We start from the raw sequence: 57,671 nt of genomic DNA on the forward strand, positions 1-57,671 counted from the left end.
CGGCATCTTCAACAAAGTGCCAGTCCGGATGGGCGCGTTGCAGTTCATCGCGCTGCGTTTCGCTAAAGAACGCGCCGATGGGCTTGGTCGGTTGGGCGAAGCCCGGATCGTTTTTGTCCACTTCGACCTGGGTTACCACCGTCACCGCTTTCTGCTCGCCGCGCGCGGCCAGCTTATTGTTTAACGCCTGCTGGATCAGATAGCCGATCCCGCCCTGAGTATCCGCCACGCAGTTGGCCAGCGGGGTCAGCGGCAGCCCTTCGCGCTCGTGAGCGATCTCGGCGCGACGCAGATCCAGCCCCACCTGCGGGCCATTGCCGTGGGTGAGCACGATATCGTAGTCGGAGGCCAGCATTTCGAGCACCGATTCCGCGACCGCTTTCACCGCCTGGGCCTGATGTTCAATCGACTGGCTGGCGTTATCTTTGATAATGCTGTTGCCGCCGATGGCGACGACCATGAGTTCTTTCATCTGTTTTCCTTAATGTGGTGCGGTCTGGGCCCCTCACCCCGGCCCTCTCCCCACGGGAGAGGGAGAAAAGAAGTCCCCTCTCCCTGTGGGAGAGGGTTAGGGTGAGGGCATCAGGCATTATCAGGACTCAGAAACCGGCGCTCCTGCCCGCGCCACTTCACGGCTATCCAGTACATGCTTAAGTACAAACATGCCGCCCATCATCAGGTAGGCCGTCACGAAGGTGAGCGAGCTGCCTTCGGCAAAACCGACCACCGGAGCGTGGATCACGCCGAACAGCGCCAGCAGTGCCCCCGTGGCCGCAGCAATAGCGCCACGTAACGGTTTGTTGATGATCGAGAAGATGGCGATACAGCCCCACAGCATACTGGCGAGCGGTGCGCCGTTACCCAGGTGCATCAAGCCCTCGTAGTAGATGCCTTTGCTGTGCAGCACATCGAGACCGATTTTTCCCGCGTTGGTACCCGCCGCCGCCATCACGCTGTTCATCATGGTGAGCGCCCAGTTGGCGATCCACGGGAACAGACAGATAAAGATGACGGGTACCTCTATTTTGGGCGTTTCCCTCACCACCTGGTTGGCGGTCACTACCCCGATAAATACCAGGATCGGCACGATGGCGGTCATCGGGATAATGGCGAGCATAAAGGCCCCGAGCCCGAACAGCGGCACGATGAACATGGTGACGCCGGAGGCCAGCGTGTAGCCGATGCTGGCACCCATCGCTTTCCAGCCCGCGTGGCCAACGTACACTGTGACCGGGAACGGGTTACCCATCAGGCAGCCGAGCATCGACGCCAGGCCGTTGGCCAGCATCACTTTGCGCGTCGGATATTCATCCCCTGCCGCGTGGGCGCTTTCGATGTTTTCCAGGTCAAAGATGTAGTTCGCCAGCCCCAGCGGAACGGCAGATGCGAGGTACGGCAGCGCGTGCGGCAGACCCTGCATAAAGCTGTCGATGTGCACTTCCGGCGGGTTAAAGCCGAACGACGACATCGAGGCTTTGATGGCGTCCGGGCTCTGCAGACCGGAGATCCACGCCAGCGCGGTCCCGGCGATCAGCAGCAGCAGGCCGGTCGGGATGCGGGCGAAGATCGGCTTTTTGCCAAACCAGTTGATGAAGATCAGCAGCAGGACGATAAACGACACGGTCGGCGCTTCGAACGCCTGCAGCATCGGGTTCATCGCCAGCAGCAGCAGACCCAGACCGGACAGGCACGACAGCAGCACGGTACGCGGGATCATCTTGCGGATGGTCTCGCCGAGGAACGAACCGCCCGCGAGGATCATCGCTTCAACGAAGCACCACACCAGGCCAATCTGGATCGCAAAGTCCGCATCGCCGGTTTGCTGATACACCGGCATCAGCACCAGGAAGGTCACGGTAAAAATCGACGGCGCGCTCGGCCCGGACGGCAGCGCGGTGACGTCGTTACGCCCGGTCTGGCGCGCCATCTGCAAGCCAAACCACGCGTAGCAGACGCTCGCCACCAGCACCGCCAGCCCGAAGGCCGGCGCAATACGTCCATACACAATCTCTTTCGGGATGCCGACGACAAAAATGAGCAGCCCCATCATGGTCAGCAGGTTCGTCAGGTTGTTGGTCATCAACCCGAAGTACGCCGCCCAGTCACCTCTTTTCCACTCCAGTTTCATGCTTTTCATGGATGCTTACCTTACAGGATGTAGCGATCGCGGAACGTTAACAGCGCCTTTTCAAAACAGCTGAATGGCGGATGGACAATGCCTGCGCCAATCATGCCGATCCCGGCATCTTTGTGCGCAATGGCGGTGTTGATCACCGGTAGAATGCCGCTGCCCGCCACTTTGGTGATATCGATAGCGGTCGGGATGCCCATAAACGACAGCAGCGGAATGGTGACGTTCGGGTTTTCGCCGAGGGTGATTTCACGCATCTGGCGCGAGAAGTCGACAGCTTCGTCCACCGTGCCGCCCACCAGCGCCACAATTGCCGGGGCCGTCGCCATCGCAAAGCCGCCGATGCCGTAGGTTTCAGTGATCGCGCTGTCGCCGATATCCAGCCCGGAGTCTTCCGGTCGGTAGCCCGCGAACATCGGGCCAATCACCTGCTGCGCCGGACCGGTAAACCACTGCCCCGGCAGGCCGGAGATCCTAAGGCCGAACTCGTAGCCGTTGCGCGCCATGGTGGTGACCACGGTGCTGTACTCGATGCCGTGGGCGGCATCCAGCGCGGCTTTACACATCGCCATCCACGTCGGGCCGGAGAAGTAGTCGCTGCTGGCGACAAACTCAAACACCTGGCGCTGCTGCTCTACCGGGTACCCGGCCTGGATCAGCCCAGGGGTTAACGCCTGAATCAGCAGCGTGGTGCCCGCGTTGTTACGGTTATGGCACTCGTCGCCCATGTGCAGCGCCTGAGCCAGCATCAAGCGCAGGTCGATTTCGCCGATGATTTTCATGGCGTCGCGCAGCATCGGGCCGAGCACGTCACGCATCCAGTTCAGACGGTCGATCACGCTCTGGTCGTTGGCGCCCATGCGCAGGATCTTCGCCATCTGCTCGCTGAGGTTGGTGAACGCCCGGTTGCCGTAGGTTTTGTTCTCGACGATGTGCATAAACATCGACGCCGACGTGACCCCCGCCATCGAACCTACGCAGTCGTGCTCGTGGCACGGCGAGAAGGTGATGTCGCCGGAGGCCGCCAGCCGCGCCGCGTCGTCCAGATCTTTGGCTAAGCCTTCAAACACCAGCGCCCCGGTCACCGCCCCTTTCATCGCCCCACACATGTTCTCCCATGCGACAGGCGGACCGGCGTGAAGGATGGTGCTGCGGGTCATGCCCGGCACCACGTTGATGGCCTGATCGAAGCCCACCAGCACCGGATGCGACTGGATAATGCGCTCCAGCGCCACTTTGTTAGCGGCGGCAATTTTCTCGGCCAGCGGTTTGGTGGCCAGCTGATCCAGCGCCTCCACCACCTGCATATTGCCCTGCCCCGGCGGGGTCCAGTCGAGATGGGTCACCGGCACGTGCTGTTTTTTCAGGTCATCGCTGAACAGGGCAATCCCGACGTTAATGACATTCAGCGGCTGGTTAAATAACGATTTCATCAGGCTTTCTCCCCTTTACAGACAAATTCACGTGCCAGTAATCCGGTATTGGTACTGCTGCTGGCCCAGATCACGCCTGCATCAGTCAGCAGCTGGCACTGCTGGCTGAGCGACGGCGTATCCAGATCGGTGCCGAGTACGTAGCCGAGAATTTCCAGCGGACGGTTGTCGGCCTTCGCGATGGCCTGCGCTTCTTTAATGGCGTCGATCATCACCCCGACCGGATCTTCGTGCGAGCCGAACCCGAGCACGAAGTCCATCACGATCACCCCCACTTGTGGGTCGCGTGCCTCCTGCAGCAGGCGGCTGATGCGGTTGGTCGGGTCGATCATCGGGTGCGGTTTGCCGTTGGTGAAATCGTCATCGCCAAAGTCGAGGAAAGTGTGCGCCTGGCTGACGTTGATGTCGGCTAAGCGTCTGGTTGGATCCGGCTGGATGTTGCTGTAGACGTCGTCGAATTTCTCCAGCGCCGCGAACATCGCTTCATCGCACAGGGTGCCGCCGCAGAACAGTCCGCGGATGTACTTCTGCTGCGGAGTCAGGCGGGCGCGCACCTCTTCGATCAGCGGCCAGTTGAGCGGATGCAGATCCAGCGACTCTTTTTTGATGCCGGTGAGTAGCACCGCCTTCAGCGCCGCCTCTTTGGTACCGCGGGCAAACTGCAGGCCGTCTTCATCAGCAGGCTGCGGGTTGCGGCCTAAGAAACAAGCGATTACCGGTTTGCGGCAGGTGCGGGCGCGGGCCAGCACTTTCTCGGCCACTGCCGGCGCGGGTGGTTTAGAGATCAGCACGATCGCCTGGGTGGCGTCGTCGGCCTCCAGCATCGCAATGGCGTCGAGCATCATCAGCCCGCCGATTTTCTCGCTCAGATCGCGACCGCCGGTGCCGATCAGCTGGGAGATGCCGCCGCCGAATTCATGAATACGCGCGCTCAGCTCCTGGCTGCCGGTGCCGGACGCGCCGACGATGCCAATCGGCCCACGGCGTACCGCGTTGGCGAAGCACAGGCCTGCGCCGTTAATAATGGCGGTGCCGCAGTCCGGGCCCATCATCAGCAGCCCTTTCTCGTGCGCCAGCTGCTTGAGCGCCAGTTCGTCATCCAGCGACACGTTATCGGAAAACAGCATCACGTTGAGGTCGTTTTCCAGCGCCTGGCGCGCCTCGCGGGCGGCAAAGGTGCCGTTGACCGAGATCACCGCCAGATTGCTGTCCGGGCGATGGGTTTTAGCGCTGGCGAGGGTGGCATAGCGTGATTCGTGGCTGCCCGCGCTCTCTTTGCGGGTGAACAGCGCCTCGATGGCGGCCAGGGTTTCGTCGTTGGCGGCTTCGCCTTTAATAACGATCATCAGGTCGCCATTTTTGGCCTCGGCTAATTCCGGGGTCAGCAGACCGAGATTTTTCAGCACGCCTTTGTTCATTTCTGTCGCCATGGCGACAAATGCCTGCTCCACGCCGGGCAATTTATTGGCTTTGGTGGAGACTGACATCAGCGAAACAGAATCAAAATAGGTATTCTTTTTTATCACGATTTTGGTGGGCATTACGTCCTCCTGGATGCGGGCAAAAGGGGGCCACATCACGCCCGAAGGCATGATGGGAAAACAGACTTTTTGTTATTTCCGGCCAGTGCGAATCGGCTGGCCGGGGGTATTACGCGCCTGCGGCGATCAGCAGATCGGCAATCTCGTTGAAGCCTTTTTCACGGGCCAGTTCGAGCGGGGATTTGCCGTATTTGTCGGTCATGTGCGGGTTGGCGCCGTGGTCCAGCAGCAGCTTCACAATCTCCTGCTGGCGGGCACCGCCGTCATTTAAGACGATGGCTTCCAGCAGCGGCGTCCAGCCGACAAAGTTGGTGTGGTTGACGTTAATGTCGGTGTGGGTCAGCAGCGCCTGCACCACTTCGAGATGGCCTTTTTCGCTGGCAGGGGTAATGCCCACGCCGCCAAAGCGCGTCAGGCGATCCAGATCCGGGTTGGCGGGCAACACCAGGCGCAATAGCGTCAGATCGTTGGTCAGGCAGCTAATTAAGAACGGATTGAAACAGGTCTGATCCTGCTGGTCGATATTGGCCCCGGCGGCAATCAGCAGTTCCACGCAAGGGTACTGTTTATTCAGGCTGGCAATAATAATGGCGGTTCTTTTCTGGCGGTTGGTGGCATTGATATCCACCCCTTTATCGAGACAGGCTTTTAGCGCGTCGGTATCACCCTGTTCAGCAGCAAACAGAAATTCAGTAACGAGTTCATTGGTAGACATATCCACACTCCTGGTTTTCCTTTCTGATGGACTGAGCATAGCAACCGCCTGGTCAGAAAAGAATCCGCTTAAAAAGGATTCATCGACAGGAGTTTCATTGTTGAGTTAAATTTAACAGTTCAGCCAAAATGTGCGTCTGTGCAACCTTTTCCTTATGTTTAACCGCGTTTTAGGCCGCTAAACTGCATTATGCTTATGGCTGCGCAGGCCTTGCGCTGCGCGGCTCGCCACAAATATGCAGAACTGTGACCGGCTTCAAATGAGTTGTAACCGCGCTGTTAAAATATGTTCAAAACTGATGACTGCCAGGAGCCGTAATATGAATTCCATCTTTACCGAAGAGAATCTGCTGGCTTTCACCACCGCGGCGCGTTTTGGCAGCTTCAGCAAAGCCGCCGGGGAGCTGGGGGTGACCACCTCAGCCATCAGTTACACCATCAAACGGATGGAGACCGGCCTCGACGTGGTGCTGTTTGTGCGCAATACCCGCAGCATCGAACTGACCGAATCGGGCTTCTACTTCTACCGTAAAGCCATTGACCTGCTGAATGACTTTCACGCCATCAAGCGCGGGATCGACACCATCTCGCAGGGGATCGAGACGCGGGTGCGGATCTGCATAAACCAGCTGCTCTACACCCCACGCCACACCGCTCGTCTGCTGCAGGTGATGAAAAAGCAGTTCCCTACCTGCCAGATAACCGTAACCACCGAGGTGTATAACGGGGTCTGGGATTCGATCATCAATAATCAGGCGAACATTGCGATTGGCGCCCCGGACACGCTGCTGGACGGCGGCGGCATTGATTACACGGAGATTGGTGCCATCCGCTGGGTGTTTGCCATCGCCCCGGACCATCCGCTGGCGCTGGCCCCGGAGCCGCTGGCCGAGAGCCAGCTGCGGCTGTACCCTAACATCATGGTGGAAGACACCGCCCACACCATCAATAAGAAAGTCGGCTGGCTGCTGCACGGCCAGGAGGCGATCCTGGTTCCGGATTTTAATACCAAGTGCCAGTGTCAGATTTTGGGCGAGGGGATCGGTTTTTTACCGGAGCATATGGCGCGCGAGGCAGTTGAAAAGGGATTGCTGGTGACGAGACGGATCAATAACACCCGCCAGGACTCGCGCATGCTGCTCGCCACGCAGCATGCGGCGACCGGTCAGGTCACCCGCTGGATCAAACAGCAGTTTGCCCCGCAGGGCGTGCTGACCGACATTTATCAGGATTTACTGTGGCGGGCTTAGCTGCGGCTCTGTACCCAGAACGCGTGGATAAGGCCGGGAATGTAGCCCAGAAGCGTCAGGACGATGTTGAGGATAAACGCCCAGCCAAAGCCTTTGCCCATCAGCACGCCAAGAGGGGGTAACAGAATAGTGATTACGATACGCCAGAAGCCCATATATTCTCCATGCAAGCAGTCAGGTCATTGTATAAAAAGAGGTTTTATACTTTAAGCGTAGTGAGTTTACGCAGGCATGCCACCCTTTTCGCCCGCTTTTACCCTCCTTTACCCTCTTTACACAGGCTGATTGTAGCGATTCAGGAGTAGTCTGCCCCCTGACGCTGTACCCCAACCCACGCCTGGGCTATGTTAAGAGCACAACAATCCGAAGGAGGTAACTATGTTTTCTGTAGGCGATCTTGTGCAGCCGCGTATGGGCGGACCAAAACTGAAAGTCATCGAAGTGCATGAGGATCAGATTGTGGCGGTGCAGGCCAGTAATGAGCAGGGCGACAAATACACCCTGAAAGCAGCTGATGTTTCGCTGTATAAAGAAGACGGTGATTTTGGCGTCTGCTAAGAATCTCGGGCGGAAACATCCGCCCGCTCTGTAAACCCCCTGTTTTACCCCTCCGCATATCCCACTGTTTACCAACGAAAAAACCAAAGATCAGAGACAAAATAACGCCCGGGAAGCAAAACCGCTTCGTGCGGAGTATTTCGTGGGCAAACTGCGCTTAAATAAAAATTTATCGCTAATTGTGCGTTTCAATCCAGCGATATACTCTATGCGTGAAAAATTAAGCAAATTAATGCACTACCCCTCTATTTCACTCAAGGAGTCAGGACATGTTTTCACGGCAGTCTCGCCTGCGCCACGCGGTCGCGGATACCTTCGCGATGGTGGTCTACTGTTCGGTGGTGAACATGCTGATTGAAATCTTCCTCTCCGGGATGTCCTTTGAGCAGTCGCTCTCGTCGCGACTGGTGGCCGTACCGGTGAATATCCTGATTGCCTGGCCTTACGGCTTTTACCGCGACGCGATCATGCGCCTGGCCCGGCGCTACAGCCCGGCAGGCTGGATGAAAAATCTGGCGGATATTCTGGCGTATGTCACGTTTCAGTCGCCGGTGTACGTGGCGATTTTGCTGACGGTGGGCGCGGACTGGCACCAGATCGCCGCAGCGGTGAGTTCCAACATCGTGGTCTCAATGCTGATGGGCGCGGTGTATGGGTATTTCCTCGACTACTGTCGCCGACTGTTCAAAGTCAGCCAGTATCATCAGGTCAAAGCGTAGGGCGCGGACTGGCACAAATAGCCAGTCGCGTGGTTACTGCGATTCGCCAAACAGGCCTGTCAGAAAACGCTCCAGCGCCATGCGAGAGCTAAAACCGTGCGGGATGCCATAATGCTGATGCGTCTCACCGCCTAATCCGCCCAAGTAGAGCGGGAACTGCTGATAGTGGTCGCTGGTTTTCATCTCTGACGCCGGTTCCGCGTAGGAAATACTGCGGTCTTTCAGCGTGGGATGAATAATCAGCGCCATGCGCCCCAACCGGGCTTCCCGGTTGACGTAAACGTAATTATCCCCGCGACGGTAGCCGTAGGCTTTATGGGTTACCACATCCACGGTAAATCCCGCTTTTTCAAGTTCACGCGCCACTTCATCGGGTCGTAAATACATATTGAATCCTCGTTATCATTCCTGCGGGGCAACCTTAACGTATTCAGCAATAGCAGGGCTTTCAGATAAATCCATAAACGCCCTGATAAGTCGTGACTCGCTTCAGAGATTAAAAAGCTGGTCTAAACTGAGTATTACCGCAAATCAAGGGAGCACCGTATGTTTAATCGACTTAATAAAAACGATGTAGATAACGACGTTCAGGATATTCGTAACGATGTCAGTAAATTAGCGGACACGCTGGAATCTGTACTGAAATCCTGGGGTTCGGATGCGAAGGGCGAAGCTGAGGACGCCAGACGTAAGGCTAAGTCGCTGCTGCGCGAGACGCGTGCGCGGATGCAGGGGCGTTCACAAGCTAAGCAAGCGGCGTGTGATGCGATAGGTTGTGCGAATACGTTTATCCGCGAGCGACCATTGTGCGCCGTGGGGACGGTAGCGGCTGTGGGGATATTTATTGGTGCGCTGCTGAGTATGCGTAAGTAATTACCTTTGCACGAACGGTCCCCTCTCCTCCTGGGGGAGGGGAAACATCCCTGTAAATCCGCCCTCTCCGCGCATCCCTGCGCCTCGCCCCACCTCCAGGAAACACCTCAGCGATTTACAGCCGGACATAGGTGCCCGCTGTAAGTTTGGCATGCTTTTTTCTTTTTCTTCTTAGTTTTCGCCTTCAAAACCTCGCCATCCCGCATCATACCTGACCTGGCCTCAGTCAACCCAAAATTCCCATATATTGTATGGTTGAAACTTAAGATATCTACATCTAGTATTCTCTCTATCAGCACAGACCCAAATCGACGCGTTTAATCGCGCCGGATCCTCATTCTAAATGGAAATACGAATCATGCGTATTATTATTTACACTCGTAATGACTGCGTGCAGTGCCATGCCACCAAACGCGCGATGGAGAGCCGTGGCGTGGCTTTTGAGATGGTCAACGTTGACCTGGAGCCGGACGCCGCCGAGACGCTGCGGGCGCAGGGTTTTCGTCAGTTACCCGTGGTGATGGCCGGTGAAACCAGCTGGTCGGGGTTTCGTCCGGACATGATTAACCGCCTTCAGGCGCAGGCCGCGCACGCATGAGCCTGATCGTCTACTTCTCCAGCAGCTCCGAAAATACGCACCGCTTTATCGGCCGCGTCGGACTGCCCGCCGTGCGGATCCCGCTGAACGAGCGGGAACGCATTCAGGTAGACGAGCCCTTTATTCTGGTGGTGCCCAGCTATGGCGGCGGCGGAACGGCCGGGGCGGTGCCGCGTCAGGCGATCCGCTTTCTCAACGACCCACATAACCGGGCGCTCATCCGCGGCGTGATTGCCGCCGGGAACCGTAATTTCGGCGAGGCATTCTGCCGCGCCGGGGATGTTATTTCGCAGAAATGCGGCGTGCCGTACCTCTATCGCTTCGAGCTGATGGGGACCCAACAGGACGTCGACAACGTGCGTAAAGGAGTGAACGAATTTTGGCAACGACAACCGCAGAGCGCGTGATACAGGCATCGATGGATTTCCATGCCCTCAACGCCATGCTCAACCTGTACGATCGCGAGGGGCGCATCCAGTTTGCTAAAGACCACGAGGCGGTAGATGCCTTTTTTAGCGCCCACGTCTATCCCAACAGCGTGACCTTTGCCAGCCCGCAGGCGCGTCTCGACTATCTGGTCAGCGAGAGCTATTACGACGCCCGGGTGCTGTCGCGCTTCGACGGCGACTTTGTGCTGAGCCTGTTTGCCCACGCCCACGCCAGCGGTTTTCGTTTCCAGACCTTCCTCGGTGCGTGGAAGTTTTACACCAGCTACACGCTGAAAACCTTCGACGGCAAGCGTTACCTGGAACACTTTGAAGACCGGGTGGTGATGGTAGCCCTGACCCTGGCGCAGGGGGATGAGATCCTCGCCCGCCAGCTGACCGACGAGATGCTGGCCGGACGTTTTCAGCCCGCGACGCCCACCTTCCTCAACTGCGGCAAAGCCCAGCGCGGGGAGCTGGTCTCCTGCTTCCTGCTGCGCATCGAAGACAATATGGAGTCGATTGGCCGCGCCGTGAACTCGGCGCTGCAGCTCTCCAAACGCGGCGGCGGCGTGGCGTTTTTGCTCTCCAACCTGCGCGAAGCCGGTGCGCCGATCAAACGGATTGAGAACCAGTCCTCCGGGGTGATCCCGGTGATGAAAATGCTGGAAGATGCCTTCTCATACGCCAACCAGCTCGGTGCCCGCCAGGGGGCCGGGGCGGTGTATCTGCACGCCCATCACCCGGACATCATGCGCTTTCTCGATACCAAACGTGAAAACGCCGACGAGAAGATCCGCATCAAAACCCTGTCGCTGGGGGTGGTGATCCCGGATGTCACCTTCCGGCTGGCCAAAGAGAACGCCGAGATGGCGCTGTTCTCGCCCTATGACGTGGAGCGCATTTACGGCAAGCCGTTTGGCGACGTGGCGATTAGCGAGCTGTATGAGGCGCTGGTGGCCGACGCGCGTATCCGTAAAACCTGGCTCAACGCCCGGGACTTTTTCCAGCGGCTGGCGGAGATCCAGTTTGAGTCTGGCTACCCGTACATCATGTATGAAGACACGGTAAACCGCGCCAACCCGATTGCCGGGCGGATCAACATGAGCAACCTGTGCTCGGAGATTTTGCAGGTCAACAGCGCCTCAACCTATGACGAGAACCTCGACTACGCGGCAATCGGCAAGGACATCTCCTGTAACCTCGGCTCGCTGAACATTGCCCACACCATGGATTCACCGGACTTTGGCCGCACCGTCGAAACCGCCGTGCGCGGCCTGTCGGCGGTATCGGACATGAGCCACATCCGCAGCGTACCCTCGGTGGAAGCCGGGAACGCCGCCTCACACGCCATCGGGCTGGGGCAGATGAACCTGCACGGCTATCTGGCGCGAGAAGGCATTGCCTACGGCAGCCCGGAGGGACTGGACTTCACCAACCTCTATTTCTACACCATCACCTGGCATGCGCTGCATACCTCGATGATGCTGGCGCGCGAGCGAGGCCAGCGCTTCGCGGGCTTTGACCAGTCGCGCTACGCCAGCGGGGCCTATTTTAATCAATATCTGGAAAGCGACTGGCAGCCGAAAACCGAGAAAGTGCGCGCCCTGTTCGCCCGCGCCGGCGTCAGCCTGCCGACGCGTGCCATGTGGCAGCAGCTGCGTGACGACGTGATGCAGCACGGCATCTATAACCAGAATTTACAGGCGGTGCCGCCCACCGGATCGATTTCGTACATCAACCACGCCACCTCGAGCATTCACCCTATCGTCTCGAAAATCGAGATCCGCAAAGAGGGCAAAACCGGGCGCGTTTACTACCCTGCCCCGTTTATGACCAACGAGAACCTGGCCCTGTATCAGGATGCCTATGAGATCGGCCCGGAAAAAATTATCGATACCTACGCCGAGGCGACCAGACATGTCGACCAGGGGCTGTCGCTGACGCTTTTCTTCCCGGATACCGCCACCACCCGCGACATCAACCGGGCGCAGATTTACGCCTGGAAGAAAGGGATCAAGACCCTGTACTACATTCGCCTGCGTCAGCTTGCGCTGGAAGGCACAGAAACAGAAGGCTGCGTGTCCTGCGCGCTGTAAGGAGAAAAGATGCAACCGTCGCTCGTCCGTGCCGTTAACTGGAACAAGATTGAAGATGATAAAGACCTGGAGGTCTGGAACCGTCTTACCAGCAACTTCTGGCTGCCGGAGAAAGTGCCCCTGTCGAATGACATCCCGGCTTGGCAGGCCCTGAGCCACGCCGAACAGCAGCTGACCATCCGGGTGTTTACCGGCCTGACCCTGCTCGACACGGTGCAAAATACCGTCGGCGCTCCGGCGCTGATGGCGGATGCCCTGACGCCGCACGAAGAGGCGGTGATGTCCAATATCAGCTTTATGGAGGCGGTACACGCCCGCTCGTACAGCTCGATTTTTTCCACCTTGTGCCAGACGCAGGATGTGGATGCGGCCTATCTCTGGAGTGAAGAGAGCCCTTCCCTGCAGCGCAAAGCCGTGCGGGTGCTGGAGCATTATCGCGCCGATGAGCCGTTAAAGAAGAAAATCGCCAGTGTGTTTCTGGAATCGTTCCTGTTCTACTCCGGCTTCTGGCTGCCGATGTACATGTCGAGCCGGGGCAAGCTGACCAACACCGCCGACCTGATCCGTCTGATCATCCGGGATGAAGCGGTGCACGGGTACTACATCGGCTATAAGTACCAGAAAGGGCTCGAGAAAGTCAGCGAAGCCGAGCGCGAGGCGCTGAAAGGTTTTGCCCTCGATCTGCTGATGGACCTGTATGACAACGAGCTGAGTTACACCGACGAGCTGTACGCCGGAACGGGCTGGGAAGATGATGTAAAAGCCTTCCTCTGCTACAACGCCAATAAAGCGCTGATGAACCTTGGCTACGAGGCGCTGTTCCCGCCGGAGATGGCCGAGGTCAACCCGGCGATCCTCGCAGCATTGTCGCCGAACGCCGATGAAAACCACGACTTCTTCTCCGGATCTGGCTCCTCGTACGTCATGGGCAAAACGGTCGAGACCGAAGATAAGGACTGGGATTTCTGAAGAACAAGCGTGGCTCACGTTAACGCGCGCGCATTGAGGAGCGCTGCACAACTAAAACGCTGATCAGCACGATGGCGAGCCCAACAAACGCGGTGCTGCTGAGGGCCTGGGACAGGATTATCCAGCCGAGCAGCACCGCGGTTAACGGGCTGAGTAATCCCAGTGACGCCACCGCCACCCCCGGCAGACGAGTGATGCCGCGAAACCACAGGCCGTACGCCACAAACGCCCCGGCCAGGCTGAGATAAGTGTAAGCGGCATATTGTGTAGCGGTGAGGGTGGGAAGCGGTGCGTCGAACAGCCACACAGCAGGCGCTAACATCAATCCGCCCAACACCAGCTGCCAGCCGGTCAGCGCCATCACCGGCATATCGATCTGCCAGCGACGCGTTAACCAGACCCCGGTTGCCATGCAGCAAGCCCCCAGCAACGCCGCTGCTATCCCGACAGGTTCAAAAACGGTCTGAGGTGATAGCAGCAATACAGCCATCCCGACGACCCCCACCAGCGCGGCCCACAGCGTGATTTTGTGCGGCGCGCGGCGGTCGACCGTCCAGATCAGCACCATCACCAGAAGCGGCTGGATCGCCCCAAGCACGGCGGCCAGACCACCGGGCAAGCGATAGGCCGCCACAAACAGCAGCGCCTGAAACACGCCAATATTGAGTGCGCTAAGGATCAGCAGTCGCCCGAGGTCACGATACGCAGGCAGGCGCAACGTGAACAGCAGCAGCAAAATCCCGGCCGGAAGCACCCGGATCAGCGCCGCCGTAAAGGGCCTGTCCGGCGGCAGAAGCTGCGTTGTCACGATGTAGGTTGATCCCCAGATAGCCGGGGCCAGCGCCGTCAGCAGCACGTCACGCCAGTAAGAAAGAGAAAATGTCGATTCCATAATTTTGCACTTACCTTCAATTCAAGATAAAATCAGTCTGTCGAGCAATTAACTTGAAGTCAAGATAAATGAACAATCCCACTAAACCGTCCCATGATGCCGTTGATGCCATTCTTGCCCAGTGGCAGCGCGAACGACCTGACCTGGACTGCAGCCCGATGGGGCCGATTGGACGCATAAAGCGCTGCACCGCGCTGCTGGAACAGCGGCTGGAATCCACGTTTGCGACGTTTGAACTTTGTACGTGGGAGTTCGATATGCTGGCGACGCTGCGCCGCGCGGGCGCGCCCTACAGCCTGAGCCCAACGGAACTGTTTTCCACGTTAATGGTGACCTCGGGCACCATGACGCACCGCCTTAAACGTCTGGAATCGAGAGGGTTAATCAGTCGGCAGGCGAACACGAATGATGCACGCAGTATGCTGGTGCAGCTAACGCCTGAGGGGCTGGCGCTAATCGACCGTGCGGTCGACAAGCACGTCGAGAATGAAAGGGAGATCCTGTCGGGAGTTTCGGCTGAGTCGCTGGGGGAACTGGATCGTAGGTTGGCGGAATTATTGCGAACCCTGGAGGGTTATCCTCAGTAAAAAGCGGTAGCAGGCAGTGTGTTAAATTGCGTTGAACTTTTCGATGAGGATCGGCGTTGTGAGCGAGCAGCAGAGATTAACTAAAGCGCGGGACGGATGGGTATCGAAAGGTATACCAAAAACATGCTTGCTAATTTTGGGCTTTCGACACCAAGGCCAACCTAGATAATAAAGTTAATTTATCCTGACTTTTTGACTGCAGTTCTTCAACGATATTTAAAAATGCAAGAACGACTGGAAGTAGTGAACCCCGCAGCACGACGTTCCAGCCGTAAAGGCTGCTCCTGAAGAGAACGATCATACAATCATTACCCCAAACACCACCGAATCGTTCAGGGACTGTATTGGAGACTACTGCACATCATCGGCATTAAGTAAAAAAAAACGGAGCACCAGGTGGCTATTGACATCATGAATGAGCAAACCACTCAGTTTTTACATTTCTTCCAAAACGAAAATAAGTATCCTGCCTCCAATAATTAATACCTGACGGACGTGTAAAGCCCACATATGGGATGAGGCCCCTTCTCACAGGCATCAAACGGCTCGAACCTTATGTTGATGAAGATCGTTGACGGCTTCGGATTCAATTATTGGATATTTTTAATAGCCAAATCGCTGAGGCGATTTGCTCCTCAGTTACCGCTAAATAGCGATACGCACGGTCGACTCCATGACTATGTCTCACGACCTGCATTACCTGCTTAGTGCTGTTGCTTAAGCAAATCGAGCAGATACTCTCCGGAAATATACCGACGATGAACCTCGTCATGGCACACATTGCAGAGCGTAATTAAGTTATCCAGCGTATTTTCACCGCCGTCAGCATGGCGCTCAATATGATGCAACTCAAGGAAGGTGCGAGGATCATTCGCTGTTTTACGGGCATGTGACCAGCCACAATTTCGGCAGGAATGATGATCGCGCTCGAGCACCGCTACGCGGACAGGGTCAGGAATTTTCCGGTCATGTACTTCAGCCTGACGATCTTCCTCGAGTAGATAGGCTCCCACTTCAAGCTCTGGTCGGCCTGAATTCTTGGTGGCAATTGGCCAGCCCTCTTCCGTTCGCAGCTCACGTGTACGACGAGCCCATTCCTTACTGTCGTTTGCCAGATAACGTAACTCTTCGCCCGATACCGGACGGCCAACGTTCTTGCGTAGGTATGAGAGTATTTTATCTTTTGTCGATATTTTGCTGCGTCTAAGAACATTGGCTTCATTCCAGCGCAACGCCGCTTCTCTGTCCTGCTCTGCGGACATCAGGGCATACACGTCCGTTTTGAGGAGGTTGAGAGAGTCAGCCTGGAGTTCTTCCAGCGTAATTTCCTGCTGTTCAATCATTTCCCTGAGCGTGGTTCCACTCAACACGGGCCAGCCGAACTGCACTCGCAACTCCCTGATCCTGCGGGCATACTCACTGATCCCCGCGACGACCATGAGTTCGTCACCGTGAATAACGACGCGAGGATATTTGAAAAGATACGCAAGGATCCGGTCACGGGCAGATTTGCAGTTCTCTTCATTAAGCAGTGAGCTGCCTAAATCTCGCAATAAATGGTTGGCAGGAACAAGCGTGAGCACCTGTTCCCTGAGGGTGTCATCCGTGAGCTTTTGCTCAAAATCAGCAATCAGTGCCAGAAGCTGTTTACGCAGCGTTTCCGGTTCGCTCTTCTTCGATCTTCTCGCCATTTTTGATCAGATATTCCATTAAGTTGAGAACATAGGATGCAATTTTTTGAGCAAATACCGGCGGAACAGCATTACCAATCTGCCTTGCGATCTCCGTTTTTGTTCCCACAAACGTAAAGTCGTCCGGGAAACTCATCAGACGGGCTGCCTCACGATGAGTGATAGGACGATGTGCTTCCGGATGAAGATAACGCCCTTTCTCCGGCTTAAAAAACTCCGTGCGGATCGTAACCGAAGGGCGCTCCCACCACAACCGACCAAAGAGATCTGTCCCGCCTGACGTTTTTTTAATCCAGCATGCAGGTGTGATATCCGGTCTGTTTTTTTGCAAATCGAACCGATTCCCGCCTACCGGAACCGCACGATAACGTTCCTGAGAAAGCGCTGTCGGGTTTCTGCCAAAGTGCAAATCCAGAGGCGGTGGAACGTCCCGCACTTCTGTTCCGACAGGCTCAGGTAAATCATCAATGAATTCACGGACTGTCAGCCACGCAGGCAAGTCCCCTTCCTTGTTCGGATTTCGGTGGGAGGGTGTCGGAGGGAATGCAGGAATGTTATCCAGCAGCAGGAAGCGGTCCTTTTTAATACCAATGGCAATGGCACGTTTACGTGTCTGAGGGGCACCGTAATCAGCCGTATTCAGTACGCAGGGATTCAGGAGAAGGAACCCCATACCCTCTGCACGATCGCGGATGTCCTGGAACTCATCACTTGATAAGAGCCCCGGCACGTTCTCCATCACAAAGACAGATGCCGATGATTGCTCAATAATATCCATGTAGGGTTCCCACAGCGCACGCCGGTGGTCGCCTTCACGATTCTTGTTAAGTAAGCTGAATCCCTGGCACGGCGGCCCACCGATAACAATATCCGCCTCGGGAATTGTGTTTACAGTAATCCATTCCTCAATGTTAGCCACGATACCGTGCCCACCAAAGTTAGCATTGTATGTTCTGATGGCAGCCTTATCATTATCAAGGGCCAGGACGCTTTCAAAATGAGCGCCATTTTTACCTTTCATGAAACCGCAGGATAACCCGCCAGCACCACAAAACAAGTCAATGACTTTTAACTTATTAATTCTACTCATTTAAATTCAATCCTGGATCCGAATTTGATTACCTCCGTAAGTGTATCACAAAGACAATCTGTATGTATTTACAGTGTAATCTTAACATGCGTTGCAGCTTTGCACTGTGCTTGGGGGAGGGAGCGCTTCAGTTTACCAAACCGAACCTAATCCCCAAATACGATAACGGATTACCTGAGGAGCATCGTCAATACCCAGATGTGTATTTTACTCACTAAGCGTGTCCCCTTCAGTCTGACATACATCGTACTCGTGGTGCAGACTATGTATTTGCGTCATCCTGTTAAGGACATAAAGCGGGCAAACTGACTGAGCTGAAGGCACCTATGAGCGAAGTACGGATGCTCCTCTAGTTTATGAATGACCATGTCGCTTACGTCATCGTAGCTGGCTCCGCTTTATAATTCAGCTCGGGGTTTGTCGAACGTTTCGTGAGTGCGACGGTGCAATGGCTTATCGGCGATGCACAGCGGAAAACACGCATGTGTTAAAGATGTAGCGACACAAACGAGCGAGTTTATTTCCAGCATTTTCGCCGCAATACCATTTGCTATCTGGCATGAACAACACCTGTAATAGGATCCTGGCTATTCGGCACCAGAGGGAAATGTGCTCCCAGCCGGAACAGATTGATTGATGCTATACTAACGGCTATTTCCGTGTGGGACGACAGGGAGTTATCCATATTGTTCAGACAAAAGTATTTCAGTGCCATTATTTTAATCGTGGTTTGTACCAGCACCCTTTTCATTACGCTGGCCGTCCGTGAGGCGCACGACTTACAGAACTATATGGGATATGTCGCTGAAAACGGTAAATCGGCGCTTTTCCATGAAGAGTCGATTAACCAAAATATTGCCACCCGGCTTTCACGGGCGTTTTATAGCAAAACGGTGTCTGCGCCAAGCGCCAACAGTGAACGAGCAGCAATTTGCCAGCACCTTGAAAAGGAAGGCGATATTTACGGATTCAATCTGCTGGGAAAAAAATTGACCAACCTGAGTGGTACCCTGCAAACCCGTAATAAATCGTGTGAACAATGGGCTGGTGATATTAGCGAGCTATCGGTTATTCACACGGCTGAAAGCGCGGCTTTATCGAAGTACAGTTTTTCAAATTATACCGGATACCGATTCAGGAACATGCGGTACTACTTAGACCTTTCTTATGACTACATTTATATTAATCAACTGGTTAATACAAAAGACTACAGGTTCAAAAACTGGCTGATTGGCAATAACGGCACGATCAATATCGCGCGCAGTGCTCACACCATCTCCATTGATGACAACGCACTACATGATCTGCTTAACGGGGAAAGTACGCTGTCCCATATTTATCAGGACGGGTATACACAAAATAACATCATTAGCATGCTTACCCCGGTATTTCTGGGCGATAAGGTGAAGGGCATTCTTATCACCGATATCAATATTAACGATCTTGTGGTTTCGTTTAAAACGGTCGATCGCCCGTTTTTATGGCAGTTCCTCTCTTTATATGTCACTGATAATGAAACCCGCGCGCGTATTTTTTTCCATAAACCCTACATCCAATCTTATGGTTTATTCAGCTACGAAGACAGACTAACCCAGAACTACACCGTCCATGTGAAGCTGGATGCTATCTACGTCATCATTGCCAATTTATGGTTATTAGTGCTTTACATCACGGTAACCTGGATAATGTGTCGTTATGCCCGTAAGCAGTTAATCAGACAGGAGTCGCTTTCCAGGGATAACGTGACAGATGCGATGACGGGACTGTATAACAGAAAAGTGATTACGCCGGAGCTGGAACATAAAATCCGCTCACTCGTTGAAAGAAATATCCCCGTCACGGTCATCGCCATTGACTGTGATGGACTCAAAAGAATCAATGATTCTCTTGGCCATCATATGGGCGATAAAGCCATACAGATACTGGGACAGGCACTGCTGAATGCCATTCGTAAAAGTGACTATGGTATACGGCTGGGGGGCGATGAATTCTGTGTGGTTCTTATCGATAATTCCCTGAATAGATCCCGTGATGTTATTACCCGTACGCAGGAACAGTTACACGCGATCGATCCGGATAAACTCGTGGCATTTTCCTGGGGGGCATATCAGCTGCTACCAAAAGATACGCTGGAAGTAGCGATGCTGAAAGCCGATGAATTGCTTTATCAGCATAAACGCAGCAAATATGAGGAACGCCGGTAAGCCTGTGCGCGTACCTTCATTGTCCGCCTGGGGGCACGAAATAGCCCGCAAAAGGGATTTGATTGGCCTGCTATGATCGGTAAACTGCTGTTCTATCTGATGCTTTCTCAGGAGCATGCCAAATATGTTCGACCATTCTACCCATCCCGACGTCGCCGACTGGTTTGCCCGCTTCGGTGTCGCCGAGCTGTCATACAGTGGGTGTTCCGTCGACCTGACCAACGAACCGCCCGAGCACTGGTTTTATAAGCGCAACAAGCTGAGGCCTGAAAGCCTGAAACTGGATCTGTGCATCCCATCCAACGGGAACTGGTTGGTGGACCTGTCGCGTCATGACAAGCTGTTTAACATTCAGTGGCGCCCGAATGATGACTTGCGCATCGAGTCGGAGCAACTGCGCTACCGCAAGCTGATTAAGTGGCCTCGACTGCCCAGCCTTATGGATTTTCCGCTGCTGGTTGGGCAACTGGAGCAGTGCTTAGAGGTAAACTTCCTGCGGCACGCCAATTTCGGGGCACGCCTTCTCGACCCCCAGACGCTGGCATGCAATATCGCTATCCGGCAATGGTTAGCACCCTGCGCTGACACATTTGGCTGGAACAGAAAAATGCAGCCGGAGTAACGAGCCTAAAAAGCCGGTCGAAAATGTCAGGGCATGAAGCGGAAATTACGTTCATCTGAATGAAACCAGTCGGTATTTTTTAAATTTTGAAACTTACAGGCGACGGATACCCATACGACATACCCAAAAAAAAGAGTGGCATGCAACAATCATAATCTTCATGAAATATTAATCACATTCAATAAATTGTCTTCTGGACTCTTCCTCGTTGAGATATTCAAAGGGAAGAAGACGAATTTTTCCATAGCCACACAACCATTCGCTGTCGGCTCGTTGAATAATTTCGCCGGGTTTGAAACATATCCCTGAAGCAGCCCGAATGATGGCATATTTGCCATTTTTGAATCGAATCATATGAATACAGAAAGGGTTACCTGTCTCTCCTGATACGCGGCTACAAATGATATCCCCTTCGATAAAGACAACTTTTTTTGTCTTCATGCGTTTTACCTTTATAACGGCAACAACACAACGGTACTGTAACTTTATCGTTTCGTTGTCATTTACTCGTACGATGCAGTCAACCTCTGAAACCTAAACACGCTGACAACGTGCAGGCAACATGTCTCGGTCACTCTTTGAAATGCCAGAATCCGTTTGTGCAATACTTATTATAGACCTTTACATAAGAACTCTATGACTATGTTGTGTGGGTTTATGACTAAATCAGAATGTGATACCCGAAGATCGGAAAGGTTAATTATGATAGAATACATTCCCATAAGGAATTTATAATGAAATCAGAAGACACCCTTGACTGGTATCCGGCACAACTGCCGCCAGTGAAAATTATCCTTGGTGAAGCCGTGCTGGCTGTAGGTAAACAGGGCAGGCCGATTAACACCCGGACGTTGCTTGAGTACCTCCAGGTGATGCAGGACAAGCAACAAAGAAGGGATAATAAAATCGCCATGCAGACCGCAATTGAAGTTCTCAGAGATAATCAGCGCACTAACGGCAGGCGTTAGTGCGTCATTTTAGCCAGGGTCAGTTCTGAACAATTTCAACGGTATGGGTTTGTCCATCATCCAGCAGAGGAATTTTGTCGTCTGGCAGAACGACGCCATCCAGTGTGACCTGATACTCCTCGTCACCGCGTGAAACCCTAATCTGGTAATGGCTTCCGCCATGTTGATATGTCATAGCAAAAGACGGCCACTCATCCGGCAATCGCGCATGCAGGGTAAAATCTGTACCGGAACGTTTTATCCCCAGTAACTCCTCTGTCAGAAGTCGGTAGGCCCAGCCTGCGGAACCGGTGTACCAGCTCCATCCGGCACGTCCTATATGTGGCGCGACGCTGTAGACATCGGCACTCATGACATAAGGCTCGGCTTTATAAATGGCCACACCTTCTGCATCCAGAGTGTGGTTTATGGGATTGATTAGCGACCACAGTTGCCACGCGCGCGCGGTGTTCCCCATCCGGGCAAAGGCCATCACGGCCCAGATGGCGCCATGCGTATACTGCCCCCCGTTTTCCCGCACACCGGGCAGATATCCCTGAATGTAACCCGGATTTGGCCCGTGCCCATCGAAAGGCGGGGTGAGCAATTTAATCAGTCCACCCTCATTATCGACAAGGTACTTGTCCATCGCCTGCATGGCCCGGGCGCTGCGGGTCGGGCTGGCGGCGCCGGACAGTACAGACCAGCTTTGGGCGATCGCATCAATTCGGCAGTCCTGTGAAGCTTTCGACCCCAGAGGCGTACCATCGTCAAAATAGCCGCGGCGGAACCACTCTCCATCCCAGGCGTGTGCGTCGAGATTTTTTTGCAGGCGCAGGGCCTGCGAACGGCACATCAACGCGATACTGTCATCCCGTCTGCGCTCCGCCAGCGCCGCAAAACGCTGCAAAATGTCATACAGGAAAAAGCCCAGCCAGACGCTTTCACCTTTACCTTCAATGCCGACCCGGTTCATGCCGTCATTCCAGTCACCCGCCCCGATCAGCGGCAGACCATGCACCCCGAACCTCAGTCCATGCTGAATCGCTTTGACGCAGTGTAACCATAGCGCCTCTTCGGTATCACTGATCACAGGGGTATGGTAGACAGACTCTTCACCAGGCTGGAGCGGACGACCTTCCAGATAGGCTATGCGCATGTCCAGCACGTCGATGTCTCCCGTCGTTTCCACATAGTGGCAAACTGCGAGCGGCAGCCAGAGATAGTCATCAGAACAGCTTGTGCGTACGCCGTTGCCGTGGGGAGGATGCCACCAGTGTTGTACATCCCCTTCGAGAAATTGCCGTGATGCACACAGCACTATCTGGTCGCGCATCCGGTTCGGATCGGCATGACACAGTGCCAGCGTATCCTGCAACTGATCGCGAAAACCCACTGCCCCGCCGGACTGGTAGTAACCGCTGCGAGCCATCAGGCGACAGGCTACCGTCTGGTACAGCAGCCAGCCGTTGACCAGTAAATCAACGCTGGTGTCGGGGGTAGTGACCACGATTTTATCCAGCACATTGTGCCAGTGGTGGTGAACCTGGTTCAGCTCCTGGCGGACCGTCTCCTCATTAAGATAGCGAACAAGCGTCTCCTGCGCCCGGGCAGGCGTTTCCTCTGAGCCAAGGACAAAAATAAACGTCCTCTGGTCACCATCAATGAACGTGGCCGCTGACTGTACCGCCCCGCAGGGATCGAGACCGGCACCTGTTTTACCCGAGAGTTTGCGCAGTTTCATGGCGGAGGGAGTTTGCAGAGAACCATTACGGCCAATAAACTCCCGGCGATCCCCCGTCAGGGAATTGTCACTCCCGCTGACGGCAAAGAATGCAGTCCGCCCGCTACCGTTATCACCATAAAAGTTGTTCGCCATCACACCGCAACCGCCGGGGAGACTGGCCATGTGCGTCACGATATGGGGGGCGGAGCGGGTTCGTGATTCCCCGAGCGTCCACTCGACATAACCGGTGACGGACAGTTTGCGTGTGCGCCCCGAATTGTTACTCAGCGTCAGGATCGCCAGTTTAACCGGCGCTTTTTCGGCAACCAGCACTGTCAGTTCGCTGTCTATACCGCTCTCCCGATGGGCAAACACACTGTAGCCAAACCCATGGCGCGCCAGATAATCCCCCCTCCCGCGAACAGGCAAGATGGTCGGTGACCAGCACTCACCGCTCTCGTCATCACGCAGATAAAACGCTTCACCGCTTCGATCGCTCACCGGATCGTTTTCCCACGGCGTTAACCTGAATTCATGGGCATTTTCAAACCAGCTATAGGCCTGCCCCGCCTCCGAAATTACGCTGCCGAAACAGGCATTTGCCAGTACGTTTGACCAGGGGGCTGGTGTTAACTCGTGTTCTCTGAGGACAATCTGATATTCCCGGCCGTCCTGAGAAAATCCACCGTACCCGTTGAAATGGCGCAACTGGCTGGTATCGGGTGACCAGTCTGTATGTTGATTACTCTCCGGCACCTTGTGCGGAATGAATGCCCTCGCCGGCGGTTTTAACGTATGAATACGCTGATTAAGCTGTTCATTAAGCCCGCCCGCACGGTCATCGAGATAAAGACAGGCCACGCTCATCAAAAGCAACTTATCTTCGGCGGAGAGATGCTCACCAACACGGATAAAAAGCCCGCCCGCTTTATCCAGCAGACTGGCTTCGGAACCGGCATAAATTAAATCCATAATCTGATTTTGTAATCCCTGCTGGTAACCCCCGGGGCTGTTATTAAGGACAACTAAGTCCACCTCCAGGCCTTTCAGCCGCCAGTACCGGTGTGCCTGAATAAGGGTAGTTACGTCGGCAATACACTCCTCACTGGTAACGCTGAGCAGGACTATCGGCAGATCCCCTGAAATCGCCCATCCCCACAGACCGGACTGACCGCGTCGGTTACGGCTGATAATCTGGCTCTCTGCGCGCAACTCCTGGCGGGGGTAAAGTACTGCGCTGGCAAGACGATTAAACAAGGTGGCATCATCTTCACTGGCGTTCATCTGGCGTAAGACCACCAGACTGTGAGACCAGGCCAGCTCAAAAACCCGATCAGCGATAGGGTAGTCGCGATACTTTTCCAGCAACGCCAGACTTTGCTGGCGACTTTCGCTAATGCCATAAACGATATCAACTGTGACCGGCTGGCCGGGCTGCAGAGTGATAGCGTGGCGTATCGCCAGAATGGGGTCCAGCACGGACCCCGACGTGTTGCTGAGCGCCCCGCTTCCGCCGATCGCCAGAGCATCCTGAGGACCTCTTCCGCGCCCAAGAAATTTCGCCCTGTCCGTTTCAAACGAGACGCTCCTGGCGTGATCGCCGCGCACCACCATCATGTGAAACAGGCAGGGACTCCGTTCCTCCGGCGAGCGCGGGCGCCGGTGGCAAAGAATGGCGTCGCGCTCAGGATTAAGCTCAGTCTGAATAAACAAATTGCTGAACGCGGGATGCGCCCGATCGCTGGCGTCAGGCGCCAGAACCACTTCGGCATAGGTAGTCAGTTCCAGCACGCGCGGCAGGCGGCCCCGATGAACCAGGGTGAGCCGCCGCAGTTCAATATCATCCTCCGGTGAGACCACAACCTGGGTTTTAACGCTGAGCGCCCCGAAGAGGCGTCTGAATTCAGCGCCTGCATCGGTAAATATGGCTTCCTCGTCATGTCCGGTCGCGTTGCCTGTCGGTTGCCAGGTATTGCTCCATACCTCGCCTGTTTGCATATCACGGATATAGCAGAATGCCCCCCAGTTATCCCGGGTGGTATCACTGCGCCAGCGCGTAAGGGCAATATCGTTCCAGCGGCTATAGCCCCCACCTCCTGTGGTCAACATCAGGTGATAATGGCTGTTGGATAACAGCTGAATTTCCGGGGCCGGGGTGTCTACCCCGTTGAAAATACGGGGTTCATAGCGAACGGGTTTGACCCTTCCCTCATGAGATTCAAAATGTCGGCGCGGGCTGTAGAGATCGACCGAATCCGGCACACGCTCCGGTAGCAGCAGACTCGCAGACCGGAAGACGGTACTGGACATGAACCGCTCCGTCATCGGAGCGTCAAGCAGCACGTGGGCCAGCGCCTGAAAGGCCATACCCTGATGATGCGCCATCCAGGACTGCACCACCGCAAAGAGTTGACCGGTTGCGAGGCGTGAGGGGGTATAGTCCAGCGCTTCATAAAAACCGTATTCGCCGTGGGCGCCCGTTTTCTGCAATCTGAACAGGTTTTCACAGGCTTTCTGTGGCGCGACCAGCAGCGCCAACAGCGTGGCGTAGGGTGCGACGACCATATCATCGGCAAGCCCCCGACGCAGTCCGAGGCCGGGCACGCCGAATGCCTGATATTGATAATTTCGCTGCACATCAAAAGCATGATAGCCCGATTCTGATACCCCCCAGGGTACCCCGCGCTCTTTGCCCCAGTGTATCTGACGCATCACCGCAGACTGACTCATCTCATCAAGCAGGCTACCGGGCAAGGTGGGCATCACCAGATTCGGCATCAGGTATTCAAACATCGAACCGCTCCATGACATCAGGGCAGTTTCATTATCAATGGTCGTAAACAGCCGCCCCAGCGCATACCAGCTTTTCAGCGGCAGCTGATTGGTCGCAATGGCGAGAAAACTGGTCAGGCGGATTTCCGATGGCAAAAGATCGTAGTGGCTCTTGTCGGCCGTATTCGTGTCGCAGTTATAGCCGACGCAGAGCAGACTGGTTGCTTCACTGTACAGAAAGGCGAAATCCATCCGCGCATGCTCATCCAGCCGCTGTTCAAGCTCGGTGATAATTTTCAGCCGCATTTGTGCATGGGCCGACACAGACGCCGGAGGGGTCCCTTCCCCGGTAAAGGTCGCGCGGGCAAGCCAGCTCAGCGTCGGCAGCGTCTGTTCATTCCAGGAGGTCGGTAACCAGCCGAGCAGGAGTGACCATTCGTGGCAAAGCTGGACCAGCTGATGCTCCAGATGCCTTGTCCAGCGCAGCAGAAGGGGATTTTCCTGATGACATTGCGCGGTCAGATGGTTGCACTGGGTCCGCATTTTTTTCAGCTCGCTGAAAAGCGCTGGTGGACGCAGCGACACGGCGCTCAGACAGTGTTTACGCAGCAGTCGAAGGCTGGCAGGTGCACTCTGGCCCCACTGTTTCTCCAGAATATCCAGCGTATCGTTCAGCCCGGCCAGCACCTGTTCGGGGTTTAAAACAGGCTGATGTCGCATGGCGGACAGCCCTTCACGCAGGGTCAGTAAATGACCGGCCATATTGCCGCTGTCGACGCTTGAAACATAGCGTGGGCTGAGCGGGGCCAGCGTACGGGTGTCATACCAGTTATAGAGATGACCCCGAAAGTGTTCCATTTTATCCAGGGTGTCGAGTGTGAGCGTTACGCGCTGCAGTACCTCTCCGCCGGGCAGGTAGCCAAAATCCCAGGCCGTCAGGTTGGCCATCAGGGAGAGGCCAATGTTGGTGGGGGAAGTACGATGAGCCACCGTTGGTTTCGGTATTTCCTGATAGTTATCCGGCGGAAGCCAGTTCTCATGCTCCGTGACAAAGGTTTCAAAAAATGCCCAAATTTCGCGGCTGGTCTGGCGTAACAGCTGTTTTTGCTCCGGGTTCGGCGCAAATGCCTTACGCACGGGCTGGCGGCTCAGCCAGCTCATCAACAGGGGAGCCAGACACCATAGCATCGTGATCGGCAAAGCGATCGCCAGCAGTTGCGGTGCAAAATGTACGGTCAGCATCGTGAGCGCCACTCCACCCACGATGTTTAGCCACATCGCCTGATAAAAACGACCAGGCGAAATTCTGACCGGATTGCTGTCCAGGCCGTGGCAGGTCCACTGAATCAGGTTGCGATGGCTTACACCCATACGCCATAGCGTCACGCCAATCGCATAGATCGAATATCCGGCTTCGTGCGGGAGTATGGCAATATTCAGCCCGATACCCGACAGGCGCTTCAGCGTCACAGTAGCGACCCGCAACAGATGCTGCTTCAGGGGGCGACGAAGGGGTTTATGCAGGAGGTCACAGGTGATGCTGAGTGTGGCAGGCAATAGCCATATCAGCGCCAGCACGCCAAGCCAGTAAAAGGTGTTGGGCGCCCACAGCAGGGTGAAAAAGAGCAACATCAGTAAAGAGGGTGCGACCAGGCTGCGACGCAGATTATCAAGTAATTTCCAGTAAGAGAGCGCGGACAAGGGATTGTTATCCTGGGTTCCATCCGCTTTTCTGACGCGTGGTTTTAACCAGTTCAACAGTTGCCAGTCTCCCCGGATCCAGCGTGTACGACGTGCGACATCCGAAAGATAGTTATTGGGATACTGCTCGTAGAGTAAGACCTCACTTAACAGCCCCGATCGCGCGTAGCACCCCTCGAGTAAATCATGGCTGAGCACCAGGTTTTCAGGGCAAGTGTTGGCGGTGGCCTCAACAAAGATATCGACATCATAAATCCCCTTGCCTACGAACGATCCTTCCCCAAAAAGATCCTGATAGATATCGGACGACATCATTGAATAGGGGTTATTGCCCGGGGCACTGCTGCGCATAGCGGCATAACGCCCCTGGCCGTTGCGGGGCATCTCCTCCGCCAGGCCTGGCTGCAGAATGCCGAACCCTTTGACCACCCTGCGGCGTATCGGGTCATACTCGGGTTTGTTGAGCGGATGCGCCATCGTCGCGACCAGTTTATGCACCGTATCGCGTGGCAGAACCGTGTCACTGTCCAGGGTGATGACATATTTAATGTAACCCGGTAAAAGCTCCGCTGGCAGGTCGGCCACACTGACAAATTGCGCCGCAGGCTGGCGTAACCAGCTGTTCAACAGCGCCAGTTTTCCCCGCTTGCGTTCATAGCCCATCCAGGTTCCCTGAGCAGGGTTCCATTCAGGTTGCCGGTGGAGCAGATAAAAGCGGGGACGGCGGGATGGATAGCGCCGGTTAAGCGCCTGTGTGTCGGCGATCGCCTGTCTGAGAAGGGAACTGTTTTCCAGTGAAGGTTCATTTTCGGCATCAGCAAAATCGGTAAGCAGAGCGAAACAGAGGTTTTCGTTCTGGTTGCCCAGCCAGCACACTTCAAGACTGGTGAGGAGTTTGCAGATGCTTTCGTGACTGGTCAGCATGCAGGGGATCACGACCATCGTTGCCCTGTCTGCGGGAATACCGGCTGAAAAATCCATCCTCGGCAATGGACGTGGCACCCGAAAACGGGTGGTAGCTTCACTCAGCACATCGCTCACTAACTGGCTGAGAGCAATAACCAAAGGCAATGCCACAACAATCAACAACCAGTCCGCGCCCTGTAGTGCGGTTTCGTGCAATATCCCCGCCGTCGCGGCCGTGGTCAACAGGCCCAGGCTGCCCAGCCATGACAGAAGGGATATACGATTGAAACTGTGCCGCAGACGAATGAGCGCTGACGTGTCAGCCGACAGATCAATTTCAAGCTGCTGACGTCCTTCGCCGACCAGATAATAGCCAATATGATGCTCCGGCGTGCCGGGAGCATTTTCCCCGGTAAGAGCCAGTACCCGACTGGCGACCTCAGGCTCACTGAAACCACTGTCTCGTGCCAGAATCTCAATCACATGGCGGTAATGATCCCGCGTATCAAAGTGCATTTCAGGATAGATACCGGCAGGATCATGGCGTAATGCCTGTTCGACGACGCTTATCGTCTCGGCGAAATCCGCCCAGTTAGTTTCGCTCAGTAAACGCAACCCGGCGATGCTGTTACTGACAGAAAGCTGACTGGCAGCAAGCTGTTGATTGAAGCTATGAATCAGCGCTTCGGTTGTGACACCTTGTTCGGCAAGGCACTGGTCAACCCAGGTCAGAGGTAACGACAACGCATTGCCATGCCCCTGCAGGCGCCGCACCAGCTCTGCGACAAATGCACTGCTCAACGGAGGACGGGAGCGCGCCATGTCGGCAACGACCATGATTAAATCAGCCGGGGCACTCTCTGCACATTCGAAAAGCCGTGTTATCCACGTATCTGCCAGATTTCGTTCTCGCTGCGCCTTTACCACTTCCATACTGATACGACGAAGATTTTCAATCAGCGCCAGGCGCAACATACCCGGTAAGGCCCAGACTTCGCCTAATGTCAGAGGGGTCACCTGCTGATAGGCCATGATATAGCTGGTCAGGCTGGCAGTGTCCCAGCGGCCATCACCATGGGCGATGGCCTCTGAAGCAATATCGTAAATTCGTGGACAGTGCTGTGGCGAAATCAGCGACGGAAGCCCCTTGCCGAAACTTTTCGGTAAGTGCTGGCGAACGATACGGATTTGTTCCTCAATCAGGTAGTAATTATCCAGCAACCACTCCCCGGCGGGCATGATGCTCGTTTTTTTTCCCGCATTGATTTCGTAGCAGTTCTGCGTGATTGCGGCCTCGTTGTTGCCGAGCCGTTTCAGGAGGTAATAAGGCAGTTTGTCTGGGGATAATCGATGCGTACGCGCCAGTTTTTGGCCGTAGCGCTCCATCTGAGCTGTCGAAAACAGTTCTGAGCGCAGGTTATTTTCACCTGCGGGATCGTTAGCCGGAAACGTGACGCGTCCGGTAGCATTCGTCGTAATACGGGAGCGGTTAAACCACGCCCTGGGGTTCATTTTCATAGCGTTGCTCAGATGCGACATTGGCGCGCAGGAGCAGTTGCGAAATCAGTTCAGAAACGTTCTCTCAGGATGGCGTAAGGCATCAGGGATTTAACATCTGCTGGAATATGACTTAATTATAGAACACCGGGTTTATGTGTGACGGGGTGTCAGGGATTAGCGTGTTGAGACAAACAGAGCCTTACATCCCGGGCAAAGCAATGTCTGCTTAAGGCGAAGTTTGGAGGCAGAGTGCGATGAACGTAAGCCGCAAAGCGGGCAGATAACGGAGGACGTCGATGCCCCTCCGATGAACTTCATTGCGTAATCGATGATAGACATGATGATTAACCTTTCAATGAATGTACATCACCTTACCACGTGCGGTTAAAATTTAATCAATTTAATGTGAATTATTTTCTGCCCCCCGTGCCTCGTGAACTCAACGAAGACGAAGACGAAATCCAGGCCATCATCACACGCTTTGCTGGGCATTCTGCTTATTGCTTTCAGCATAAAAGTCGCCTGGCGTCATTTCAGGAGAGTTCAAAAGAGGACAATACAGCCCGTTGTTAACAACATTTAACATTTCCTTTCCTCCTGTATAATGATGCGCTACTCTCTCAAATGCGTTCGCTACCCAAAGAGATAGACCTGCATATTTTGCTCAACTCAAAAAAACGCAGACGACCCTCTGATATATGATGGCTAATTAAAGGTGAAAAATGAAAAAAATAACCCAGGAATATACACCTGTTGACGTATCGAGTTGGGCAAGAAAGGAGCATTTTGAGGTATTTCAGGGGTTTGCTCAATCTACAATCAACCAAACTGTTCAAATAGACATCACCGACTTGCTAAAACATATCAAAGAGTTTGGCTGGAAGTTTTATCCTACTATTATTTTTCTTCTGTCCAAAATTGTAAACCGGCATGCGGAGTTTCGTATGGCCATAAAGAACAATGCGCTGGTTACATGGAATAACGTTCATCCACAATATACAATTTTCCATAAGGAAACGGAGACTTTTTCATCATTATGGAGTGAGTACGATGGCAATATTCATCACTTCCAGACCGTTTATTCAGAAGACGTCGCACGCCATGGTAATAACCTTGCTTATTGGCCTAAAGAAGAAACGCTGGAAAATGTATTTTTCGTATCGGCTATTCCGTGGGTAAGTTTTACCAGTTTTAATATCAACGTCGCTAACATGCAGAACTTTTTTGCCCCGATGTTCACTTTTGGAAAATACCACACACAAGATGGAAAAGTATTTTTGCCCCTCGCCATTCAGGTACATCATGCCGTGTGCGATGGTTTCCATATAGCAAGACTGTTCAATGAGTTACAAGAGATGAGTTATGACTTACTGCACCATTTAGAGGAACGCAGTCGTTGATACGGCAGAAATGCGAACACAGTACCAGGCTGAGCAGCCCCTGAGGGCCGCTCCTCCCTCAACCCATCGCCAGTTCCTTTAAGTGCGTTTTCAGCTTGTGATATTCATCAATCACGTACTGTTCCGCAGCCTGCTGGTCGGCAATCGGCTCCACGCGCACGGCGCAGTATTTGTACTCCGGCGTTTTGGTAATCGGACTCAGGTTCTCCGTCACCAGCTCGTTACAGGCACCAATCCACCACTGGTAGGTCATGTACACCGCCCCAACGTTCGGGCGATCGCTCACCTGCGCGCGGGTAATGACTTTGCCTTTGCGCGACGTAACCCACACCAGCGCTTCATCCTCAATGCCGAGACGCAATGCGTCCGCGGTGTTGATCTGCGCATAGCCCGGTTCATCGGCCAGCGCAGCCAGCGCCGCACAGTTGCCGGTCATCGAGCGACACGAGTAGTGGCCGACTTCACGCACCGTCGACAGCACCAGCGGGTACGCCTCGGTGAGCTTATCAATTGGCGCGACCCAGTCACAGGTATACAGCTGCCCCAGCCCGTTCGGGGTGGAGAACTCTTTCTCGAACAGGTAATCCATCCCCTGATCGGCCTCTGACTCGTCCCGGCATGGCCACTGGATGTAGCCCAGCTCGCCCATCTTCTCGTAGGTAGCACCGTAAAATTCCGGACACAGATGGCGCAACTCGTCCCAGATTTGCTGGGTGTTGTCGTAGCGCATCGGGTAGCCCATCCGCGTCGAGATCTCGCTGATGATCTGCCAGTCTGTTTTCAGGTCCCACTTCGGCTCAACCGCTTTAAAGAAGCGCTGGAAACCACGGTCGGCAGCGGTGTAAACCCCTTCGTGCTCACCCCAGGAGGTGGACGGCAGGATCACATCGGCAGCGGCGGCCGTTTTGGTCATAAAGATATCCTGCACGATGACCAGTTCCAGGGTTTCAAACGCCTTACGCACGGCAGACAGTTCCGCATCCGTCTGGAGCGGATCTTCCCCCATGATGTACGCCGCACGCACTTCGCCGTGTTCCGCCCGGTGCGGCAGTTCGCTGATGCGATACCCGGTATGGGCAGGCAGAGACTCTACACCCCAGGCTTTGGCAAACTTGGCCCGGTTGTCCGGGTTGTTGATGTACTGATAGCCCGGATAGGTATCCGGCAGCGCACCCATGTCGCACGCACCCTGCACGTTGTTCTGCCCACGCACCGGGTTAACCCCTGCGGACGGTTTGCCAAGGTTGCCGGTCAGCAGCGCCAGGCTTGTCAGGGAACGCACGGTTTCGACGCCCTGATAGAACTGGGTCACGCCCATGCCCCACAGGATGGCGGCGCTTTCCGCTGCGGCATACATCCGCGCGGCCTGGCGGATCTCCAGTGCGCTGACACCGGTGATGGTTTCAACGGATTCCGGCGTGTAGCCCTCAACGATTTTGCGATACTCTTCGAAGCCTTCCGTACGCGAGGCGACAAACGCCCGGTCGTACAGCTGCTCTTCAATAATCACGTGCCCCATCGCATTGAGCAGCGCGATGTTGGAGCCGTTTTTCAGGGCCAGGTGCATATCGGCAATGCGCGCGGTTTCAATTTTGCGCGGATCGCAGACGATAATCTTCGCCCCTTTGCGTTTGGCTTTGATCACCCGGTTCGCCACGATAGGGTGCGAATCCGCCGGGTTATACCCAAAGACAAAAATCATGTCGGCATTTTCAATCCCGACAATCGAGTTACTCATTGCGCCGTTACCGACCGACTGGTGCAGACCTGCAACCGATGGGCCGTGTCAGACGCGCGCGCAACAGTCGACATTGTTAGTGCCGACGGCTGCGCGAGCAAATTTTTGCATCACATAGTTGGTTTCGTTCCCGGTTCCGCGCGATGACCCGGTGGTCATGATCGCATCCGGGCCATGTTTGGCTTTGATGGCGCTGAGCTTATCGGCAACGTAATCCAGCGCTTCGCCCCAGGAGACGGCCTCCAGCTTGCCGCCGCGCTCGCGACGGATCATTGGCGATTTCAGGCGCGGGGTGAGGATTTTGGTGTCGTTGATAAAATCCCAACCGTAGTAACCCTTCAGGCAAAGATCGCCCTGATTGGTTTTACCCTGTGCGGCTTCAGCCTTGACGACTTTGCCGTTATCGACCACCAGATTGATTTTGCAACCCGATGCGCAATAGGGGCAAACCGTGATGACTTTCTTCATCGGTATTTATTCCCGTTAATGATCGTGTGAGCACCGTTATGCATTAACTATGCCACTCTGCAAAATACAGCTAACCACCGGAAATAAAAGGAAAATACAAATGAACCTGAGAAGTGCGCAGTCCGTTCGTCAAAAATGCCATGACGAACGGACAGCGATGTCGAGCAGGATTAGCGCACGACCAGCGCGTCGTAGCCTTTGAAGCGGTAGTTAATCAGGGACAGGAGCCAGCAGGCGATAAACAGCCCGACTACGATAAACCCGGCGTTGCCGAGGTTGTCGTTGAGCGCAGCCACGCCGTTCCACAGCCCGCCTTCGAAGCCAAACTTATCCGCCAGCAGGCCCAGCGCTTCCAGCCCACCGATAAACAGCGCCACCACCACGGAGGTGCCGGTAATGGTCATATTGTAATAGAGCTTGCGCTGCGGCTTGTTGAAGGCCCAGCCGTAAGCGCCCACCATAATCAGGTTGTCGAGGGTGTCGACCAGCGCCATGCCGCTGGTGAACAGCAGCGGGAACACCAGAATCGCCCACACCGACATGCCGTTCGAGGCACCGGCCGCCGAGATCCCCAGCACCCCGATCTCAGTGGCGGTGTCAAAGCCGAGGCCAAACAGAAAGCCCACCAGATACATGTGCCAGCTGCGGGTCACCAGACGGAATGCCGAGCGGAACAGCCAGTTCATCACCCCACCGCGCGCAAATGACACCTCGTCCGGGACGCTTTCACCGCGTTTCATTTTGTTAAAGCTACCCCAGACGTCACGCAGAATAACCAGGTTTACCAGCGCCATCACCAGCAGGAAAAAGGCCGACACCGCCGTGCCGATCATCCCGCCGGTTTCATGAAACCACTCCATATTGCGGCTAAAGGCGGTGGCCGTGGCGGCGATGGCAATCGACGCCAGCACCACAATGGTCGAGTGCCCCAGCGAGAACCAGGCCCCCACGCCGCACGGACGTTTACCCTGCTGCATCATCTTGCGGGTGACGTTATCAATGGCGGCAATGTGGTCTGCATCCACCGCGTGGCGCAGGCCGTAGCACCAGGCCAGCAGGCTCGCCGCCATCAGCGACGGGGTATTGTGGAAGAGGTAAAACGCCGTTCCCCAGGCAACGATATTGGCCGCGATAAGCAAAAGCATCAGCGCCATGGCTTTAGGGTGGTTGTTGAAGTATTTCATATTCATCGTCATTTCCAGATTTAAGAAAGAGTTGCGGCGGCAATCACTGCCTGCCCAAACGCAATCGCCCCGTCCCCGGCGGGAAGCCGCTCAGGAAACAGCACGTTAAAATCACTAAGCCAGAACTGCAGGCGCTGGCGCAGCAGGCGGTTGTGCAGCACGCCTCCGCTGCACACGATGGTCGAGAGATTGCGCTGGCGGGCGTGCTGCGCGGCAAGCCGCGCCAGGCCGTTGGCCAGCGCATCGTGAAACGCCCATGCGCGCTCGGCGTCGGTCGCCTGCCAGCCCAGCCACTGCTGCCAGAAGGTCGCCATATCCAGCTGGTCATGAGTGACCGCCAGGGTCAGAGGATGGCGGACCGGGGGCACGCTCAGGGCGAGGGCTTCCAGCCGACAGGCGGCCTCCCCTTCGTAGCTCAACTGCGCAGGGGCGCAGCCCGTGGCGGCTGCCACGGCGTCAAACAGCCGCCCGGCGGACGACGCCAGCGGAGCATTCACCCCGCGCGCGATCGCCTGGGCCAGCGGCGGCCAGGGTTTATCGGCCAGTATGTTTGCCTCGGGCAGGGTCTGCCATTGCGGTACAAACGCCTGCCACTGGGCCAGCAGATTGCGCCACGGCTGACGGGCGGCCAGATCCCCGCCGGGCAGCGCCACCGCCGGGAGCCCGCCCAGCCGTTCGCAGCTGCGATAGTTCACCCGCAGGCACTCCCCGCCCCACAGTTCGCCGTTGTCGCCCTGCCCTAGCCCGTCCAGCACCAGCGCAATCACATCCCCGCCGTCGCGCGGCCAGCCGTGTTCCGCCAGGCATGCCGCCGCATGGGCGTGGTGATGCAGCACCCGATGCTGCGGGTACGGCATCTGCGCCCCGAGCTGGGTGGAGCGGTAGCCAGGATGGGCGTCGGTCACCACCCCTTCGGGGGCGAACTGCCAGAGATCCTGAATCGCAGTCAGCGCCTGCTGCCACTGGGCCAGCGCGTCGTCATCGCCAAGATCGCCCAGATGCTGGCTGAGCACCGCCTGGTCGCCGCGCACCAGGCAGAAGGTATTTTTCAGATCCGCGCCAAGACACAGCAGCGACGGCACGTTCGCAAAACCAGGCGGCAGCGGCAGCGCGTCCGGCACAAAACCGCGCGAGCGGCGCAGCATTTCGCCGCTCGCACGCTGCACGGAGTCGTCCATCCGCTGGACGATATCGCGGTTATGCAACAGCCAGCCGTCGGCAATCCCGGCCAGATCCTGTATCGCCCGGTCGTTGGTCAGTGCGGGCGGGCAGCCGTTGAGGTTGCCGGAGGTCATCACCAGCGGGCAGTCCAGATCCTGCATTAACAGGTGCTGGAGCGGGTTGGCGGCCAGCATCACCCCGACCTCGTTCAGCCCCGGGGCGATGGCCTTGCAGAAGGTCAACAGCCCTTTGTCCACCAGCACAATCGGTGCCGCCGTCGAGCGCAGCAGCGCCTGCACGTCGGTGGGCAGCGCATCTGCCAGACGCTGCGGGATCATCACCGCCAGCGGTTTCGCCGGGCGGCGCTTACGTTCCCGCAGCCGGTTCACGGCCTGCAGGTTGCTGGCGTCAACGGCGAGGTGAAAACCGCCCAGCCCTTTGATCGCCACGATCCCGCCGCTTTTCAGCGCCGCCACGGCGGCATTCAGGGCAGAGTCTTTCTCTTGATGTGCCTCGCCGCTCACCCAGCTCAGCTGCGGCCCGCAGTCCGGGCAGGCCACCGGCTGGGCGTGAAAGCGCCGGTCGGCGGGGTGGCGGTACTCCGCTTCGCAGGCGGGGCACAGGATAAATTCGGCCATCGTGGTGGCCGGTCGGTCGTAGGGCATCGCCCGGATAATGGTGAAGCGCGGCCCGCAGTGGGTGCAGTTGATAAACGGGTAACGGTAGCGACGCTCGTGGGGGTCATTCATCTCTGCCAGACACGCCGGGCAGGTGGCGGCATCCGGCACTACCTGGGTACTCATCTGGCCCTGCCCGCTGGCGCGAATGGTGAAGTCCAGCGGCAGCGCCGCCCAGTGCCAGGGCTGCTCGCACACGTCATCGATGCGCGCCAGCGGTGGGCACCCGGCAGCCAGCTGGGGGATAAATTGCGGATGGTCTCCGACGAGCCGCACCACCACGCCAGCGCCGTCGTTGCAGACGTCGCCTTTCAGCCCCAGGCGCTGCGCCAGTTGCCAGACCCAGGGACGAAAACCCACCCCCTGGACTTTGCCGCGAATGCGCAGCTGCGTGCCGTTGTCACTCATCGAAGACTCCCGAAGATGTCGATAAATGCGGGCCTGTGCGGCCCGCAGGTTCTGCCATTAACTGTCTACCGCCTCGCGCAGGCGTTGCTTCATGGCGCTGTAGGTGGTCTGGGCGTAGTTTTCCGCCCAGCGCTGATCGGCAATGGCCTCCAGCTTCACCGCGCAGTATTTGGTTTCCGGCGTTTTGGAGACCGGATCGAGGTTGTCCTGGGTCAGTTCGTTGCAGGCCCCAATCCACCACTGATAGGTCATGTACACCGCGCCCAGGTTGATGCGCTCGCTCACATCCGCGCGGCTGATCACCTTCCCGCGACGGGAGCTGACCCACACCAGCTGGCGGTCGGTGACGCCAAGCCGCTCAGCATCCTGCGGGTTGATCTGCACAAAGCCCGGCTCATCTGCCAGAGTCTGCAGCGCCGCGCAATTGCCGGTCATCGAGCGGCAGGAGTAGTGCCCCACCTCGCGGACGGTGCACAGCACCAGCGGATAGTCGGCGTCCGGCACTTCCGCAGGCTTGCGCCACTTCACGGCAAACAGCTGGCCTTTGCCGCTCGGGGTGTCGAAGCGGTTACCCTCGTACAGCCACGGCGTACCCGGATGATCCAGCGTCGGGCACGGCCACTGGACGTGGCCCATGTCGCCCATTTTTTCCCAGGTCACGCCGAAGAACAGCGGGCACAGCTCGCGCATTTCGTCCCAGATCTGCTGGTTGTCGCGGTAGTGCATCGGGTAGCCCATCGCGGTGGCGAGAAGGCTGATGATCTCCCAGTCGCGCTTGACGTTGCCCTGCGGCTCAATGGCTTTTTCAAAACGCTGGAAGCCGCGGTCGGCGCAGGTAAAGACCCCGCCGTGTTCGCCCCACGAGGTGGCAGGCAGCAGCACGTCCGCCGCTTCAGCGGTTTTGGTCATAAAGATGTCCTGCACCACCACGAAGTCGAGCGCTTCAAAGCCCTTACGCACCAGCCCGAGATCCGCTTCGGTCTGGAGCGGATCTTCACCCATGATGTAATAGGCTTTGACCTTGCCCTCCAGCGCCAGGTGCGGCACTTCGGTGATGCGCACGCCCACCTGGTCATCCATCAACTGCGGATCGACACCCCACGCGCGGGCAAATTTCTCGCGCACCTGCGGGTCGACCACGTCCTGATAGCCAGGGAACTGGTTGGGGATCACCCCCATGTCGCACGCGCCCTGGACGTTGTTCTGACCGCGTACCGGGCCGACGCCCACGTGTTCGCGCCCGAGGTTGCCGGTGAGCAGCGCCAGCGTCGACAGGCCTTTCACCACGTCCACCGCCTGCCCGAACTGGGTCACGCCCATCCCCCACATCACGGTGGCGGACGGCGCGGCGGCGTAAATGCGCATCGCCTCGCGGATCTGTTTGGCGGTGACGCCAGTAATGTCTTCGACGTTTTCCGGCGCGTAGTCGCTGACCGTGTCACGTAGCGCGTCCAGCCCTTCGGTGTACTGCGCCACGTAGTCGCTGTTGTAGAGGTTCTCTTCCAGCAGGGTGTAGATGAAGGCGTTCACCAGCGCCATATTGCAGCCGTTGTTGATCTGCAGATGGCGATCGGCAATGCGCGCGGTCTCGATTTTGCGCGGATCGCAGACGATCACCCTTGCGCCGTTCTGTTTGGCCTTGATCACCCGGCGGGCGACGATCGGGTGCGAGTCGGCGCAGTTGTAGCCGAAGATCAGCAGGCATTTTGAGTTTTCGATATCGCTGATGGAGTTACTCATCGCCCCGTTGCCCAGCGTCTGCTGGAGTCCGGCCACGCTCGGGCCGTGACAGACGCGGGCGCAGCAGTCGACGTTGTTGGTGTTCAGCACCCCACGGGCAAACTTCTGCATTACGTAGTTGGTTTCGTTGCCGGTGCCGCGTGACGAGCCGGTGGTCATGATCGCCCGCGGACCGTATTTAGCCTTGATGTCGCTCAGCCGTTCGGCGGTGTAGCGAATGGCCTCATCCCAGGAGACCGGCTCCAGCTTGCCGCCCTTCTGGTAGCGGATCATCGGCTGAGTCAGGCGCGGCGTCAGCAGCCGGGTATCGTTGAGGAAATCCCAGCCGTAGTAGCCCTTCAGGCACAGCTGATTCTGGTTAGTGACGCCTTCTGCCGCTTCGGCACGGACGATTTTATTTTTCTCAACGACGAGTTTTAATTTGCAGCCCGCACCACAGTACGGGCAGACGCTGGTGATTTTTTTCATCAGTAACAGACCTGCTAAAAGTGAAAAGAGACGCGGATGCTCACAGCATCAGCGAAGAAAGATCGTCCATTGCCGCACGGCGGCGTTTGTCGAGACTCAGCTGCTCAAGCTTTTTGCGATCGATACAGACGATGGCATTGGTCGGGCAGGCCTGGACGCAGGCCGGGCCGTCCGGCTGGTGATGGCAGAGGTCGCATTTGTTGGCTTCGGCTTTGTCGGAAACCACGTTCAGGCCGCTGCCGATGTGGCGAACCACCGGACGCAGCACCACTTCCATCGCGCCATACGGACAGGCCACCACGCAGGTTTTGCACCCGATGCAGCGTTCCTGATGGACGTGGACGAAGTCGTTATCGCGGGTGATCGCCCCGTTCGGGCAGACGCTGGCGCAGGGGGCATCTTCACACTGGCGGCACATGGTGGCCGTGGAGACGTTGACGCCTTTAATGACGTGAATGCGCGGTAAGAAGTTCTGCGGGGTCAGCGACGCGCAGTCTTGGGTGTCGTGGTGCGAGACCACGCAGGCCACTTCACAGGTACGACAGCCAATGCATTTGCTGGCGTCGGCAATGATGAAACGATTCATCCTTAATCTCCGGGAATGAGGGTTAGCCCGCAGAGGTATGCATAAATCGCGCCAGAATATAATTAAATGAATTTAAAGAGTTTTTGTTTGGTGGGATACTGTCATCGTCATAAATGACGATGACGAACTGCCGCCCGCGATGCGGGCGGCAGTGACGATCAGAACAAGACCGAGTAGTTCAGGCCGAAGGTACGACCGCGACCTTTGTAGGTATAAAGGTTCTCAGCACCGTAGGTTGGGCTGTACAGACCTGGGGCGCGCTGTCCCCATGCGGTGGTGTAGTCTTCATCCAGCAGGTTTTCGACGCTGAAGCTCAGCTTGCCCACCGGCAGAAGATAGCTGCCGATGAAATCAGCGGTGTTATAGCCATCAATCTTCTTACCGGCTTCGTCAGACAAATCAAACGTCTGGGTGCTTTGCAGACGCAGCGTCCAGTCGCCCGGTGCCCAGGTGACCCATGCGCTCATTTTGGACGGGCTGGCGCTGTCTACCGTCAGTTTTTCCCATTTCCCGTCGACGTGGGTTTCCGATTTGATGACGTTGAAGTTTGCGCCGGTGCTCCACTCACTGTCGGTAAAGAAGTAATCCACCTGACCTTCAACACCGTAGATGCGACGTTTGTCGTCTTCCACGTTGATGGTCATGTCGCTTTTGTTGATGTTGATGGTTTTGTCAGAGAGCGAATAGTAACCGGCAATCTGCGTGCGCAGGTTATCCCCGGTGTAGCGCCAGCCCAACTCGTAAGCATCAACTTTAATCCCGTCGAGCTTTGAGTCGTTCACGTTAACGCTGTTCACTAAACGATAGTGACCGTTCACCAACTGGTATGTGCCGGAGCCGTAATATTTCGCCAGATCCGGGATCTCAAAGCCCTGCGAGAAGTTAAACCACAGCTGCTGACGCTCGGTCAGATGACCCAGAATACCGGCGTTAAACAGCAGGTTGTTGTAGTCGGTTTTCCCGCCCGGCACCGCGTCTGCCGAAGTAGCTCGACCGGTGGCAATCCCCTGCTGCTGGGCGTAACCAATAAAGTCATCGACCTTGTTTTCTGTGTACTGATAGCGCACGCCACCGCTCAGGGTGATCGCCGAGATGTCGTAGCTCGATTGCAGGAATGGGGCAAGGTTGGTGATGCTGTAGCTCGGATAGCGCCCGACGTTGTAAGCGTCATCCAGCTTCATGCCGCCGCTGGCCGCCGCTTTGTTGAGGTCGAAAAATTGCTGGTTGGCGTCGAAGGTTTCATGTTCGGCATCGATACCCCACGTCAGCGTCAAATCATCCAGCGGTTTGCTGTTGATGGTGAGCTTGCCGCCATAGAAATCGGTTTTTTGCTGGGATGCGCCAATGCTGGTGACCCGACCGGCTGAAAGCGTCGGGAACGGATAAAACGTCAGGCTTTCGTCGCGGTAGTAAATTTGTGCCACCAGATCCTGACCCCAGAAATCGGTGTTGGAGTATTGCAGGTTGATCAGGTGGCGTTCAGTGCCCGGAATACGGTCGGAGTCGAGATTGTTTTTGTTGTAGGCGTTGCCTGAACCCGTTACGGCCGAGAAGTTCTCGCCAAGATACAGGCCGTGCTTACCGTCGGATTCGCTTTTGTAATACTGCGTGGTGAGCTGCAGCTGCTGATGCTCGTCGATGTTCAGCGTGCCGGTGCCCATCACGTCCAGACGGTCGGAGTATTGTAAACCGGTCTGGGTGTTATCAATGTTCACCTCGTCGCCCTTGCCGTCGTACCAACCGCCAAAGCGCTGATAAGCGACCGACATGCGCCCGGAAGCGTGGTCGTTGCCGCCGCTGACCGCCGCTGCGACGTTTTCGTCATTATCGTTATGGCTGTTGAAGCCCGATTTTACGCCGGTCTGGAACTCGACTTCGGTTTCCGGCTGGCCCTTTTTGGTGACGATATTGATCAAGCCGCCAGTACTGCCGCCGCCGTAAAGGGAGGTTGCGCCGGAGATCACTTCTATGCGCGCGATGTTAAACGGATCGATTGAATCCAGCTGGCGGCTGTCGCTGCGCGAGGAGTTTAAGCGCACGCCGTCGACCATCACCATCATCGAACGACCACGCATGTTCATCCCGTAGTTGGTACGCCCCTGGCTGCTAACATCCATACCAGGAATCAACTGCGCCAGCACCTCTTTGAGCTCTTTACCGCCCTGAACCTGCTGTTCAATGTCGGCTTGTTCGATAACCCAGGTGGTCTGCGCCATATCGGCAATGGTGTGGTTAGTACGGCTGGCGGCAACCACCAGGGTGTCATCTTTTTGTGTTTCAGCCGAGGCGTTAGCGGCTAATGTCAAAAACAAACCCGAGCTGAGTGCCCGATACCAATGCGGTTTCATTGTGGCGATCGTCCTGAATTATCGAGATACCGGGGCCTGAGGCCCGAACGGCAAGAACATCACCCGCGCGGGTGATAATGATTTTCAGAATGATAAGGATTGTTATTAAAATGTAAATAGTTATTGCAGAAAACTACCTTTTTAAGGACATGATTTTGATGGGGTTTTGTGGGTGGATAGCTATGGGCTAGGAGCAGGCACAACCATCCAGCAAACTTCGCGCGGCACTAAGTTGCACTACGCGACAAATTGTCGCATAGTGTTGTCTGTAGTGCGTCAAACACTGACGTATCGATTGAAACCACCCAATACCTTACTGGCACGGGTGATTACATCATGAGGTTTTAAAATGGCAACAAGCATCCGCTTAGATGATGATTTTGTTGAAGAAGTGAAAATACACGCAGAGGCGATGAGCCGTAGCGTGCCCAAACAGATTGAGCACTGGGCTAAGATTGGCCGCATTGCTGAGGAGAATCCCGATCTGTCATTTTCCTTCATCAACGAAATCCTGCTGGCGAAAGCAGAAATGGACAACGGGAGAATGAAGAAATATGTGCGCAGAAAAGACCGGTCAGGGAATTGAGGTTTACCAGTCAAGCCGCTTTGAGAAAGCCTTCAACCGCCTGACCAAAAGCGATCAAGATAGCGTTGATGACGAAATTGATCGCATCATCGAAAACCCGGAGATTGGCGAGCGCAAGAAAGGCGATCTCAGCTATCTGTGGGTGCATAAATTCTACATGGGAAAGCAGCAGTACCTGCTCGGCTACACCTGGGTGGACCTGAGACTGGAGATCTATCTCCTGAGCCTGGGAACGCATGAGAATTATTACGATGAGCAAAAGCGGCACCGCAAAGCCGACCTGAAACTGATTGGGTAATGTTGAGTGAGAACAGTTATCTTTTTAAAACAGCCAGATATCCCAACTGGCCTGGCCTGGCATGCGAAGCGCCCCTGACATAGCCTTTCTGGAAGGCGCCTCGCAACCTCTAAAGTAACGTTATGTAATTCAGGTTTAAGGCTTTTACTCTCGTTATCAGATTCGTAAAGTGGTTGCGTTGCGGCACATCCGCAATCGGGCGTAGGAACCCGCATTCTACAGAGCAAATTTTTAATAGGATGCTCAATATGACTTCTATCCCGACACTGACTTGCTGTCACTCTGACGAACGCGTTACTGACCACTCCATCACCCTGCCTCTTACAGTTGAAGCGGATCTCTTCGAGATCGCCGCCCGCTGCGCCGCGCTGGTGAGCGTATTGATCGAAACAGATGACAGTGCATCCCGCACTGCGCTCTGCGAACATCTGCTGCGCGCTGCAAAAGCTGCGTGAACTCTGTGATACCGAACTCCCGCCGCACCTTATCGTGCAGTTGATCCAAGGGGAAACACTCAACTCCTGTATGCCGGACTGCTGGCAGGAAACCGCTCCCTAGGTGGATTATGCGCTGGCTTTGGTGCAGGCAATTTTGGGCGGAACATTGCCCGCCAGCGTCGAGAAAGAACTGGCGGGGATGCTGCACGATCTGGTCTGGCTGCTGAATGAGTTTGTGAAGGAGCCGTATATCAGCGTGCATTAAGCGCGGGTGGAAATCGGTGAACGCGTTTTGATTTAAGGTTGTTAAAAGGGGCTTTGGCAGGTCCCTTTAATGCGTTTGAGGATGGGGTCAAAGTTGAGCTTTGGTAACGTTATATTTTTATACACTTACAATATCGATTGCTGTTAATGTGGAGCATTTCATATCTGTTAAAGGTAACAACGGAATTTCGAAATTATTATCATTACTGCATACTTGACACTATCCCGTATCAATCAATGGAATGCTGGTCATGTAGTTAGTTGTTTCCCCCGGATATATAGGCATCTGAAATATCTGGATCCTTCAATAAAAATACAATATAATTCCTCTCACTCTTGCTAGCTTAATCTGAAAAAATCATTCCTAACGATTAGATTAAGTGCAAGTTCTTGTTACTATATTAATAGATCTTGCATCAAAATATAGATATGTGAATTTCATTTCTCAAATCGACTTGTTAACAAGGTTATTTTTAATTTAACAATAAAAAGAGGTTCCAAATTGGACAATCAAAAAGCAAAGCTCAATCAAGATCAAATAATTGAATATTTAATCAAATCAATAATTAGGACAGATGGTTACTTAAATTATTCCAATACAAAATCGACAGTCATATTGACTTTATCTGCAGCTTTTCTAACCTTAATAGCAAGTAACTTTAAAAATCTCTCCGCGGAATTCCCAGAGCCTTGTGCTTTTCTAATATTAAAAGCAACAGTGCTTCTTATTTTTATTTGCTTAATAACTTCAATTTACTTATCAATTACAGCAATAACTCCATTCACAGGAAAAAGTAAAGGATGTAATACATTTTCATTCGTAGACGTATATAGCAATTATGATGTCACTTCCTATGAGCTTTCCTGCTTGCGAGAGATGGAAAAAGAAAACATTATTAAAGATCTAAGTCGACTTCACTACAATTTAGCTGAATCAATTTTAATTAAATATCAAGCTCAAAAAAAATCAATGCGCTGCATTAAAATCGCGCTCCTTACATCTCTATTGATTTTAGTCGTGTACGTGGTGAAATAAAAATGAAAAACAACTTCGAATCAGCATTTAATGATATAAAAAACATTTTAACAAAAGAGGGAGTAAAGAAAAGCCAAAATCCCATTGAAAAAAAATTAGCACGTGAAAGTTTTCAGAGCCGTTCAGGAAACCTTTCGCTCGAAAGTGATACATTTTTTTTAGAAAGTACGTCTTACCAACTCAATACTATTGCCGATGACGATTTAAACGAAGACAATGTTAGCGAGTTGATGAATATTTATTTTGGCTCTCGAACATTCATCCATAACGGGATTGGTACGCATCCAGATTTCAATGAAATAGGTAAAGAAGACCAGAAAATACTATACGGATATACCAGCACATTATTTATAGACATTATAGGATCAACAAAGCTAAGTTTTGAAATAGATAACCCACTGATAGTATTTCGTATAAAAAACTATATATTGCGCTATTCGATAGCAATAATTCAAGCATTTGGCGGCGTTGTTCATCGAATTATGGGAGATGCGATACTGGCATTTTTTAGGAGTAATGATAATGAAGGAGATAAAGAGGTAGATAGCGCAATCGATGCAATCAACAGCGCATCTTACATAATAAAATTCATGAATTCAAAAGTCATAAACGGTCTTAAGGAATATGTTAACACTGAGGAATTAGGACTGAGAATTGGAATCGAACATGGTGACAAAGATGCTGTTTTATGGTCTAGTTATGGGATAAACAACACTCGAGAAATCACAGCGACATCATTTTACGTAGATGTCGCTGCCAAATTACAACAAGCGACAGAAAAAAACACAATCCTTATTGGTCAAAACATTAAAAGAAAAATAGGTTTAGATAACTCACAGTCATCGCATTATAGTAAAGTTTTTTTAAAGTTTGATGAAAATGCAAAATATAGAGCGTTTTCGCTGTCACAGAAGTATATAGATTCTCTGCCTGAAAAGGCTATCATTGATGACAATGAAATCGAAATTAAAGCTTATGTTGGAGATGTCCAATATTATGCTTTCTCCAAATCAATCCCAATTGGAGAGAAAATTACATTTAAAGCTCAAATCCGAAGCCAACCGAATCAAAAAGGATTATTTTTTGTTTTCACAAGAATCAACCATGGAACAGCATCTTGGTTTGCAAAGAATAATGGAAAAACGAAAACCCCAAGTAAAATCCCAGCTATTGAAAAAGAAAACGGGGTATACACGGCTGAACATTCTGAGGATGCGACGTATAAAGGATTACATTCAATGAAAGTTTCTATCGTGAAAAAAAACACTTTTAATGAAGAAACAGAACTAAATTTCATACCTCAGGCACACTTTTACGTATTCATACGTTAACGCATAGCAATCAAGTATATAACTTATGTTGCGCCAGTAATCTCCTGGCGCACCTTCGTATGTCCTGTAACTAAAAACATCCTGCGCAAATGCAACATTCAATCTGCACTTTTTGCCCTTCCAGCGTTCTGGCTCAGCAATATTTCCCTCTCTCTCCGCCTTAATACCCCGCGCCTGCGCGCCCCATTCATCCTGATCGTCCCAGCGACCAGAACCGCAATTACCCGTTACGCTAGTTTTATGGCATCCAGAAGGCAATAACGGCGCACAACCTGTAGCTAGGCATACCACAACGGTAAGCATAAACATCTTCCCTGGCATTTCACGCGATCTCAAGCCTTAAACTTCTGGCCTCGTTTACCCGTCAAAATTGAATTTCGATTTACCACTTCACAAAAAGCAGAACCAATATAAAAAACACAGGTACAGGCCATAAGGGACCGTTTGGGAAAAAATAAAACAGTACGAATGCGAATAATATTGTCAATATGGCTGGGCCATAGTCGGAGAGTAAAGACTTAAAAATCCGTTTTAACATCCTGCATATTATATTAACCATGATTATAGCACCTCGCCGCCCCTGGCAATTTAACTTAAATAAACCCGACGATTATAAGAGGCAACAAGCGAACGGTAAATAAGCGCATTACATTTTACAAACAACACTCTTTTAAGAGAACGTTTAAACGAGCTGCGTAATATCCAAAGAATTTTAAATATTTTAGGTGGCGCTGGCATTAGACGGCAGGCGTATATTGTGCTCGCATTTCTGCCCGGCGGCGGCTGACGCCTTGCACGGCCTACAAAACTACCCAATAAACCTTACAACTCCCCAAACCCCAGCACCCCATCCCTGTCCGCCAGGCTTTCATAAACCCTCTCAACAGCAGCTTTCACCTTCTCCGTCATCGGATAATAAAACCCGACAATATCCGGCTGAACCCCTAAAAACACCACCTCCCCCACATCATCCTTCAGCTGATCCACCAGGTAATTCAGCGGCATATTGTGGGTAGTCATCATAAACATCTCGGCGATATCGTCCGGGTCGATGCGGCGGATCTCGCCTTGGTTTAATCCCATATCCGTCGCATCGACAATCAACAGCCGCGCCGGGCGCAGCTCGCGGATGGCGACCACGTCGTTCTCAGGGGCGCTGCCGCCGTCGAACACCACCCAGTCGCCGCGTGGAGATTCCCGGCACATCTCGGCCAGCAGCGGACCAGCCCCATCGTCGCCCATCATGCTGTTGCCGACGCAGAGTAATACATCAGTCACGTTGCCTCCGAACCATCAGATAGATGGCGTTTTCCTGGTGAATGGCGTGGAGCATGTTAAGCATGTGGCTGCTCCATTCCTGCTGCTGCGCCGTCTGCCCTGCCCTTGCGGCGTCAAAGGCGTTGGCGAGCATCACAATATGATTAGCGTCGATGACGATCTCCCCGTAGCGCGGCACGCCTTCCATTTTGCGCCGCGCCTCGCTCCCTGCTTCGAGGGTGGCGATCCACGTCAGATAGTCGTCCCACGGGCAGGTCAGCGCCGCCTCCAGGCAGTCGATGACCCCCAGATGGTGGCCGATCGCCAGCCCGTAGTAGATCACCTGCTGGGCGTCGTCGGGGGTGTCGTCACTTTCGTCAATGAACTTACGGCTAAGCTGGCTGAATACCACCGTCTCACTCATCAGATACGCTCCTGCCCGACCACCTCAATGAGGTTGCCGACGATTTCGTTCAGGCGCGGGTCGTTCTCGTGCGCCAGCCAGCGGGCCACGCTCTCGTCGCCCTCGATCAGGTGACGCATAAAGTCGTCGGCGATCTGGCGACCGTAGCGGTAGCCCGCCAGACGGCGCGCGGCGCGATCGATGCGTACCCGCAGGGGCTGTAGCATTTCCGGGTGGAGGATATCGGCGGGCTGGTTGTCCAGCGCCCCCGGCTCGCGGGCGTGGATTTTTTGCTCTAAAAGCCCCAGCGCCATTGCAAAGCCGTACAGGGTGGCGGCAGGCGACGGCGGGCAGCCGGGAATGTACACGTCCACCGGTACGATTTTATCGGTGCCGCCCCAGACGCAGTACAGGTCGTGGAAGATGCCGCCGGAGTTGCCGCAGGCCCCGTAAGAGATACAGATTTTTGGATCGGGGGCCGATTCCCACGCGCGCAGCGCCGGGGAGCGCATCGCGCGGGTGACCGCGCCGGTAAACAGCAGAATATCGGCGTGGCGCGGGGATGGCACCACTTTGATGCCAAAGCGTTCGGTGTCGAAAATCGGCGACAGGGTGGCGAAGATTTCGATTTCACACCCGTTGCAGCCGCCGCAGTCCACGCGGTAGACATAGGCAGAACGCTTAATTTTTTTCAGCAGCGAGGCCTTCATGCTGGCGATGGAGTCGTCCACCGTCACCGGCACCGGGATCCCCTGTTCGTTACGCGGCCCTAACAGTTCGCTCATCGTGTCGCTTCCTTCATTTCGCGGGTCAGATGGATTTTGTCCGACGGGGTCAGCCCCTGCAGGCGCTTGCAGTCCGGGCAGGTTTCAAAACTCTCCCGGTGCGATTCGGCGCGTTTGTCGCCGTTGTGGCGCAGCAGTTCAATCACGTAATCGATCTCTTTCTGGACCGCATACGGGCGCTCGCAGACCCGGCAGTGGCAGATATCGAAGCGCGACTGCTGCAGGAAATCGGCTTTGCTCCACACCGCCAGCTCGTACTCCTGCGACAGCTTGATGGCCGTGGTCGGGCAGACCTCTTCGCAGCGCCCGCAGAAGATGCAGCGCCCAAGGTTGAACTGCCAGGTCAGCTGGCCGAACTGCAGATCGGTTTCCACCGTCAGGGCGTTCGACGGACAGGCATTCACGCAGGCCGCGCAGCCGATGCACTGCTGCGGGTTGTGCTCCGGCTTGCCGCGCATATTTTTGTCGACCGCAATCGGCTGCAGCGGATAGGACTCCGTGACCACGCCGGTTTTGATGACTTTTTTAATAAACGTAAACATGGGTGCTCCGGGTTATTTCAGCGGCGAGTTTTTGCGTTCGATGCTGTAGCGTTCCAGTTCTTTATACGGAACCACCTTGCTTTTCTTCTTCCGCACGTCCACCACCGTCATGCGGTCGGTGCAGGAGTAGCACGGGTCGAGGCTGCCGATAATCAGCGGCGCGTCAGAGACGGTGTTGCCGCGCAGCATATAGCGCAGGGTTGGCCAGTTGGCGTAGGTGGCCGCCCGGCAGCGCCAGCGCCACAGCTTCTGGTTGTCGCCGGTCATGCTCCAGTGGATATCATCCCCGCGCGGCGCTTCGCTAAAGCCCAGCGCAAAGCGGTTCGGGATGTAGGTAAAGCCTTCCACCATCAGCTCGCCGCCCGGCAGGTTGTCGAGGCCGAAATCGATCATGTTCAGGGCGGTGTAGACTTCGTTGATGCGCACTTTCAGGCGCGAAATCACGTCGCAGCCCTGCTCGGTGTGGACTTCCATCGGCAGCAGGCCGTAGCCAACAAACGGGTGATCGGCGCGGGTGTCGCGGGCATGGCCGCTGGCGCGCACCATCGGGCCGACGTTGCTGAAGTCGCGGGCGATCTGCGGGTCGAGGCGGCCCACGCCGACGGTGCGCTGGTCGATGTTCGGCGTACTCAGCAGAATATCCACCAGATCCTGCACTTCGCGGCGCATCTGCTGGGCCAGCAGGCGGGTCTGGATCATGTCGTCTTTCAGCAGATCGCGACGGATGCCGCCGATCAGGTTCAGGCCGTAGGTTTTACGCGCCCCGGTAAGGATCTCCGCCATCTTCATGGAGGTTTCACGCACGCGGAAGAACTGCATAAAGCCGGAGTCGAAGCCAACGAAGTGGCAGGCCAGGCCGAGGTTCAACAGGTGCGAGTGCAGACGCTCCACCTCCAGCAGAATGGCGCGGATCATCTGGGCGCGTTCCGGCACCACGATCCCCATCGCGTTCTCCACCGAGGTGGTGTAGGCGGTGCTGTGGGCAAAGCCGCAGATGCCGCACACGCGGTCCGACAGGAAGGTGACTTCGTTGTAGCCCATCCGCGTTTCCGCCAGCTTTTCCATCCCGCGATGAACGTAAAACAGGCGGTAGTCGGCGTCGATAATGTTCTCGCCGTCAACGAACAGGCGGAAGTGGCCCGGTTCGTCGGAGGTGACGTGCAGCGGGCCAATCGGCACCACGTTGTTTTTCTTGTCGCCGAGTTCGTTAATGAATTCGTAGGTTTCTTTATCGGTGGTCGGGGCCGGGCGCTGACGGTAATCCATGCTGTCTTTACGCAGCGGATAGAGTTCGTCCGGCCAGTCATCCGGCAGCACCAGCCGACGTTCGTCCGGCAGGCCAACCGGGATCAGGCCGTACATGTCGCGCACTTCGCGCTCGCCCCAGACGGCAGCAGGCACGCGCGGGGTGACGGACGGGAACTCCGGTTTGTCGGCGTCCACTTCCACGCGCACGGTGAGCCAGCAGCGGGTGCCCTGCTCCATCGACAGCACGTAGTAGACGGCGTAGCTGCCGCAGAGCTGGCGTTCGTCATTGCCAAACAGCACCGACAGCCAGCCGCCCTGCTTGTAGTACAGGAACTCGACCACTTCCGGCAGATAGTTGATTTTCACCGTCACGGTGATTTGATCTTTGGTCTGCCAGGCCTCATCCAGCACAACGCCCGGGAAGGCCTGATGCAGCGCGGCGAGATAGTGTTGACCTACTTTTTCTTCAGACATGGTTATTCTCTACAATCACGCCGCCAGCAAGGAGACGAAAGCTAAAAATGCCAGACCAAAACCGGCCCAGGTAATACGGGAGGTGGCGTTAAAGCGCAGGCGCGCCATGCTGTTCTCGAACAGCGCAATCACCAGCACGCCAGCCACCAGCTTGACCACCGCGATCGCGATAGCCAGCAGCAGGCCGCCTGCGGAAAACTGCGTCATCTGTCCCCAGGGAATAAACACCCCGACGAACATCTGCAGCACCACCAGCTGTTTCAGGCTGATGCCCCACTTCAGCACCGCAAAGCCTGCGCCGCTGTATTCCGACAGCGGGCCTTCCTGCAGCTCTTGTTCAGCTTCCGCGAGGTCAAACGGCAGTTTGCCCATCTCAATAAAGGTGGCGAACGCGCAGGCGCACATCGCCAGAATCAGCGTCAGGGAGTGCGCCACCGGCCAGTGGTAAACGGTCGCTGTTACCGCGCTGATATGGGTGGTGCCCGCCACCTGCGCCGCAACCCACAGGCCCAGCAGCAGGATCGGCTCCACCAGTACGCCAAGCATCGCTTCACGACTTGCGCCAATCCCGGTGAACGGGCTGCCGGTATCCAGCCCGGCGATGGCGAAGAAGAAGCGCGCGATGGCGAAGAGGTAAATCAGAGTAATCAGATCGCCCAGCGCCGGGACTGGTGAGGCGACAGTCACCACCGGCAGCGCGGTAGCAATGGCGAACATCACCCCCACCATCACCAACGGCATCAGGCGGAATACCCAGCCGGAGGCCGCCGGGCCCACGCTCTGGCGGCCCAGCAGTTTCACCAGATCCCGATACTCCTGGAAGATATCCGGCCCGCGACGGGTATGCAGACGGGCACGCGCCACACGGGTAATACCGGCCAGCAGCGGCGCCACGGCAAACAGCACCAGCGCCTGAATCAATGCAAAGAGTAAAGTCATGTTCAGGCTCCTCGGGACACAATAACCACCACCAGCACCGCCAGCTCAATCAGGGCGATACGGTGGAATAATACGGCGGTGCATTCGCACTGCCAGCCGGGGATAAAGCGCACCGGGTTCAGCCATTTGCGCAGCTTCAGCACCGGCGCAAAGGACTCTTTTACCGGCATCGCAAAGCCGTGGGCGGTGATCACCATCGCTTGTTCATGGTCGTATCCGCACACCCAGGCAGAGCCGCGGGAGCGGTTCGGCAGGCGGTTGCCTTTGAAAATGACCATCACGATAAACGGCAGCAGCAGCCCTGCGATCAGCAGCAGAGCGATCGTTGGCGGCGAGACGGTGGAGACAGCGCCGCCACTCATCGGGAACATGCGGCTAATCACGGGCAGGAACCAGGGGGCAGCAACACCGCCCGCCACGCAGCACAACGCCGCCAGCACGGTACTGACGGTCATCAGCCACGGCGCGGCGTGCGCATTTTCCGCTTCTGCGGTGCGCGGTGCGCCCAGGAAGGTGACGCCGTAGACTTTCGCCATACACATCACCGCCAGCGCGCCGGTAATGGCCAGACCGACCGCCAGCAGCGGCCCTAAAAGCCGGGCGATAAAGGCGTCGTGGGTGCCGAGGTTAAAGAAGGATTGATAGATCACCCACTCCCCGGCAAAGCCGTTCAGCGGCGGCAATGCGGCCATCGCCATCAGGCCCACCAGCATGGCAAGCGAGATCAGCGGCATTTTTTTGCCGATGCCGCCCAGCTTCTCGATGTCGCGATGGCCGGTGCGATACCACACCGCGCCCGCGCCGAGGAACAGCGTGGTTTTAAACAGACCGTGGCTGACCAGGTGATACAGCCCCCCGGTGAAGCCCAGCGCAATCAGCAGGCTGCTGTGCAGAGCGATACCGGTAACGCCCGCGCCCAGGCCGAGCAGGATAATGCCGATGTTTTCCAGGGTGTGGTACGCCAGCAGGCGCTGGATGTTGTGCTCCATCAACGCGTACAGCCCGCCGATAAAGGCGGTGATCATCCCCATCACCAGCAGCAGCACCCCGAGCCACAGCGGCGGTAACGCCCCGCTGAGAGACACGGTGAGCATGCCGTACAGCCCGACCTTCATGACGACGGTGGAGAACAGCGCGGCAGCCGGGGCGCTGGCGTTAGCATGCGCCTGCGGTGCCCAGCCGTGCAGCGGGATGACGCCCGCCAGCAGGCCAAAGCCCGCCAGCCCCGGCAGCCAGACGCTGGCACCCGGTGCCTGCGCGGTGGCCATGGCATTCATGGCCACAAAATCCAGGGTGCCGTAGAACTGCCACGCCTGCCAGCAGGCAAGTGCCAGCAGCAGCGTACCCAGACGACCCAGCACAAACCACAGCTTGCCGGACTGGGCGCAGCCGGTAAGGAACGCGGCGCACAGGGCCATGATTTCAGCCATCACCACCAGCCAGCCGAGGTTATCGACCACGATGGCGGCCACGGCGGCGGCCATCAGCAGGTTCGCCAGCACGCCGGTATTTTTCACCTGCGGGTGACGCTGCCAGGCGATGGTAAACAGACTGATAAGACAGGCTGGCAGGCCAATGGCGACAAGCCATACCGCGCGGATACCGGTCAACTGCATCCCGGCGTGCAGCCAGGCGATCTGCCCGTGCAGCGCCAGGGTCTGCGGGTCGGCCAGCAGGGTAATAACCCCTGCCATCACCGTCATGGCACTGGCAATCACCCCGCCGATCCCGGCGATGGCGCCGCTCAGGGGCTTGTGGGCGCAGAAGATAAACGCCAGCACGGCGCTTATCAGGAACAGACCCAGCGCCGGGTTAATTAACGAAAAGGCGTTCATCCGCGCTCTCCTTGTTGCGACTGGAACAGCGACAGATCGCCCAGATCGGTATTCATGGTGAGTTCACGCTTGCGCTTGCTGGCGCGGGCGATGTCGTCGTTATTGACCAGCCGCAGGGATTGGGTCGGACAGGTGCGCACGCATGCAGGGCCGTCGGGGTCGAAGTAGCACAGGTCGCACTTCACCGCGATGGCGCGCACGCCCGGCACCCAGTCAAGGAACGGGCTGACGCGGGCGGGTGCCGGCGGTGCCATCGGCGCCTTGCTGGTGTTGCTGTTGGCGGGGATCGCCCGCGGACGGCTGCCGCCAAACTCCACGGCGCCAAACGGACAGGCAATACCGCACAGCTTGCAGCTGACGCACAGGCTTTCATTCAGCTGGATGGCGCCGTCAATGCGGGTGATGGCGTTAACCGGGCACACCTGGGCGCAGGGGGCGTCTTCGCACTGGTGGCAAAGCTGCGGCGCGGAGTCATTGCGGTTACGCATCACTTTCAGTCGCGCCTGGCTTTGCAGACCATGCAGGCGATGGGTCTCTGAGCAGGCCGCCTCACAGGTGTGGCAGCCGATACACAGCGTAGGATCAGCAATTACAAAACGATTCACCTGGAGTCCTCTGGTGAGAGTCATTTTTGACGATAAGTGTCGAAAGTGTCATTTCGACACCTGTCGACAGCGTATTCAGGCCACAGCGTGGTGTTTGGCGAGCGTCTCGAGCGTCAGCGATTCGCCGCGTTCGGTTGCCTGATAGAGCGCGGCGTAGATCCCGCTGATGGTATCGAGGAAATGAGACAGCACCGCCTCGCGCTCATCCACGCTGATGCTGCCGTCGAGCAGGCCGTCAGCGCCCAGCCGGGCGCGGGCAATCAGCACGCTGGCCTGTTCGTCCCGCGCTTCGACGGTGTAGTGAAAGACATGGCCGTTGAACGCCTGTTCAGGGGTGACGCGGATCAGGAAGTGGTCGAACAGCCAGAAGCCCAGCCCGCTATCCGTATTGCTGGCCACGCTCAGATGCAGACTGGCTTTAGACAGCGTAATGCCCTGAATCAATGAGTTGCCGTAGTGATTCCAGTGGGTACGCAGGACGCGCTGCTGTCCGGCAATAAAATTTGCTTTCTCGCTTAATTCGGAAAGGTTCATGGTGAAATACCTAATGCTCTTTTTGAAGAAGTTGACTGCATTAAGCACGTTCCATGCCAGTTTTTAACTGATTGATTTTTATAATTAATTGAATTTTAGTTGTGAATAGCAACACAAAATGACATGTCATTTCGTCATCTTTGTCCGCACGCAGACACCCTCTCCCCGCCTTTAACTAAAACCTGGCATCAATATTGCTATTACCCGGTAAGACCTCACCAGGAAACGCACTATGCACGAGATCACCCTCTGCCAGCAGGCGCTGGAATTGATTCAACACCAGGCTCATGAACATCACGCGAAGCGGGTCACCGGCGTGTGGCTGCGCGTTGGCGCGTTTTCCTGCGTGGAAAGCAGCGCCCTGCAGTTTTGCTTTGAGCTGGTATGCCGGGAGACGGTCGCCGAAGGCTGCGACCTGCATCTGGAAGAGCAGCAGGCGGAATGCTGGTGTCGGGACTGCGAGCAGTATGTCCAGCTATTAACCCACCGCGTGCGCCGCTGCCCGGACTGCGGCGGCAGCGATTTGAATATCGTTGCCGACGACGGGCTGCATATCACCCGTCTGGAAATTGAACAGGAGTAAACCATGTGTACCACCTGCGGTTGCGACCAGGGCAACTTATATATAGAAGGCGACGAGCATAATCCTCACTCTGCTTTTCGCAGCGCCCCGTTCTCCCCTGCCCCACGCCCGGCGCTGCGCGTCACGCGCATTGACGCGACGCCGTTTGCCCCCGCTGAAGCCAGCACAGGCCAGCTGGATTACGGTCACGGCGAAGCGGGCACCCACGCGCCGGGCCTGAGCCAGCGCAAAATGGTCGAGATAGAGATGGACGTGCTGGGCAAGAACAATCAGCTGGCCCGGCGCAACCGCGAGTTGTTCAGCCGTAAAAAGCAGCTGGCGCTGAATCTGGTCTCCAGCCCCGGCTCCGGTAAAACCACCCTGCTGACGGAAACCTTAAAACGCCTGCAGCAGCGCGTGGCCTGCGCGGTGATCGAAGGCGATCAGCAGACGGTGAACGACGCGGAACGCATTCGCGCCACCGGCACCCCGGCGATTCAGGTCAATACCGGCAAAGGCTGTCACCTGGACGCGCAGATGATCCATGACGCGATGCAGCGCCTGCCGCTGGATGACGGCGGGATTATGTTTATCGAAAACGTCGGTAACCTGGTCTGTCCGGCAAGCTTTGACCTTGGCGAGCGTCATAAGGTGGCGGTGCTGTCGGTCACCGAGGGCGAGGACAAACCGCTGAAATACCCGCATATGTTTGCCGCCGCGTCCATCATGCTGCTGAATAAGGTCGATCTGCTGCCGTACCTCACCTTTGACGTCGAGAAATGCCTCACCGCCGCCCGGGAAGTGAATCCGGAAATCGAGATCCTGCTGGTCTCCGCGACTCGCGGCGACGGCATGGATGCCTGGCTTGACTGGCTGGAGACGCAGCGATGTGCATAGGCGTTCCCGGTAAAATTAGCGCCATCCACGATGGCATGCAGGCCCAGGTCGATGTTTGCGGCATCCTGCGCGATGTGGATCTGACCCTGGTCGGCATCCATGACGAAAACGGCAACAGCCGCCTCGGCCAGTGGGTGCTGGTCCACGTGGGGTTTGCGATGAGCGTAATAGATGAAGAGGAGGCGCTGGACACCCTCGCCGCCCTGCAGAACATGTTCGACGTCGAGCCGGACGTGGGTTCGCTGCTGTTTGGCGAGGAGCATCGCTAATGCGCTTTGTTGATGAATACCGCGATCCGCAGAAGGTGATGCGCCTGATTGAGACCCTCAAGGTCCGCGCCGGGGCGTTACGCTATACCGCCCAGCGCCCGCTGCGGATCATGGAGGTGTGCGGCGGGCACACCCACGCCATCTTTAAGTTTGGGCTCGATCAGCTCCTGCCCGACAACATCGAGTTTATCCACGGCCCCGGCTGTCCGGTGTGCGTCCTGCCGATGGGCCGCATTGACACCTGTATTGAGATTGCCCACCACCCGGAGGTGATCTTCTGTACCTTCGGCGACGCGATGCGCGTCCCGGGTAAAAACGGTTCGCTGCTGGATGCCCGGATGCGCGGCGCGGACGTGCGGGTGATTTACTCCCCCGCCGACGCCCTGAAGCTGGCCCAGCAAAATCCGGATCGTAAGGTGGTCTTTTTCGGGCTGGGGTTCGAAACCACCATGCCCGCCACCGCCCTGACCCTGCGCCAGGCGAAGGCCGCGAAGGTGTCGAATTTCTACTTTTTCTGCCAGCACATCACCCTGATCCCGGTACTGAAAAGCCTGCTCGAACAGCCGGAAAACGGCATCGACGCGTTTCTGGCTCCGGGGCATGTGAGCATGGTGATTGGCACCCACGCCTACGATTTTATCGCCGGGGAGCATAACCGCCCGCTGGCGGTGGCCGGGTTTGAACCGGTCGATCTGCTGCAGGGGGTGTTGATGCTGGTTGAGCAGAAGATCGAAGGCGTCAGTCGGGTCGAAAATCAGTATCGCCGCATTGTGCCGGAGGCGGGTAACGCCGTGGCGCAGGCGGCGATAGCCGAGGTGTTTGGTATTGAAGGCGACAGCGAATGGCGCGGGCTGGGGGTAATTGAGCACTCCGGCGTACACCTGACCGAAGGCTATCGCCAGTTTGACGCCGAGCATCACTTTACGCCGCAGGCGCAGGCCGTCTGCGACGATCCAGAGGCGCGCTGCGGGGCGGTGCTGACCGGGCGCTGCAAACCGGCGCAGTGTCCGCTGTTTGGTAATAAATGCACGCCGCAAAGCGCCTTTGGCGCGCTGATGGTGTCATCGGAAGGGGCGTGTAGCGCCTGGTATCAGTACCGTTCTCAGGAGTGTGAAAGTTGAAACAGATAACCCTCGCCCACGGGAGCGGCGGACAGGCCATGCAGCAGCTGATCGGCGAGCTTTTTATGCGTGCCTTCACCAACCCGCTGCTGAACGAGCAGGAAGATCAGGCCCGCATTCCG

52 protein-coding genes (1 of these 52 running past the window's edge) are annotated in these 57,671 nt (G+C 55.7%); 24 read left to right on the forward strand and 28 right to left on the reverse strand.

Features of this window, described 5'->3' with window-relative positions; translation table 11 throughout:
* From ACRDD5_RS04005 to ACRDD5_RS04025, 5 genes are all read right to left on the reverse strand, one after another.
* A partial coding sequence (locus ACRDD5_RS04005) for a carbamate kinase (protein ID WP_438676003.1) occupies positions 1-472 on the reverse strand: 472 nt, incomplete at its 3' end.
* A gap of 120 nt (positions 473-592) precedes the next feature.
* Positions 593-2,137, reverse strand: a complete 1,545-nt coding sequence (locus tag ACRDD5_RS04010; RefSeq protein ID WP_438676004.1) for a xanthine permease — start codon at positions 2,135-2,137, stop codon at positions 593-595.
* Positions 2,138-2,148: 11 nt separating this feature from the next.
* Complete coding sequence (locus tag ACRDD5_RS04015) at positions 2,149-3,567, reverse strand: oxamate carbamoyltransferase subunit AllG family protein (protein ID WP_438676043.1); 1,419 nt, start codon at positions 3,565-3,567, stop codon at positions 2,149-2,151.
* Positions 3,564-5,105, reverse strand: coding sequence for an acyl-CoA synthetase FdrA (gene fdrA / locus ACRDD5_RS04020; protein ID WP_438676005.1), 1,542 nt, complete (start codon positions 5,103-5,105; stop codon positions 3,564-3,566). The genes ACRDD5_RS04015 and fdrA overlap by 4 nt, the downstream gene beginning before the upstream one ends.
* A 109-nt stretch (positions 5,106-5,214) precedes the next feature.
* A complete protein-coding gene (locus ACRDD5_RS04025; protein WP_271281946.1) occupies positions 5,215-5,820 on the reverse strand; it encodes an ankyrin repeat domain-containing protein in 606 nt (201 codons plus the stop codon).
* 319 nt (positions 5,821-6,139) lie between these two features.
* On the opposite strand from ACRDD5_RS04025, the gene ACRDD5_RS04030 reads away from it, so the two are divergent.
* Positions 6,140-7,069, forward strand: coding sequence for a LysR substrate-binding domain-containing protein (locus ACRDD5_RS04030; RefSeq protein WP_438676006.1), 930 nt, complete (start codon positions 6,140-6,142; stop codon positions 7,067-7,069).
* Here the strand turns inward: ACRDD5_RS04030 and ACRDD5_RS04035 are convergent.
* Entirely contained in the window at positions 7,066-7,224 is a 159-nt protein-coding gene (locus tag ACRDD5_RS04035; RefSeq protein ID WP_271281944.1) for a YqaE/Pmp3 family membrane protein, read from the reverse strand. The two genes, ACRDD5_RS04030 and ACRDD5_RS04035, sit on opposite strands and share 4 nt — an antisense overlap.
* Positions 7,225-7,447: 223 nt before the next feature.
* On the opposite strand from ACRDD5_RS04035, the gene ACRDD5_RS04040 reads away from it, so the two are divergent.
* A complete protein-coding gene (locus ACRDD5_RS04040) occupies positions 7,448-7,627 on the forward strand; it encodes a hypothetical protein (protein ID WP_438676007.1) in 180 nt (59 codons plus the stop codon).
* A 269-nt stretch (positions 7,628-7,896) separates the two neighbouring features.
* On the forward strand, positions 7,897-8,346 hold the full coding sequence (gene alaE / locus ACRDD5_RS04045; RefSeq protein ID WP_271267368.1) for an L-alanine exporter AlaE: 450 nt from the start codon (positions 7,897-7,899) through the stop codon (positions 8,344-8,346).
* Between the two features lie 33 nt (positions 8,347-8,379).
* On the opposite strand, the gene ACRDD5_RS04050 is transcribed toward alaE, so the two are convergent.
* Positions 8,380-8,733 (reverse strand): DUF2002 family protein, encoded by a 354-nt coding sequence (locus ACRDD5_RS04050; RefSeq protein ID WP_271281942.1) that lies wholly within the window; start codon positions 8,731-8,733, stop codon positions 8,380-8,382.
* Positions 8,734-8,892: 159 nt separating this feature from the next.
* Here ACRDD5_RS04050 and ACRDD5_RS04055 point away from each other — a divergent pair, with 159 nt between their 5' ends.
* From ACRDD5_RS04055 to nrdF, 5 genes are all read left to right on the forward strand, one after another.
* Positions 8,893-9,219: a DUF883 domain-containing protein gene (locus ACRDD5_RS04055; protein WP_271281941.1), complete on the forward strand. Its 327-nt coding sequence runs from the start codon at positions 8,893-8,895 to the stop codon at positions 9,217-9,219.
* Positions 9,220-9,577: 358 nt separating this feature from the next.
* On the forward strand, positions 9,578-9,817 hold the full coding sequence (gene nrdH / locus ACRDD5_RS04060; RefSeq protein WP_271281940.1) for a glutaredoxin-like protein NrdH: 240 nt from the start codon (positions 9,578-9,580) through the stop codon (positions 9,815-9,817).
* Positions 9,814-10,224 (forward strand): class Ib ribonucleoside-diphosphate reductase assembly flavoprotein NrdI, encoded by a 411-nt coding sequence (nrdI, locus tag ACRDD5_RS04065; protein ID WP_271281939.1) that lies wholly within the window; start codon positions 9,814-9,816, stop codon positions 10,222-10,224. Before nrdH ends, nrdI begins: the two co-directional genes overlap by 4 nt.
* Entirely contained in the window at positions 10,197-12,341 is a 2,145-nt protein-coding gene (gene nrdE / locus ACRDD5_RS04070) for a class 1b ribonucleoside-diphosphate reductase subunit alpha (RefSeq protein ID WP_438676008.1), read from the forward strand. The genes nrdI and nrdE overlap by 28 nt, the downstream gene beginning before the upstream one ends.
* Before the next feature lie 9 nt (positions 12,342-12,350).
* Positions 12,351-13,310: a class 1b ribonucleoside-diphosphate reductase subunit beta gene (nrdF, locus tag ACRDD5_RS04075; protein WP_271281937.1), complete on the forward strand. Its 960-nt coding sequence runs from the start codon at positions 12,351-12,353 to the stop codon at positions 13,308-13,310.
* A 19-nt stretch (positions 13,311-13,329) separates the two neighbouring features.
* Here the strand turns inward: nrdF and ACRDD5_RS04080 are convergent, their stop codons facing one another.
* Positions 13,330-14,202 carry an EamA family transporter gene (locus ACRDD5_RS04080; protein WP_438676009.1) on the reverse strand — a complete coding sequence of 291 codons (873 nt, stop codon included), beginning with the start codon at positions 14,200-14,202 and terminating at the stop codon, positions 13,330-13,332.
* 68 nt (positions 14,203-14,270) lie between these two features.
* Here ACRDD5_RS04080 and ACRDD5_RS04085 point away from each other — a divergent pair, with 68 nt between their 5' ends.
* Positions 14,271-14,789 (forward strand): MarR family winged helix-turn-helix transcriptional regulator, encoded by a 519-nt coding sequence (locus ACRDD5_RS04085; protein ID WP_438676010.1) that lies wholly within the window; start codon positions 14,271-14,273, stop codon positions 14,787-14,789.
* Between the two features lie 704 nt (positions 14,790-15,493).
* Here the strand turns inward: ACRDD5_RS04085 and ACRDD5_RS04090 are convergent.
* Positions 15,494-16,480, reverse strand: coding sequence for an HNH endonuclease (locus ACRDD5_RS04090; protein WP_438676011.1), 987 nt, complete (start codon positions 16,478-16,480; stop codon positions 15,494-15,496).
* Complete coding sequence (locus ACRDD5_RS04095) at positions 16,437-17,570, reverse strand: DNA cytosine methyltransferase (RefSeq protein WP_438676012.1); 1,134 nt, start codon at positions 17,568-17,570, stop codon at positions 16,437-16,439. Before ACRDD5_RS04095 ends, ACRDD5_RS04090 begins: the two co-directional genes overlap by 44 nt.
* 686 nt (positions 17,571-18,256) lie before the next feature.
* On the opposite strand from ACRDD5_RS04095, the gene dgcJ reads away from it, so the two are divergent.
* Together dgcJ and ACRDD5_RS04105 are read left to right on the forward strand one after the other, a co-directional pair.
* A complete protein-coding gene (dgcJ, locus tag ACRDD5_RS04100; RefSeq protein ID WP_438676013.1) occupies positions 18,257-19,774 on the forward strand; it encodes a diguanylate cyclase DgcJ in 1,518 nt (505 codons plus the stop codon).
* Positions 19,775-19,898: 124 nt separating this feature from the next.
* The gene (locus ACRDD5_RS04105) at positions 19,899-20,396 is read left to right on the forward strand and encodes a hypothetical protein (RefSeq protein ID WP_438676014.1); all 498 of its coding nucleotides are present in this window, start codon (positions 19,899-19,901) and stop codon (positions 20,394-20,396) included.
* Between the two features lie 168 nt (positions 20,397-20,564).
* Here the strand turns inward: ACRDD5_RS04105 and ACRDD5_RS04110 are convergent, their stop codons facing one another.
* A complete protein-coding gene (locus tag ACRDD5_RS04110) occupies positions 20,565-20,837 on the reverse strand; it encodes a hypothetical protein (RefSeq protein WP_438676015.1) in 273 nt (90 codons plus the stop codon).
* Between the two features lie 293 nt (positions 20,838-21,130).
* Between ACRDD5_RS04110 and ACRDD5_RS04115 the strand changes: the two genes are divergently transcribed.
* Entirely contained in the window at positions 21,131-21,364 is a 234-nt protein-coding gene (locus ACRDD5_RS04115) for a hypothetical protein (RefSeq protein WP_438676016.1), read from the forward strand.
* Positions 21,365-21,383: 19 nt separating this feature from the next.
* Here ACRDD5_RS04115 and ACRDD5_RS04120 read toward each other — a convergent pair whose 3' ends face one another.
* Both ACRDD5_RS04120 and ACRDD5_RS04125 read right to left on the reverse strand, forming a co-directional pair.
* A complete protein-coding gene (locus ACRDD5_RS04120; RefSeq protein WP_438676017.1) occupies positions 21,384-29,966 on the reverse strand; it encodes a GH36-type glycosyl hydrolase domain-containing protein in 8,583 nt (2,860 codons plus the stop codon).
* Between the two features lie 156 nt (positions 29,967-30,122).
* Positions 30,123-30,287, reverse strand: coding sequence for a YnfU family zinc-binding protein (locus ACRDD5_RS04125; RefSeq protein WP_271281929.1), 165 nt, complete (start codon positions 30,285-30,287; stop codon positions 30,123-30,125).
* A gap of 383 nt (positions 30,288-30,670) precedes the next feature.
* On the opposite strand from ACRDD5_RS04125, the gene catA reads away from it, so the two are divergent.
* The gene (gene catA / locus ACRDD5_RS04130) at positions 30,671-31,348 is read left to right on the forward strand and encodes a type A chloramphenicol O-acetyltransferase (RefSeq protein WP_438676018.1); all 678 of its coding nucleotides are present in this window, start codon (positions 30,671-30,673) and stop codon (positions 31,346-31,348) included.
* Positions 31,349-31,406: 58 nt separating this feature from the next.
* Here catA and fdhF (ACRDD5_RS04135) read toward each other — a convergent pair whose 3' ends face one another.
* The 6 genes from fdhF (ACRDD5_RS04135) to ACRDD5_RS04160 all read right to left on the reverse strand — a co-directional run bounded on the left by fdhF (ACRDD5_RS04135) (position 31,407) and on the right by ACRDD5_RS04160 (position 42,126).
* A complete protein-coding gene (gene fdhF / locus ACRDD5_RS04135) occupies positions 31,407-33,554 on the reverse strand; it encodes a formate dehydrogenase subunit alpha (protein ID WP_438676019.1) in 2,148 nt (715 codons plus the stop codon).
* A gap of 170 nt (positions 33,555-33,724) precedes the next feature.
* Entirely contained in the window at positions 33,725-34,738 is a 1,014-nt protein-coding gene (locus tag ACRDD5_RS04140; protein WP_418939602.1) for a HoxN/HupN/NixA family nickel/cobalt transporter, read from the reverse strand.
* A gap of 20 nt (positions 34,739-34,758) precedes the next feature.
* On the reverse strand, positions 34,759-36,984 hold the full coding sequence (hypF, locus tag ACRDD5_RS04145) for a carbamoyltransferase HypF (protein WP_438676020.1): 2,226 nt from the start codon (positions 36,982-36,984) through the stop codon (positions 34,759-34,761).
* 57 nt (positions 36,985-37,041) lie between these two features.
* Entirely contained in the window at positions 37,042-39,192 is a 2,151-nt protein-coding gene (gene fdhF / locus ACRDD5_RS04150) for a formate dehydrogenase subunit alpha (RefSeq protein WP_438676021.1), read from the reverse strand.
* 40 nt (positions 39,193-39,232) lie between these two features.
* Positions 39,233-39,778: an electron transport protein HydN gene (gene hydN, locus ACRDD5_RS04155; RefSeq protein ID WP_438676022.1), complete on the reverse strand. Its 546-nt coding sequence runs from the start codon at positions 39,776-39,778 to the stop codon at positions 39,233-39,235.
* A 158-nt stretch (positions 39,779-39,936) separates the two neighbouring features.
* On the reverse strand, positions 39,937-42,126 hold the full coding sequence (locus tag ACRDD5_RS04160; RefSeq protein WP_438676023.1) for a TonB-dependent siderophore receptor: 2,190 nt from the start codon (positions 42,124-42,126) through the stop codon (positions 39,937-39,939).
* Between the two features lie 349 nt (positions 42,127-42,475).
* Between ACRDD5_RS04160 and ACRDD5_RS04165 the strand changes: the two genes are divergently transcribed.
* From ACRDD5_RS04165 to ACRDD5_RS04190, 6 genes are all read left to right on the forward strand, one after another.
* Complete coding sequence (locus ACRDD5_RS04165; RefSeq protein ID WP_271267385.1) at positions 42,476-42,712, forward strand: TA system antitoxin ParD family protein; 237 nt, start codon at positions 42,476-42,478, stop codon at positions 42,710-42,712.
* Positions 42,681-43,010: a type II toxin-antitoxin system RelE/ParE family toxin gene (locus ACRDD5_RS04170; protein WP_271281921.1), complete on the forward strand. Its 330-nt coding sequence runs from the start codon at positions 42,681-42,683 to the stop codon at positions 43,008-43,010. The genes ACRDD5_RS04165 and ACRDD5_RS04170 overlap by 32 nt, the downstream gene beginning before the upstream one ends.
* Positions 43,011-43,258: 248 nt before the next feature.
* Complete coding sequence (locus ACRDD5_RS04175) at positions 43,259-43,465, forward strand: hypothetical protein (protein ID WP_438676024.1); 207 nt, start codon at positions 43,259-43,261, stop codon at positions 43,463-43,465.
* A 103-nt stretch (positions 43,466-43,568) separates the two neighbouring features.
* Positions 43,569-43,712 (forward strand): hypothetical protein, encoded by a 144-nt coding sequence (locus tag ACRDD5_RS04180; protein WP_438676025.1) that lies wholly within the window; start codon positions 43,569-43,571, stop codon positions 43,710-43,712.
* A 501-nt stretch (positions 43,713-44,213) separates the two neighbouring features.
* Positions 44,214-44,747: a hypothetical protein gene (locus ACRDD5_RS04185; protein WP_438676026.1), complete on the forward strand. Its 534-nt coding sequence runs from the start codon at positions 44,214-44,216 to the stop codon at positions 44,745-44,747.
* 2 nt (positions 44,748-44,749) lie between these two features.
* Positions 44,750-46,078 carry an adenylate/guanylate cyclase domain-containing protein gene (locus ACRDD5_RS04190; protein WP_438676027.1) on the forward strand — a complete coding sequence of 443 codons (1,329 nt, stop codon included), beginning with the start codon at positions 44,750-44,752 and terminating at the stop codon, positions 46,076-46,078.
* 822 nt (positions 46,079-46,900) lie between these two features.
* On the opposite strand, the gene hycI is transcribed toward ACRDD5_RS04190, so the two are convergent.
* The 9 genes from hycI to ACRDD5_RS04235 form a co-directional block, all read right to left on the reverse strand.
* Entirely contained in the window at positions 46,901-47,356 is a 456-nt protein-coding gene (gene hycI / locus ACRDD5_RS04195) for a hydrogenase maturation peptidase HycI (protein ID WP_438676028.1), read from the reverse strand.
* Positions 47,349-47,759, reverse strand: a complete 411-nt coding sequence (locus tag ACRDD5_RS04200; RefSeq protein WP_438676029.1) for a formate hydrogenlyase maturation HycH family protein — start codon at positions 47,757-47,759, stop codon at positions 47,349-47,351. Before ACRDD5_RS04200 ends, hycI begins: the two co-directional genes overlap by 8 nt.
* On the reverse strand, positions 47,759-48,523 hold the full coding sequence (gene nuoB / locus ACRDD5_RS04205; protein ID WP_438676030.1) for an NADH-quinone oxidoreductase subunit NuoB: 765 nt from the start codon (positions 48,521-48,523) through the stop codon (positions 47,759-47,761). The genes ACRDD5_RS04200 and nuoB overlap by 1 nt, the downstream gene beginning before the upstream one ends.
* The gene (locus tag ACRDD5_RS04210) at positions 48,520-49,065 is read right to left on the reverse strand and encodes a formate hydrogenlyase complex iron-sulfur subunit (protein ID WP_271281915.1); all 546 of its coding nucleotides are present in this window, start codon (positions 49,063-49,065) and stop codon (positions 48,520-48,522) included. Before ACRDD5_RS04210 ends, nuoB begins: the two co-directional genes overlap by 4 nt.
* A gap of 12 nt (positions 49,066-49,077) precedes the next feature.
* Positions 49,078-50,787, reverse strand: a complete 1,710-nt coding sequence (gene hycE, locus ACRDD5_RS04215; RefSeq protein WP_438676031.1) for a formate hydrogenlyase subunit HycE — start codon at positions 50,785-50,787, stop codon at positions 49,078-49,080.
* A gap of 15 nt (positions 50,788-50,802) precedes the next feature.
* Entirely contained in the window at positions 50,803-51,726 is a 924-nt protein-coding gene (locus ACRDD5_RS04220) for a respiratory chain complex I subunit 1 family protein (protein ID WP_438676032.1), read from the reverse strand.
* A gap of 2 nt (positions 51,727-51,728) precedes the next feature.
* Positions 51,729-53,561 (reverse strand): formate hydrogenlyase subunit 3, encoded by a 1,833-nt coding sequence (gene hycC, locus ACRDD5_RS04225; RefSeq protein WP_438676033.1) that lies wholly within the window; start codon positions 53,559-53,561, stop codon positions 51,729-51,731.
* Entirely contained in the window at positions 53,558-54,166 is a 609-nt protein-coding gene (locus ACRDD5_RS04230; protein ID WP_271281911.1) for a 4Fe-4S binding protein, read from the reverse strand. The genes hycC and ACRDD5_RS04230 overlap by 4 nt, the downstream gene beginning before the upstream one ends.
* A gap of 75 nt (positions 54,167-54,241) precedes the next feature.
* On the reverse strand, positions 54,242-54,700 hold the full coding sequence (locus ACRDD5_RS04235) for a transcriptional regulator (protein WP_271281910.1): 459 nt from the start codon (positions 54,698-54,700) through the stop codon (positions 54,242-54,244).
* A 232-nt stretch (positions 54,701-54,932) separates the two neighbouring features.
* Between ACRDD5_RS04235 and hypA the strand changes: the two genes are divergently transcribed.
* The 5 genes in view from hypA to hypE are tightly spaced (at most 3 nt apart) and all read left to right on the forward strand, a layout consistent with a single transcriptional unit that may run on beyond the window.
* On the forward strand, positions 54,933-55,283 hold the full coding sequence (gene hypA, locus ACRDD5_RS04240; RefSeq protein WP_271281909.1) for a hydrogenase maturation nickel metallochaperone HypA: 351 nt from the start codon (positions 54,933-54,935) through the stop codon (positions 55,281-55,283).
* 3 nt (positions 55,284-55,286) lie between these two features.
* Positions 55,287-56,159, forward strand: a complete 873-nt coding sequence (gene hypB / locus ACRDD5_RS04245) for a hydrogenase nickel incorporation protein HypB (protein ID WP_438676034.1) — start codon at positions 55,287-55,289, stop codon at positions 56,157-56,159.
* The gene (locus tag ACRDD5_RS04250) at positions 56,150-56,428 is read left to right on the forward strand and encodes a HypC/HybG/HupF family hydrogenase formation chaperone (protein ID WP_271281907.1); all 279 of its coding nucleotides are present in this window, start codon (positions 56,150-56,152) and stop codon (positions 56,426-56,428) included. Before hypB ends, ACRDD5_RS04250 begins: the two co-directional genes overlap by 10 nt.
* Positions 56,428-57,549: a hydrogenase formation protein HypD gene (gene hypD, locus ACRDD5_RS04255; protein ID WP_438676035.1), complete on the forward strand. Its 1,122-nt coding sequence runs from the start codon at positions 56,428-56,430 to the stop codon at positions 57,547-57,549. The genes ACRDD5_RS04250 and hypD overlap by 1 nt, the downstream gene beginning before the upstream one ends.
* On the forward strand, positions 57,546-57,671 hold the start of the coding sequence (hypE, locus tag ACRDD5_RS04260; RefSeq protein WP_438676036.1) for a hydrogenase expression/formation protein HypE. 885 nt of this gene lie beyond the right edge of the window; 126 of the gene's 1,011 nt are visible here — the first part of the coding sequence; it begins with the start codon at positions 57,546-57,548; its stop codon lies off the right edge, out of view. The genes hypD and hypE overlap by 4 nt, the downstream gene beginning before the upstream one ends.

Origin of the sequence: Silvania sp. (assembly GCF_051656365.1) — a bacterium.
GTDB lineage: Bacteria > Pseudomonadota > Gammaproteobacteria > Enterobacterales > Enterobacteriaceae > Enterobacter > Enterobacter hatchlandensis.

Bases quoted from the DNA above. Each gene is read 5' to 3' on its own strand.
- ACRDD5_RS04010 (WP_438676004.1), bottom strand. From the start codon at position 2,137: ATGAAAAGCATGAAACTGGAGTGGAAAAGAGGTGACTGGGCGGCGTAC.
- fdrA (WP_438676005.1), bottom strand. From the start codon at position 5,105: ATGCCCACCAAAATCGTGATAAAAAAGAATACCTATTTTGATTCTGTT.
- ACRDD5_RS04025 (WP_271281946.1), bottom strand. From the start codon at position 5,820: ATGTCTACCAATGAACTCGTTACTGAATTTCTGTTTGCTGCTGAACAG.
- ACRDD5_RS04030 (WP_438676006.1), top strand. From the start codon at position 6,140: ATGAATTCCATCTTTACCGAAGAGAATCTGCTGGCTTTCACCACCGCG.
- ACRDD5_RS04035 (WP_271281944.1), bottom strand. From the start codon at position 7,224: ATGGGCTTCTGGCGTATCGTAATCACTATTCTGTTACCCCCTCTTGGC.
- ACRDD5_RS04040 (WP_438676007.1), top strand. From the start codon at position 7,448: ATGTTTTCTGTAGGCGATCTTGTGCAGCCGCGTATGGGCGGACCAAAA.
- alaE (WP_271267368.1), top strand. From the start codon at position 7,897: ATGTTTTCACGGCAGTCTCGCCTGCGCCACGCGGTCGCGGATACCTTC.
- ACRDD5_RS04050 (WP_271281942.1), bottom strand. From the start codon at position 8,733: ATGTATTTACGACCCGATGAAGTGGCGCGTGAACTTGAAAAAGCGGGA.
- ACRDD5_RS04055 (WP_271281941.1), top strand. From the start codon at position 8,893: ATGTTTAATCGACTTAATAAAAACGATGTAGATAACGACGTTCAGGAT.
- nrdH (WP_271281940.1), top strand. From the start codon at position 9,578: ATGCGTATTATTATTTACACTCGTAATGACTGCGTGCAGTGCCATGCC.
- nrdI (WP_271281939.1), top strand. From the start codon at position 9,814: ATGAGCCTGATCGTCTACTTCTCCAGCAGCTCCGAAAATACGCACCGC.
- nrdF (WP_271281937.1), top strand. From the start codon at position 12,351: ATGCAACCGTCGCTCGTCCGTGCCGTTAACTGGAACAAGATTGAAGAT.
- ACRDD5_RS04080 (WP_438676009.1), bottom strand. From the start codon at position 14,202: ATGGAATCGACATTTTCTCTTTCTTACTGGCGTGACGTGCTGCTGACG.
- ACRDD5_RS04085 (WP_438676010.1), top strand. From the start codon at position 14,271: ATGAACAATCCCACTAAACCGTCCCATGATGCCGTTGATGCCATTCTT.
- ACRDD5_RS04090 (WP_438676011.1), bottom strand. From the start codon at position 16,480: ATGGCGAGAAGATCGAAGAAGAGCGAACCGGAAACGCTGCGTAAACAG.
- ACRDD5_RS04095 (WP_438676012.1), bottom strand. From the start codon at position 17,570: ATGAGTAGAATTAATAAGTTAAAAGTCATTGACTTGTTTTGTGGTGCT.
- ACRDD5_RS04105 (WP_438676014.1), top strand. From the start codon at position 19,899: ATGTTCGACCATTCTACCCATCCCGACGTCGCCGACTGGTTTGCCCGC.
- ACRDD5_RS04110 (WP_438676015.1), bottom strand. From the start codon at position 20,837: ATGAAGACAAAAAAAGTTGTCTTTATCGAAGGGGATATCATTTGTAGC.
- ACRDD5_RS04115 (WP_438676016.1), top strand. From the start codon at position 21,131: ATGAAATCAGAAGACACCCTTGACTGGTATCCGGCACAACTGCCGCCA.
- ACRDD5_RS04120 (WP_438676017.1), bottom strand. From the start codon at position 29,966: ATGAAAATGAACCCCAGGGCGTGGTTTAACCGCTCCCGTATTACGACG.
- ACRDD5_RS04125 (WP_271281929.1), bottom strand. From the start codon at position 30,287: ATGTCTATCATCGATTACGCAATGAAGTTCATCGGAGGGGCATCGACG.
- catA (WP_438676018.1), top strand. From the start codon at position 30,671: ATGAAAAAAATAACCCAGGAATATACACCTGTTGACGTATCGAGTTGG.
- ACRDD5_RS04140 (WP_418939602.1), bottom strand. From the start codon at position 34,738: ATGAAATACTTCAACAACCACCCTAAAGCCATGGCGCTGATGCTTTTG.
- hypF (WP_438676020.1), bottom strand. From the start codon at position 36,984: ATGAGTGACAACGGCACGCAGCTGCGCATTCGCGGCAAAGTCCAGGGG.
- fdhF (WP_438676021.1), bottom strand. From the start codon at position 39,192: ATGAAAAAAATCACCAGCGTCTGCCCGTACTGTGGTGCGGGCTGCAAA.
- hydN (WP_438676022.1), bottom strand. From the start codon at position 39,778: ATGAATCGTTTCATCATTGCCGACGCCAGCAAATGCATTGGCTGTCGT.
- ACRDD5_RS04160 (WP_438676023.1), bottom strand. From the start codon at position 42,126: ATGAAACCGCATTGGTATCGGGCACTCAGCTCGGGTTTGTTTTTGACA.
- ACRDD5_RS04165 (WP_271267385.1), top strand. From the start codon at position 42,476: ATGGCAACAAGCATCCGCTTAGATGATGATTTTGTTGAAGAAGTGAAA.
- ACRDD5_RS04170 (WP_271281921.1), top strand. From the start codon at position 42,681: ATGTGCGCAGAAAAGACCGGTCAGGGAATTGAGGTTTACCAGTCAAGC.
- ACRDD5_RS04175 (WP_438676024.1), top strand. From the start codon at position 43,259: ATGACTTCTATCCCGACACTGACTTGCTGTCACTCTGACGAACGCGTT.
- ACRDD5_RS04190 (WP_438676027.1), top strand. From the start codon at position 44,750: ATGAAAAACAACTTCGAATCAGCATTTAATGATATAAAAAACATTTTA.
- ACRDD5_RS04200 (WP_438676029.1), bottom strand. From the start codon at position 47,759: ATGAGTGAGACGGTGGTATTCAGCCAGCTTAGCCGTAAGTTCATTGAC.
- nuoB (WP_438676030.1), bottom strand. From the start codon at position 48,523: ATGAGCGAACTGTTAGGGCCGCGTAACGAACAGGGGATCCCGGTGCCG.
- ACRDD5_RS04210 (WP_271281915.1), bottom strand. From the start codon at position 49,065: ATGTTTACGTTTATTAAAAAAGTCATCAAAACCGGCGTGGTCACGGAG.
- hycE (WP_438676031.1), bottom strand. From the start codon at position 50,787: ATGTCTGAAGAAAAAGTAGGTCAACACTATCTCGCCGCGCTGCATCAG.
- ACRDD5_RS04220 (WP_438676032.1), bottom strand. From the start codon at position 51,726: ATGACTTTACTCTTTGCATTGATTCAGGCGCTGGTGCTGTTTGCCGTG.
- hycC (WP_438676033.1), bottom strand. From the start codon at position 53,561: ATGAACGCCTTTTCGTTAATTAACCCGGCGCTGGGTCTGTTCCTGATA.
- ACRDD5_RS04235 (WP_271281910.1), bottom strand. From the start codon at position 54,700: ATGAACCTTTCCGAATTAAGCGAGAAAGCAAATTTTATTGCCGGACAG.
- hypA (WP_271281909.1), top strand. From the start codon at position 54,933: ATGCACGAGATCACCCTCTGCCAGCAGGCGCTGGAATTGATTCAACAC.
- hypB (WP_438676034.1), top strand. From the start codon at position 55,287: ATGTGTACCACCTGCGGTTGCGACCAGGGCAACTTATATATAGAAGGC.
- ACRDD5_RS04250 (WP_271281907.1), top strand. From the start codon at position 56,150: ATGTGCATAGGCGTTCCCGGTAAAATTAGCGCCATCCACGATGGCATG.
- hypD (WP_438676035.1), top strand. From the start codon at position 56,428: ATGCGCTTTGTTGATGAATACCGCGATCCGCAGAAGGTGATGCGCCTG.